This window comes from Mycobacterium sp. 29Ha (genome assembly GCF_032883055.1).
Taxonomy (GTDB): domain Bacteria; phylum Actinomycetota; class Actinomycetes; order Mycobacteriales; family Mycobacteriaceae; genus Mycobacterium; species Mycobacterium gallinarum.
In genome coordinates this window covers 1-56,190 of the sequence record NZ_JAMQTI010000034.1, presented here as the reverse complement: position 1 = coordinate 56,190, position 56,190 = coordinate 1, and the positions used below count along the sequence as shown (strand labels likewise).

General features: G+C 65.5%; 56 protein-coding genes (1 of these 56 only partly in view). 24 read left to right on the top strand and 32 right to left on the bottom strand.

Features of this window, described 5'->3' with window-relative positions; all coding sequences use genetic code 11:
- Together glmM and M1248_RS30180 are read right to left on the bottom strand one after the other, a co-directional pair.
- Window positions 1-1,192: the 5' portion of a phosphoglucosamine mutase gene (gene glmM / locus M1248_RS30185; protein ID WP_163735684.1), read on the bottom strand. It extends 146 nt beyond the left edge of the window; only the first 1,192 of its 1,338 coding nucleotides appear in the window; it begins with the start codon at window positions 1,190-1,192; the stop codon falls past the left edge of the window.
- A gap of 142 nt (window positions 1,193-1,334) precedes the next feature.
- The gene (locus M1248_RS30180; RefSeq protein WP_083124793.1) at window positions 1,335-1,724 is read right to left on the bottom strand and encodes a hypothetical protein; all 390 of its coding nucleotides are present in this window, start codon (window positions 1,722-1,724) and stop codon (window positions 1,335-1,337) included.
- A 416-nt stretch (window positions 1,725-2,140) separates the two neighbouring features.
- Between M1248_RS30180 and M1248_RS30175 the strand changes: the two genes are divergently transcribed.
- A complete protein-coding gene (locus M1248_RS30175; protein ID WP_163735677.1) occupies window positions 2,141-2,890 on the top strand; it encodes an AIM24 family protein in 750 nt (249 codons plus the stop codon).
- A gap of 54 nt (window positions 2,891-2,944) precedes the next feature.
- Here the strand turns inward: M1248_RS30175 and rpsI are convergent, their stop codons facing one another.
- Together rpsI and rplM are read right to left on the bottom strand one after the other, a co-directional pair.
- Window positions 2,945-3,412: a 30S ribosomal protein S9 gene (rpsI, locus tag M1248_RS30170; protein ID WP_163738452.1), complete on the bottom strand. Its 468-nt coding sequence runs from the start codon at window positions 3,410-3,412 to the stop codon at window positions 2,945-2,947.
- A gap of 26 nt (window positions 3,413-3,438) precedes the next feature.
- Window positions 3,439-3,882: a 50S ribosomal protein L13 gene (gene rplM, locus M1248_RS30165; protein WP_083124789.1), complete on the bottom strand. Its 444-nt coding sequence runs from the start codon at window positions 3,880-3,882 to the stop codon at window positions 3,439-3,441.
- A gap of 352 nt (window positions 3,883-4,234) precedes the next feature.
- On the opposite strand from rplM, the gene M1248_RS30160 reads away from it, so the two are divergent.
- Window positions 4,235-4,429, top strand: coding sequence for an excalibur calcium-binding domain-containing protein (locus tag M1248_RS30160; protein ID WP_317150601.1), 195 nt, complete (start codon window positions 4,235-4,237; stop codon window positions 4,427-4,429).
- Between the two features lie 120 nt (window positions 4,430-4,549).
- Here M1248_RS30160 and M1248_RS30155 read toward each other — a convergent pair whose 3' ends face one another.
- From M1248_RS30155 to eccCa, 4 genes are all read right to left on the bottom strand, one after another.
- Complete coding sequence (locus tag M1248_RS30155; RefSeq protein WP_163735671.1) at window positions 4,550-4,846, bottom strand: WXG100 family type VII secretion target; 297 nt, start codon at window positions 4,844-4,846, stop codon at window positions 4,550-4,552.
- A gap of 10 nt (window positions 4,847-4,856) precedes the next feature.
- On the bottom strand, window positions 4,857-5,180 hold the full coding sequence (locus tag M1248_RS30150; protein WP_163735668.1) for a WXG100 family type VII secretion target: 324 nt from the start codon (window positions 5,178-5,180) through the stop codon (window positions 4,857-4,859).
- A 77-nt stretch (window positions 5,181-5,257) separates the two neighbouring features.
- Complete coding sequence (locus tag M1248_RS30145) at window positions 5,258-6,421, bottom strand: type VII secretion-associated protein (RefSeq protein WP_317150600.1); 1,164 nt, start codon at window positions 6,419-6,421, stop codon at window positions 5,258-5,260.
- Window positions 6,418-10,092 carry a type VII secretion protein EccCa gene (gene eccCa / locus M1248_RS30140; RefSeq protein WP_317150599.1) on the bottom strand — a complete coding sequence of 1,225 codons (3,675 nt, stop codon included), beginning with the start codon at window positions 10,090-10,092 and terminating at the stop codon, window positions 6,418-6,420. Before eccCa ends, M1248_RS30145 begins: the two co-directional genes overlap by 4 nt.
- Window positions 10,093-10,207: 115 nt before the next feature.
- On the opposite strand from eccCa, the gene eccD reads away from it, so the two are divergent.
- Window positions 10,208-11,509: a type VII secretion integral membrane protein EccD gene (gene eccD, locus M1248_RS30135; RefSeq protein WP_163735658.1), complete on the top strand. Its 1,302-nt coding sequence runs from the start codon at window positions 10,208-10,210 to the stop codon at window positions 11,507-11,509.
- Window positions 11,506-12,867, top strand: a complete 1,362-nt coding sequence (mycP, locus tag M1248_RS30130; protein ID WP_317150598.1) for a type VII secretion-associated serine protease mycosin — start codon at window positions 11,506-11,508, stop codon at window positions 12,865-12,867. The genes eccD and mycP overlap by 4 nt, the downstream gene beginning before the upstream one ends.
- Here the strand turns inward: mycP and eccB are convergent.
- The 3 genes from eccB to M1248_RS30115 are packed head-to-tail and all read right to left on the bottom strand — an operon-like array spanning window position 12,832 to window position 15,874.
- Window positions 12,832-14,184 (bottom strand): type VII secretion protein EccB, encoded by a 1,353-nt coding sequence (gene eccB, locus M1248_RS30125; RefSeq protein ID WP_317150597.1) that lies wholly within the window; start codon window positions 14,182-14,184, stop codon window positions 12,832-12,834. The genes mycP and eccB overlap by 36 nt on opposite strands.
- 53 nt (window positions 14,185-14,237) lie before the next feature.
- On the bottom strand, window positions 14,238-15,290 hold the full coding sequence (locus tag M1248_RS30120; protein ID WP_317150596.1) for a polyprenyl synthetase family protein: 1,053 nt from the start codon (window positions 15,288-15,290) through the stop codon (window positions 14,238-14,240).
- Window positions 15,287-15,874, bottom strand: a complete 588-nt coding sequence (locus M1248_RS30115; RefSeq protein WP_317150595.1) for a hypothetical protein — start codon at window positions 15,872-15,874, stop codon at window positions 15,287-15,289. Before M1248_RS30115 ends, M1248_RS30120 begins: the two co-directional genes overlap by 4 nt.
- 168 nt (window positions 15,875-16,042) lie before the next feature.
- On the opposite strand from M1248_RS30115, the gene M1248_RS30110 reads away from it, so the two are divergent.
- The 3 genes from M1248_RS30110 (at window position 16,043) to M1248_RS30100 (ending at window position 20,426) form a co-directional block, all read left to right on the top strand.
- Window positions 16,043-17,629: a hypothetical protein gene (locus M1248_RS30110; protein ID WP_317150594.1), complete on the top strand. Its 1,587-nt coding sequence runs from the start codon at window positions 16,043-16,045 to the stop codon at window positions 17,627-17,629.
- A 104-nt stretch (window positions 17,630-17,733) separates the two neighbouring features.
- On the top strand, window positions 17,734-18,372 hold the full coding sequence (locus tag M1248_RS30105; RefSeq protein ID WP_317150593.1) for a hypothetical protein: 639 nt from the start codon (window positions 17,734-17,736) through the stop codon (window positions 18,370-18,372).
- Window positions 18,369-20,426, top strand: a complete 2,058-nt coding sequence (locus M1248_RS30100) for an FAD-dependent oxidoreductase (protein ID WP_286201653.1) — start codon at window positions 18,369-18,371, stop codon at window positions 20,424-20,426. The genes M1248_RS30105 and M1248_RS30100 overlap by 4 nt, the downstream gene beginning before the upstream one ends.
- On the opposite strand, the gene M1248_RS30095 is transcribed toward M1248_RS30100, so the two are convergent.
- Together M1248_RS30095 and M1248_RS30090 are read right to left on the bottom strand one after the other, a co-directional pair.
- The gene (locus M1248_RS30095) at window positions 20,423-23,533 is read right to left on the bottom strand and encodes an ATP-binding protein (RefSeq protein ID WP_163735635.1); all 3,111 of its coding nucleotides are present in this window, start codon (window positions 23,531-23,533) and stop codon (window positions 20,423-20,425) included. The genes M1248_RS30100 and M1248_RS30095 overlap by 4 nt on opposite strands.
- 125 nt (window positions 23,534-23,658) lie before the next feature.
- Window positions 23,659-24,213 carry a CGNR zinc finger domain-containing protein gene (locus M1248_RS30090; RefSeq protein ID WP_317150605.1) on the bottom strand — a complete coding sequence of 185 codons (555 nt, stop codon included), beginning with the start codon at window positions 24,211-24,213 and terminating at the stop codon, window positions 23,659-23,661.
- Window positions 24,214-24,271: 58 nt separating this feature from the next.
- Here M1248_RS30090 and M1248_RS30085 point away from each other — a divergent pair, with 58 nt between their 5' ends.
- The 4 genes from M1248_RS30085 to M1248_RS30070 all read left to right on the top strand — a co-directional run bounded on the left by M1248_RS30085 (window position 24,272) and on the right by M1248_RS30070 (window position 27,568).
- Window positions 24,272-25,312, top strand: a complete 1,041-nt coding sequence (locus M1248_RS30085) for an EamA family transporter (protein ID WP_317150604.1) — start codon at window positions 24,272-24,274, stop codon at window positions 25,310-25,312.
- Between the two features lie 88 nt (window positions 25,313-25,400).
- A complete protein-coding gene (locus M1248_RS30080) occupies window positions 25,401-26,135 on the top strand; it encodes a cutinase family protein (RefSeq protein ID WP_163738437.1) in 735 nt (244 codons plus the stop codon).
- Between the two features lie 28 nt (window positions 26,136-26,163).
- Complete coding sequence (locus M1248_RS30075) at window positions 26,164-26,841, top strand: cutinase family protein (protein ID WP_232076387.1); 678 nt, start codon at window positions 26,164-26,166, stop codon at window positions 26,839-26,841.
- Between the two features lie 58 nt (window positions 26,842-26,899).
- A complete protein-coding gene (locus M1248_RS30070) occupies window positions 26,900-27,568 on the top strand; it encodes a cutinase family protein (protein WP_163735633.1) in 669 nt (222 codons plus the stop codon).
- On the opposite strand, the gene truA is transcribed toward M1248_RS30070, so the two are convergent.
- The 9 genes from truA to fdxA form a co-directional block, all read right to left on the bottom strand.
- Window positions 27,565-28,434 carry a tRNA pseudouridine(38-40) synthase TruA gene (gene truA / locus M1248_RS30065; protein ID WP_317150592.1) on the bottom strand — a complete coding sequence of 290 codons (870 nt, stop codon included), beginning with the start codon at window positions 28,432-28,434 and terminating at the stop codon, window positions 27,565-27,567. The genes M1248_RS30070 and truA overlap by 4 nt on opposite strands.
- Before the next feature lie 7 nt (window positions 28,435-28,441).
- Window positions 28,442-29,089 carry a 50S ribosomal protein L17 gene (gene rplQ / locus M1248_RS30060; RefSeq protein ID WP_317150591.1) on the bottom strand — a complete coding sequence of 216 codons (648 nt, stop codon included), beginning with the start codon at window positions 29,087-29,089 and terminating at the stop codon, window positions 28,442-28,444.
- A 74-nt stretch (window positions 29,090-29,163) separates the two neighbouring features.
- Window positions 29,164-30,216, bottom strand: a complete 1,053-nt coding sequence (locus tag M1248_RS30055) for a DNA-directed RNA polymerase subunit alpha (RefSeq protein WP_083124751.1) — start codon at window positions 30,214-30,216, stop codon at window positions 29,164-29,166.
- A gap of 75 nt (window positions 30,217-30,291) precedes the next feature.
- Window positions 30,292-30,897: a 30S ribosomal protein S4 gene (gene rpsD, locus M1248_RS30050; RefSeq protein ID WP_163735623.1), complete on the bottom strand. Its 606-nt coding sequence runs from the start codon at window positions 30,895-30,897 to the stop codon at window positions 30,292-30,294.
- 15 nt (window positions 30,898-30,912) lie between these two features.
- On the bottom strand, window positions 30,913-31,332 hold the full coding sequence (rpsK, locus tag M1248_RS30045) for a 30S ribosomal protein S11 (protein WP_163686952.1): 420 nt from the start codon (window positions 31,330-31,332) through the stop codon (window positions 30,913-30,915).
- On the bottom strand, window positions 31,332-31,706 hold the full coding sequence (rpsM, locus tag M1248_RS30040) for a 30S ribosomal protein S13 (protein WP_006245170.1): 375 nt from the start codon (window positions 31,704-31,706) through the stop codon (window positions 31,332-31,334). The genes rpsK and rpsM overlap by 1 nt, the downstream gene beginning before the upstream one ends.
- A gap of 213 nt (window positions 31,707-31,919) precedes the next feature.
- Window positions 31,920-32,033: a 50S ribosomal protein L36 gene (rpmJ, locus tag M1248_RS30035; RefSeq protein ID WP_003879483.1), complete on the bottom strand. Its 114-nt coding sequence runs from the start codon at window positions 32,031-32,033 to the stop codon at window positions 31,920-31,922.
- A gap of 29 nt (window positions 32,034-32,062) precedes the next feature.
- Complete coding sequence (gene infA, locus M1248_RS30030; protein ID WP_003418601.1) at window positions 32,063-32,284, bottom strand: translation initiation factor IF-1; 222 nt, start codon at window positions 32,282-32,284, stop codon at window positions 32,063-32,065.
- A gap of 312 nt (window positions 32,285-32,596) precedes the next feature.
- Window positions 32,597-32,950, bottom strand: a complete 354-nt coding sequence (fdxA, locus tag M1248_RS30025; protein WP_163735620.1) for a ferredoxin — start codon at window positions 32,948-32,950, stop codon at window positions 32,597-32,599.
- Window positions 32,951-33,085: 135 nt separating this feature from the next.
- Between fdxA and M1248_RS30020 the strand changes: the two genes are divergently transcribed.
- The 10 genes from M1248_RS30020 to mmsB all read left to right on the top strand — a co-directional run bounded on the left by M1248_RS30020 (window position 33,086) and on the right by mmsB (window position 44,011).
- Window positions 33,086-34,789, top strand: a complete 1,704-nt coding sequence (locus M1248_RS30020) for an FAD-dependent oxidoreductase (protein WP_317150590.1) — start codon at window positions 33,086-33,088, stop codon at window positions 34,787-34,789.
- A gap of 22 nt (window positions 34,790-34,811) precedes the next feature.
- Window positions 34,812-36,311, top strand: coding sequence for an ATP-binding protein (locus M1248_RS30015; protein ID WP_317150589.1), 1,500 nt, complete (start codon window positions 34,812-34,814; stop codon window positions 36,309-36,311).
- Between the two features lie 28 nt (window positions 36,312-36,339).
- Window positions 36,340-37,185 (top strand): LLM class F420-dependent oxidoreductase, encoded by an 846-nt coding sequence (locus M1248_RS30010; RefSeq protein ID WP_317150588.1) that lies wholly within the window; start codon window positions 36,340-36,342, stop codon window positions 37,183-37,185.
- A gap of 10 nt (window positions 37,186-37,195) precedes the next feature.
- A complete protein-coding gene (locus tag M1248_RS30005) occupies window positions 37,196-38,038 on the top strand; it encodes an LLM class F420-dependent oxidoreductase (protein ID WP_317150587.1) in 843 nt (280 codons plus the stop codon).
- A 36-nt stretch (window positions 38,039-38,074) separates the two neighbouring features.
- The gene (locus M1248_RS30000) at window positions 38,075-38,707 is read left to right on the top strand and encodes a TIGR03086 family metal-binding protein (protein ID WP_317150586.1); all 633 of its coding nucleotides are present in this window, start codon (window positions 38,075-38,077) and stop codon (window positions 38,705-38,707) included.
- 25 nt (window positions 38,708-38,732) lie between these two features.
- The gene (rfbB, locus tag M1248_RS29995; RefSeq protein WP_317150585.1) at window positions 38,733-39,719 is read left to right on the top strand and encodes a dTDP-glucose 4,6-dehydratase; all 987 of its coding nucleotides are present in this window, start codon (window positions 38,733-38,735) and stop codon (window positions 39,717-39,719) included.
- Entirely contained in the window at window positions 39,716-40,321 is a 606-nt protein-coding gene (rfbC, locus tag M1248_RS29990) for a dTDP-4-dehydrorhamnose 3,5-epimerase (RefSeq protein WP_317150584.1), read from the top strand. Before rfbB ends, rfbC begins: the two co-directional genes overlap by 4 nt.
- Window positions 40,322-40,399: 78 nt before the next feature.
- Window positions 40,400-41,917 (top strand): CoA-acylating methylmalonate-semialdehyde dehydrogenase, encoded by a 1,518-nt coding sequence (locus tag M1248_RS29985; protein WP_317150583.1) that lies wholly within the window; start codon window positions 40,400-40,402, stop codon window positions 41,915-41,917.
- An 11-nt stretch (window positions 41,918-41,928) separates the two neighbouring features.
- Complete coding sequence (locus tag M1248_RS29980; RefSeq protein ID WP_163735593.1) at window positions 41,929-43,116, top strand: acyl-CoA dehydrogenase family protein; 1,188 nt, start codon at window positions 41,929-41,931, stop codon at window positions 43,114-43,116.
- A gap of 13 nt (window positions 43,117-43,129) precedes the next feature.
- A complete protein-coding gene (gene mmsB / locus M1248_RS29975) occupies window positions 43,130-44,011 on the top strand; it encodes a 3-hydroxyisobutyrate dehydrogenase (protein WP_317150582.1) in 882 nt (293 codons plus the stop codon).
- Here mmsB and M1248_RS29970 read toward each other — a convergent pair.
- The 3 genes from M1248_RS29970 to M1248_RS29960 all read right to left on the bottom strand — a co-directional run bounded on the left by M1248_RS29970 (window position 44,002) and on the right by M1248_RS29960 (window position 47,353).
- The gene (locus tag M1248_RS29970) at window positions 44,002-45,198 is read right to left on the bottom strand and encodes a serine hydrolase domain-containing protein (protein WP_163735587.1); all 1,197 of its coding nucleotides are present in this window, start codon (window positions 45,196-45,198) and stop codon (window positions 44,002-44,004) included. The two genes, mmsB and M1248_RS29970, sit on opposite strands and share 10 nt — an antisense overlap.
- A 15-nt stretch (window positions 45,199-45,213) precedes the next feature.
- Window positions 45,214-46,452 (bottom strand): serine hydrolase domain-containing protein, encoded by a 1,239-nt coding sequence (locus tag M1248_RS29965; protein ID WP_163735584.1) that lies wholly within the window; start codon window positions 46,450-46,452, stop codon window positions 45,214-45,216.
- Window positions 46,453-46,549: 97 nt separating this feature from the next.
- Window positions 46,550-47,353 carry an HAD family hydrolase gene (locus M1248_RS29960; RefSeq protein WP_163735581.1) on the bottom strand — a complete coding sequence of 268 codons (804 nt, stop codon included), beginning with the start codon at window positions 47,351-47,353 and terminating at the stop codon, window positions 46,550-46,552.
- 106 nt (window positions 47,354-47,459) lie between these two features.
- Here M1248_RS29960 and M1248_RS29955 point away from each other — a divergent pair, with 106 nt between their 5' ends.
- Both M1248_RS29955 and M1248_RS29950 read left to right on the top strand, forming a co-directional pair.
- Window positions 47,460-48,131, top strand: coding sequence for a response regulator (locus tag M1248_RS29955; protein ID WP_163735573.1), 672 nt, complete (start codon window positions 47,460-47,462; stop codon window positions 48,129-48,131).
- Entirely contained in the window at window positions 48,128-49,354 is a 1,227-nt protein-coding gene (locus tag M1248_RS29950) for a GAF domain-containing sensor histidine kinase (protein WP_163735571.1), read from the top strand. The genes M1248_RS29955 and M1248_RS29950 overlap by 4 nt, the downstream gene beginning before the upstream one ends.
- Here M1248_RS29950 and M1248_RS29945 read toward each other — a convergent pair.
- Window positions 49,351-49,863 carry a MarR family winged helix-turn-helix transcriptional regulator gene (locus M1248_RS29945; protein ID WP_163735569.1) on the bottom strand — a complete coding sequence of 171 codons (513 nt, stop codon included), beginning with the start codon at window positions 49,861-49,863 and terminating at the stop codon, window positions 49,351-49,353. The two genes, M1248_RS29950 and M1248_RS29945, sit on opposite strands and share 4 nt — an antisense overlap.
- A gap of 91 nt (window positions 49,864-49,954) precedes the next feature.
- Between M1248_RS29945 and M1248_RS29940 the strand changes: the two genes are divergently transcribed.
- The gene (locus tag M1248_RS29940) at window positions 49,955-50,308 is read left to right on the top strand and encodes a VOC family protein (protein ID WP_163735566.1); all 354 of its coding nucleotides are present in this window, start codon (window positions 49,955-49,957) and stop codon (window positions 50,306-50,308) included.
- 9 nt (window positions 50,309-50,317) lie between these two features.
- Here M1248_RS29940 and M1248_RS29935 read toward each other — a convergent pair whose 3' ends face one another.
- The 6 genes from M1248_RS29935 to M1248_RS29910 are packed head-to-tail and all read right to left on the bottom strand — an operon-like array spanning window position 50,318 to window position 56,051.
- Window positions 50,318-51,355, bottom strand: a complete 1,038-nt coding sequence (locus M1248_RS29935) for a pyridoxal phosphate-dependent aminotransferase (RefSeq protein ID WP_317150581.1) — start codon at window positions 51,353-51,355, stop codon at window positions 50,318-50,320.
- Window positions 51,355-52,365, bottom strand: a complete 1,011-nt coding sequence (locus tag M1248_RS29930; protein ID WP_317150580.1) for a 3-oxoacyl-ACP synthase III family protein — start codon at window positions 52,363-52,365, stop codon at window positions 51,355-51,357. The genes M1248_RS29935 and M1248_RS29930 overlap by 1 nt, the downstream gene beginning before the upstream one ends.
- On the bottom strand, window positions 52,365-53,036 hold the full coding sequence (locus tag M1248_RS29925; RefSeq protein WP_317150579.1) for an SRPBCC family protein: 672 nt from the start codon (window positions 53,034-53,036) through the stop codon (window positions 52,365-52,367). Before M1248_RS29925 ends, M1248_RS29930 begins: the two co-directional genes overlap by 1 nt.
- Entirely contained in the window at window positions 53,017-54,747 is a 1,731-nt protein-coding gene (locus M1248_RS29920; RefSeq protein ID WP_317150578.1) for a thiamine pyrophosphate-binding protein, read from the bottom strand. The genes M1248_RS29925 and M1248_RS29920 overlap by 20 nt, the downstream gene beginning before the upstream one ends.
- 48 nt (window positions 54,748-54,795) lie before the next feature.
- Window positions 54,796-55,530: an anti-sigma factor family protein gene (locus M1248_RS29915; RefSeq protein ID WP_163735551.1), complete on the bottom strand. Its 735-nt coding sequence runs from the start codon at window positions 55,528-55,530 to the stop codon at window positions 54,796-54,798.
- Entirely contained in the window at window positions 55,527-56,051 is a 525-nt protein-coding gene (locus M1248_RS29910) for a sigma-70 family RNA polymerase sigma factor (protein WP_163735548.1), read from the bottom strand. Before M1248_RS29910 ends, M1248_RS29915 begins: the two co-directional genes overlap by 4 nt.
- Between the last annotated feature and the right edge of the window lie 139 nt (window positions 56,052-56,190).

Below are 56,190 nucleotides of genomic sequence, written 5' to 3'. Positions count from 1 at the left end.
CGGCCTCGGCGACCGCGGTGCGCACCGACGGCGCTTCGGCGACCGTCGCCTTGTCCGCGACCGCGACGTTGATGAGGACCTGCGGCATCGTCTGCATCGGCGCGGCAAGTGCGGCCAGGGATGAGCGGGTGTGCGCCATCCGTGCCATCAGGCAAAGACCGGTGAGGATGCCGTCCCCCGTGGTGCCGAACGCCGGCATGACGATGTGACCCGATTGCTCACCGCCGAGCGAATACTCGCCCGCGCGCAGTTCTTCGAGGACGTAGCGGTCGCCGACACCGGTCGTACGCACCTCGATGGAGGCCGCGCGCATTGCCAGGTGCAGACCCAGATTGCTCATGACTGTGGCGACCAACGTGTTGGATGCGAGCTCGCCCGCCTCCTGCATCGCGAGCGCCAGAATCACCATGATCGCGTCACCGTCGACAGTTTGACCATTCGAGTCCACGGCCAGGCAGCGGTCGGCATCTCCATCGTGCGCGAGGCCGAGATCGGCACCATGAGCCACCACCGCGGCCTGCAACGCCTCCATGTGTGTGGAGCCGCACCCGTCGTTGATGTTCAGCCCGTTGGGTTCCGCATTGATGGCGATTACGTTGGCGCCCGCGGCGCGGTACGCGCGTGGTGCGGATGCCGATGCGGCTCCGTGCGCGCAGTCGACGACGACGGTCAGCCCGTCGAGGCGCGTCGTCACTGCCTTTCCGATGTGGCGCAGATAACGGTCCAGCGCATCCTCGGCGTCAACCACGCGTCCGATGCCAGCTCCGGTCGGACGGCGTCCGGGTCCCTGGTGGACCAGCTCCTCGATGCGATCCTCGGCCGCGTCGTCCAGCTTGTGGCCACCCGGTCCGAAGATCTTGATGCCGTTGTCCGGCATGGGGTTGTGCGACGCGCTGATCATCACGCCGAAGTCGGCGTCGTACGCCCCCGCGAGATAAGCCACCGCCGGGGTCGGCAGCACCCCGACCCGCAGCGCATCCACACCCTCGCTGGTGATTCCGGCGATCACCGCCGCTTCGAGCATCTCGCCGCTGGCCCTGGGATCGCGACCGACCACGGCCACGCGACGCGCGTGGCCACCGACGCTGCCAAGCCGTCGGGCCGCCGCCGAACCAAGAGCCATTGCCAGCTCAGCGGTCAGATCCTGGTTGGCGACGCCGCGCACCCCGTCGGTGCCGAACAGTCGACCCATGCGGACAAACTTCTCATAAGTGACGTCCAAAGAGCCAACGAACGCCGTTGAGCGGCGTGCCTCCATCGAATTGGTACCCAAACGCGACTCACCGCCCGCATCCGGAGGATACGAGCGGTGAGGGCCTCGGTTTACTTACCGGTTAGCGATTGCCGCCGGGCGTGGGATTGCCCGGAGCGGTTGCCGGACCGCCGCCGGGCGCTTGACCCGACTGGCCGGGAGTCCCGGCGTTCTGCGTCAGAAGCACGTCACCACCGGGGACGTCGCAGACAGTCTGCTGCCCGCCATCCGCATCGACCTGCGTGGCCAGCACGTTCACATCGGACACGTTGATGCCGCAGATCGCGGCGGCCACCGTGGCGGCCACGCCAACGTTCACGTCCTCGAGGATCGTGACGTCCCCCACGCCCACGTTGACGAGCCCGTCCTGCAGGTTCAGAGGTTGGGCATTAACGGTGCCGAGCCCTGCGGTGAAGAGCAGGGACCCGCCCGCCAAAGCGCTTACTGCTGCGGTTTTGACGAAGTTCTTCATTGATTTCTCCTTTTCAGTCGGGATGCAGCAACCGATCCCCCGACGAGCTGACTGTGCGACTCGCCCACCAGTGGCAGAAGTGGTCTGCCCCGCACCCATGGCGCGTTCTGCTTCCGCACGAAAGATTCCACGGTCAGTGCTAACTCAAACCAAAATTTAAGCCCGACAACAGAATTCAGGAGTACAGTGACGGCAAGCTAATTAACTGAAGCGTAAACCGATCCTCGGTGAAGCGCAGGCCATAGCGTTAACTGACTATCGGTCCAACCCTTGACGTACGTTACTGACACCCGCGAAAAAAATTGCGATCCGGTTGTCGATTCGCCTTTGAATACAAACTGTCTGGGTGTACGAGTACCTATTTTCCTGGGACGGGCCAGTCGATAACGTCGCCGCCAACGTCGAAAGGACATTCCATGCGTAGTGATTTGTTCTCCCCCCAGAACGCCGAAGCCCAGATGCAACAGCCGGGCATGAAGTTGCAGAACAGCAAGATGCTCAAGATCGGGCTCAACGGCGACATGATGGTGCGCCAGGGGGCCATGGTCGCCTACCAAGGCAATATCCAATTTCAGGGCCAGGGCGCGGGCGGTATCGGCAAGTTCGTCAAGCAACAGTTGACGGGCGAGGGGGTACCCCTGATGAAGTGCACAGGCGCCGGCGATCTCTTCCTCGCCGACCTCGCCTCCGACATCCATCTCCTCGATCTCGAGGGCCCGCACGACGGGCTGACGATCAACGGCAAGAACGTCCTGGCGTTCGAGCCGTCGCTGTCCTACGACATCCGTCGGGTGCAGGGCGCGGGGATGCTGTCGAACGCCGGACTGTTCAACTGCGTGTTCTCCGGCCAGGGCCGCATCGCGGTCACCACCAAGGGCACCCCTGTGGTGTTGAGCGTCGACCAGCCGACCTACGCCGATCCGCAGGCCGCCGTGTGCTGGTCCACCTCGTTACAGACCGGCTTTCACAGCGCTGAACAGTTCGGCCTCGGCACATTCATGGGGCGCACTACCGGTGAGGGCTTCACCATGTCGTTCTCGGGTCAGGGTTTCGTCGTCGTGCAGCCGTCCGAAGAGGCGCCCGGCGGGTTCGTCGGCGGCACCGGCGGAGGGCAGCAGGCAGGCAGCGCCGCCGGCAATATCCTCGGAAACTTCTTGGGCCGCTGAACAGAAGACCGCCGGGCACGCGGTTGCGTGCCCGGCGGCTCCGAGGGGTCTCGATCAGCGCTTGCTGTACTGAGGCGCCTTGCGGGCCTTCTTGAGGCCGTACTTCTTGCGCTCGATGGCCCGCGGGTCGCGGGTCAGGAAGCCGGCCTTCTTCAGCGCGGGCCGGTCCTCCGGCTGCACGAGGATCAGCGCGCGGGCGATCGCCAACCGCAGCGCACCGGCCTGCCCGGACGGGCCGCCGCCATCGAGGTGGGCGTAGATGTCGAAGGAATCCACCCGGTCGACGGTCACCAGCGGCGCCTTGATGAGCTGCTGGTGCACCTTGTTCGGGAAGTAGGCCTCCAGCGACCGGCCGTCGAGATGGAACTGGCCGGTGCCGGGCACCAAACGCACCCGGACCACAGCCTCTTTGCGGCGGCCGACGGTCTGGATCGGACGGTCGATGATGACCGGCTCGCGCGCGGGAGCCGCTTCAGCGGCGGCCGTCTCGGTCGCCGTCTCCTCGACGGGGGCCTCGGTCACTTCTTCGGTCGTGTCAGTCGTCTCGGTCACTGGGCCACCTGCTTGATCTCATACGGAATGGGCTGCTGCGCGGCGTGCGGATGATCCGGCCCGACGTACACCTTCAGCTTCTTCTGGATCTGATGGCCGAGCTTGGTGTGCGGAATCATGCCGAGGATCGCCTTTTCGACGACGCGGTCGGCGTGCTTCTGCATCTCGTCACCGAGCGCTCGCGCCCGCAGACCGCCGGGAAAACCCGAGTGGCGGTAGGCGAACTTCTTCGTGAGTTTGTCGCCACTGATGGCGACCTTGTCTGCATTGATGACGATGACGAAATCGCCACCGTCGACATTCGGCGTGAATGTCGGCTTGTGCTTGCCACGCAGCAGATTCGCTGCTGCGACGGCGAGCCGGCCGAGCACCACGTCGGTGGCGTCGATGACGTACCACGAACGTGTGGTGTCACCCGCCTTCGGCGTGTACGTAGACACAGCGCTACCTCTCCATATATCGGGTTGATCCCGGAGCGATCCGGGGGCCGGTCATGGTGTGCGATCAGGGAATCCTCGGCGACCGACGTAGACCCGAGGTACCGGCGTATCGCACGCCAACGGAGCAGCTTACCCGTGGACGTCCGCGCAGGTCAAAACGCCTTCGACGGCGGCACCGCAGCGTCTGACCTGGGGTGAAGCGCCGAGCGGGCCAGACCCTCGATGCCACAACCGACAAGACATAGGGAAACACCCGATTTCTCCGTCGGCCATGCCGCCGTAGCTTCGTCTGCGCGGGTCCACTGGTGTTTGCCGTGGAACCTCCCGATATCAAGATCACAATGGAGTCAACATGTTTCGCACTTTCATCGCCGCAGCACTGGTTGCCGCGGCAGCTGCCGTCGGCGCTGCTTCGGTGGCGCACGCCGACACCTACTACAAGAACTGCACCGCGGCGCGCGAGGCGGGTGTAACGCCGATCCTGCAGGGCCAGGACGGTTACGCCGAGCATCTCGACCGTGACGGCGACGGTGTCGCCTGCGAGTAACCGGAGTTCGAGCAAGTTTGGGCCACCGCAGCCGCCTCTCCAAACGGCCGCGGTGGCCCAAACCTTCCCTGGCAATCCCCCCAGGCTCCCTTCCGAGTGGGACCGCGCAGAGTCGAGGGGCTATCCGCCCCAGGCGTTGGCTGCCATCCGGTCGGTGGCTGCTACTTCGTCTGAGCCGTCGCGGACCGCGTTGCCCAGCTTGACGAGGATGTCGTTCAGCGCACTCGCTGCCTGCTCCCAGCGGGCCTGCTCAATGCGGTACGCCTCGGCGGCCTGCCGTGTCCAGATCTCGTGCAGCGGCGCGATCTGAGCGCGCAGCTCGTCTAGCACTGCGTTGAGCCGCGCCGAGGTTGTGTGGATCTCCTGCCGGACGGTGTACTCGATTTCACCGAAGTTGTAAGAAAGCACGTTCTCCATGTCGGACTCCTCAAAGGTCGCCGGCGACGGCGTTGATCTGGTGCGAGTGGGTGTCCGCGGCTTCACGAAGCGTCTGCTGGTTCAGGCGGATCGTTTCGGCGATCCGCTGAAGTGCGGCGTGAAGCTTCACCGACTCGGCGTTCCATCGATCCACGACGTCGTGAAAGCGAGATGCGGCCACCCCACCCCAGACCGATGGCGGCACGCCACCCATGCGGCCGATGAATGACTGCAGCATCGCCCGGATTTCCTCATTTCGCGCATCCGTCTTTCCGGCGATGGCAGCCATCAGCTCGAAGTCGGTGTTGAGTGCGCCACCTGCCGGTGTCGTCATCGATGTCCTTCCGGTCGGTCTGTGTTGTTATGAAGTTCGACGCGATCGCCGCCCATCCGGTTCCATGAGATTTGCGGTCATTCTTGGGACACCGCATGCGCCGAGCGAATCGCGCTTTCGCAGGCCTGCTGTACGAGGTGTTCGCGACCCGGCGCGCTTTGGCAGCCGATCGCGATGCGGGCGGCCCCATCGACCAACACGATCCACGCGACGTGGCGCTCCGACCGAACCTCTCGATACGTCACCGCATCTCGGTCCGCGCGACGCGCCGACGGGTTGAAGTCGACGAAAGCGCCGTCGGGCGCCTCGGCGAAGGCAGCGTGCAGAGAATCCGCGGTACTCGCGAGGCTGGACGGCAGTGGAGCGACGGACTGCGTAATCTGGAGGGCGATATCCGCATCCGTCGGTGAAATCACCTGTACGCGCGCCGATCCCGGGCCGGAGGTGATGCGCTGCGCGGTCCACGCAGTGGGTACCATGACACCGACCCTGCCCTCGACGAGCAACGTCATCGGCATGCCGTCGGCCCGCGGCGCCTCGTCATACATGACGGCGACCCCGCCGCACAGCACTGCCGTCGATAGAGCGCCGAGCAGCACCGCCAGGGCCTTGCGATCGCGGGCTTGGACGGGAGTGCCCGGCTGCGGTGACCGGTGTTCTTTCGCTGCGCGCAGTACCCAACCGTCGTCGGCGATTCTGACGGGCACGCCGATCGTCCGCATGCGGCTTGCGATCAGCGAGGCGAGGGCGTCGGCGCCGGGTACCGCCGACGGGGCGTCCACCAGAACCCCCGCGGGCGCAGCGACGGCCGCCGCTATCGCATCGGCGTCCGCGGCGGACTCCTGCCGCGGCACGACGGCGACGATCGCTTCCGCGACGGTCACCACCACGACATCCGCGGTGATCTCGACGATCGTCGTCTCAGCCGGAATCCCTTGCCGCAGCATCGCTATTCGCTCCACCACGACGACCTCAGCCGCCACCGTGTACGCGGCCCGCCGCACCGTGTCGATTCGCGTTGGCGACCACCATGCCGGACAGACGACGACTGCGGCGTCGACGCCTGCTCCAATGACTGCGCGCATCACGTCTTCCCACACGTCGCGTACCGGCACCGGGCGATCGTCGAGCAACGCCAGCTCGTCGTCCACGGAGTCGAGCGCAACCGAAACCCACTCCGGGCAAACATCGTTGGGCCCTCGAATCGTCGCAGGCCCAACCTCGATGAGGACTTCGATCATGGTGGATCTGTCCAGGCAACCTGGACCAGCTGATCCGCATCGCCCCGGGTGATCAACGTTCCCCGACCAGGCGGGAGCGCCGATGGTCTCACCGTTCCGAGCAGCACACCCTCTTCCGCACTTGCGCTCATCATCAACCCCATGCAGCCGAGCTCGCGCATCCTCGCCAGGACGGGATCGAACATCGCGCGCGCAGCACCCCCGGAGCGCCGGGCGACGACGACATGAAGCCCGAGATCTTTGGCGTGCGGCAAGAAATCGGCGAGCGGTGCCAGCGGGTTTCCCGTCGCACCCGCCACCAGGTCATAGTCATCGATTACCAGGTAGATGTCCGGCCCGGCCCACCAGGACCGCGTACGCAACTGCTGCTGGGTGACGTTGTCGCCGGGCATGCGCGCCGCGAGTCTGTCGATGATCGCCGGCAGCCGCGACGTCAGCGAAGCCGGCGACATCGCATAGCCGCTCAGATGTTCGGACTCGACCACGCCCAGCAGAGCCCTGCGAAAGTCGATGATCTCGAGTTGAACCTCGTCGGCGGTGCTGACGCGGATCAACTCACGACACAGCAGCCGCAAAGTCGCAGTCTTCCCACACGCAACTTCGCCGAGCACGAGCAGATGGGGCTGCTCTGCGAAATCAACATGGACGGGGCTCAATTCGCGTTCGCCGACACCGAGCAGCACACCGCCGTCCTCGAGTTCGTCACGCTGCACCCGAGTCGGCAGCAGTTGGACCATCGGTGCAGTGCTCGGTGCCCATCGGCCGCGCAGACGTTGGGTGTCGGCGGCGATCACCTCGGTAAGTCCGTTCACGGTCGGTGCGTCGTCCCACCGCGGCAATGCGACCGCGAATTCCCGGCCGCTCGGCGTGATGCCGCGACCGGCTGGTCGTCCGGAAAGGTCACGCGCACGCTTGCGATTCATCTCGGATTCGGCGGGGTCACCGAGACGCAGCTCGATGCGTGTCGCGATCTGATCCTTCAAGGCAGGCCGCAACTCGGCCCACCGCGACGCGGTGATGACGACGTGGACGCCGAACGAAAGGCCCTGAGCGGCAATCGCAGTGATCGTACCTTCGAGATGATCGAACTCCTGACGCAGCGTCGCCCAGCCGTCGATGACCAAGAACACGTCGCCGAACGGATCGTCGTCGGCCTTATGACCGCGATAGGCGGCCATTGAATCGACGGCCAGCCGACGGAACAGCGACTCCCGCGTCCGCATCACCGATGTCACCACCGCAACGGTGCGACGACACAGGTCGCCGTCCAGACGTCCGGCCATCGATCCCACGTGCGGCAGATCACGTAGTGACGACAAGGCCCCACCGCCGAAGTCGAGACAGTAGAACCCGACGTCCGCGGGGTCGTGGTGCTCCGCGAGCGCCAGCAGCATCGTTCGTAACGCCGTCGACTTTCCGGACCGCGGTGCACCCACGATTGCGACGTTGCCTGCCGCGCCGTCCAATTCGACGACGAACGGATCGCGACGCTGTTCGTAGGGGTTGTCCACCACGCCAATCGGCACCGTCAACCTGCGATGACCGGGCCCCGGCAACAACGCATCCAGGGTCGGCGACTGCGTCAGCGGCGGCAACCACACCTGATGCGCGGCCGCACCGCGGCCGGCCACCCGGTCCAGCATGGTGTCCAGTAGGGTTCGCGCCGACGGCGGCGGCTCGATATCGGCGCTTTCGCTGGGAGTATCGACGGTCGCGGCGGTGAACAGTCGAGCACGTGGTGGTGCCGCCGATGTGCGTTCGGTACGCGACTCGCGGCCAGGACCCGAGACGAAGGCGGTCTGGAACCGTACGAGATCTCCCGAGGCGGACTTGAGATAGGCCGATCCAGGCGTGCTGGGCAGGTGGTAGGCGTCGGGAACTCCGAGGACCGCTCGAGATTCACCGGCGGAGAACGTCTTCAGGCAAATCCGGTAGGACAGATGTGTCTCGAGGCCGCGCAGTCTGCCTTCGTCGAGCCGCTGGCTGGCGAGCAGTAGATGCATGCCCAGTGATCGACCCAGCCGTCCGATCGCCACGAATAGGTCGGCGAAGTCGGGATGCTGGCTGAGCAGTTCGGAGAATTCGTCGACCAAGATGAACAATGCGGGCAGCGGCGGCAGGTGGGCGCCATGGGATCGTGCACGCTGATATTCGGTGAGATTGGCGAATCGTCCGGCAGCCCGAAGTACCTCCTGACGCCGGTTCATCTCGCCCAAGAGCGCGTCGCTCATCCGGCTGACGAGGTGCGCTTCACCCGCCAGGTTGGTGATCACGGCACCCACGTGCCTGGCGCGCTCCATGCCGATAAACGTCGCCCCGCCCTTGAAGTCCACGAGGATGAGGTTGAGCGCATCCGGCGGGTGAGCCGCGATCATCCCGAGTGCCAACGTGCGCAGCAGTTCAGACTTACCAGAGCCCGTTGCGCCCACACACAATCCGTGCGGCCCCATGCCATTTCGCGCTGCCTCGTTGATGTCGAGAAGCACTCGGGTTCCGTTGTCCGCGACGCCGATCGGAACCGGCACGATGCGTCCGTCACCGGTTGCCTGCCAGAGCTTCTCGGGATCGATTTCTCCGATACCCATCAGTTTCATCCAGTCGATCCCGCGCCTCTCGGCATCGGATGTCGTTGCAGTGATCAGCCGATACCGGGCGAGACGACGAGCGCACGCTGTCGCCTGTGCCACCGTCAACAGATCAGGTCTCGCATGCACCTCTTCGTCACCCTGCCCATGGACGACCAGGGCTTCCTCGGTGATGCGCAACTGGAGCCGCTCTCCATTCGCGACGACATCTCGTGATGTTTCGATCCGAAGCTCAACCGCTTCTGCGTGATCCAGGATTCTCACGATGTCGCGCGAGGGTGTATCAGCGTGCGAGTGCCGCTGGTGTGGAAGCCATTTCAGCCAATCCCATTCGCCGCACGGATCAGCGGCAACGGCAATGTCGTCCGGGCCGTGAAAGACCGCGAGCTGACATACGAGGGCTCTGAGGAATGCTCGTGCGACCCGTACGTCACCGTCAAGTGTGATCGCCGAAAACCTGCGCAGCGCCATCGTGATCGGCACATCGGCGACGACTGACCGGCAACGAATCAGCCGCCGTACCGCATTCACCGTGACCGGATCCTGCTCGTCGGTGCCGTCGAGTTCCGGCTCGGTCAACGCGGTGGACAGGGGTTGCTCACCGATCCCCACCCTGATGACGCAATGATCCGGGTCATTCGGTGTTCGCTCCCACATCCGTCTGCTACCCGCCAGGGTCCACAGCGCCGCCGGTTCAGGGTGGCGCCACCGCAGTGACTCGCGTTGTGCATCGGCAGTGCCTTGGGCCTCACGGTCGACAGAGTCGAGGTAATCGAGGTACTTCTGCCGACCACGGTTGATCTCAGCGGTGGTGTTGGTTCCCCTGGCGCCGTAGACCAGCGACCCGAGCACCGACGTCAGCATCATCACTGGGAAGAACATGTACATCGGGTTGCGCATCGACTGCCCACCCGACGTGAGATAGACCGCCATCATCCCGACGGCCGCGACGAGCATGGCCAGCGGCAGTAAGCGGGCGAGCGGGTTCAGCGGCTTCGGCGCCGGAATCCGCGGTGGAGCTTCGACGAGGACGGCGCCGGCAGGCAATAGCGGCGGCGACACGCGTGGCTGACGTACGAATTCCATCGAAGAATGGACGTCGTCGCGGTGATTCCGGTTCCATCCCCAGCCAATCAAACTGGCGCGATTGCGTTCCCGCTAAAGAGGTTACGGTTGACACGGCAGGGTGAAGGGGGACTTGATGCCAGATTCGCTGTGTCGGCTGACCGTGGCGTCCTGCACCGATGACGCACATCGCGCGGTCGATCTGGAGCTTCCGGCTGATGTGGCCGTCGGTCAGCTCATGCCGCAGATCGTCGATCTTGTTCACCGCGACAGGACGCCGACACCGGGCCTCGACTGGGTGTTGTCGAGACTGGGTGAGCCTCCTATGGCCGAGTCAGAATCGCTGAACAGCAATGATATTCGCGACGGTGATCTGCTGATACTGACGACTACCGAGCCCGCGCCTGCCGAATGGTCCTCGTGTGACCCCTCCCACGCCGTGGCGGCGGACCGAACTACCGCGCCCCGAATGCTGCCCGCCATCGCCTGCGTGCTGCTCGGCGGCTGTGGTGCGGCCCTGTTGACGTGGCCAGCAGCGAGCGTTTCGATGAGTAGCCGCATCGTCGTCGGTGCGTGTCTGGCGGTCGCCGCCGGGGTCGGTGCTGTTGTCGTTCGGCGGCTACGCGGCGACCCCCTGATATGTGCGACGCTGAGTCTGATCGCGGTGCTATACGCGGGGGCTACCGGATTTCTGACGGTGCGGACGGGCACGGCGGTGGCCGGCCTCCTGCTGGCATCCGCGGCTATTTTCGCTGCAGGCATTCTCCTGCTGCGTGTGACGGACTGCGGCAGAACACTTTTGACGGCGACGACCACACTGGCCGTGCTGGTGTCGGCCACTGCGGCCGCCGCCGTGTCGTGGGGTCTGCAGCTGAGCGCGGGTGGCGCGACGCTCGTCGGTCTGTCCCTCGCCACGCTGGGTTTCACGCCCAGGCTGGCGATGGCTTTCACCGGTATCACACCGGACGCCACACCCAACGTCAGGCGTTGTCACCAAACCTTGACTGGACTGGTGGCGGGTTCGTCGGCGGGCGGCGCGCTCGGCGCGATAGCGGTTGCCGTCGGGGAGGTCCGTGATGCGGGTTCGACGCTCCGCGGGACGTCCTTCATCGCGATGGTCGCATTGGTGCTCCTGCTGCGCGTGCGCACCCACGTCGATGCGACCCGCCGCGCGAGCCTCGCAGGCGCGGGAGTGCTCTGTCTCCTCGCGGGTTTCGCTGCGGCTGCGGTCGCTGTACCGGCCCACGCGCATGTGATCAGTGTGGTTGCCGCGACCATGGGTGCCGCCGCACTGGGCGGCATCGTCGGGCCGACGGTGAGTCCGACCGTGCGGCGCACCGTCGAGGTCATCGAGTGCGTCGCGCTCGCTGCGGTCATCCCCATGGCCTGCTGGGTCGGGGGGATCTACGGCTGGGCGCGGGGAGTGAACCTCCTATGACGGCGGTCGCACGACTGGTCGCCGCCGGCGCCCTTGCGGTCTGGCCGCTGTGGACCGCGCCGGTCTCCGCCGCGGTGACACCACCGGCCGTCGATATGTCGATACTGCCCAAGCCGGGATCTCCCGCACCTCCGCAACTCACCGAACAACAGGGGCAGTGTGCCGGTGGCACCATTCGCATCGAGAGACCGGCCGACGGACCGCTGAGAACTCTCCGCTTACCGGATGTCTGGCCACTCACGCGTGGCGAGGGCCAGACCATCGCGGTCATCGACACCGGAGTATCGCGACACCGCCTGCTCCCCCACCTCGTCCCCGGCGGCGACTACGTGTCATCCGGTGACGGCACGGCGGACTGCGACGGCCACGGCACGATCGTCGCCGGCATAATCGGCGCCTCGCCCGAGGCCGACGGCGCATTCAGCGGCATCGCACCCGACGCCACGATCATCGGTATCCGTCAGTCCAGCAACAAGTTCCGGGCAGCTGACGATCCGTCCAGCCTCGGATTCGGCGATGTCGACACCCTCGCGATGGCCGTACGTACCGCGGCCGACATGGGTGCCACGGTGATCAACCTGTCGACCGTCGCCTGCCTGTCCGCCGATGACGTCCTGGATGACCGCGCCCTGGGGGCAGCGCTGGCTTACGCCGTCGACGTCAAGAACGCGGTGGTGGTGGCCGCCGCCGGGAACGTGGGGTCGGCCGGCCAGTGCCCCGAACAGAACCCGACGACCGATCCCCTTAAGCCAGGCAGCCCCGACTGGTCCAACGTGAAAACGGTGGTGACTCCGGGCTGGTATGACGATTATGTGCTCACGGTGGGCTCGGTGGGCCGCGACGGCAACCCTTCTTCGTTCAGCCTGGCAGGACCGTGGGTCGACGTCGCCGCGATAGCCGAAGACGTCGTGTCACTGGACCCCGACGGCGAGGGGTTGATCGACAGGCTCACCACAAGCGGTGATGAGTCACCGATCTCTGGCACGAGTTACGCCGCACCGGTCGTGAGCGGAATCGTCGCGCTGGTGCGGTCACGGTCACCCGAACTGACTGCGCGACAGGTCATGCAGCGCATCGAAGACACTGCGCACCGGCCGACGGCGGGCTGGGATCCCATCGTCGGCCACGGGACCGTCGACGTGATGGCAGCCGTGAGCGCAGGCCCGACTTCCGCAACGGCACGACGCTCGAACGCATCGCAATCGACGGCGATTCCCCCGTCCGGGCCCCCTGAACAGTCCGCAGACTTCGCAATGCGTGCCGCTGCAATTTGTGTCATCGCGTCAATCGCCATCGTGGCGATGGCGGCGGCGGCGACTCGGCTACGCCGACGGACCGAGGCTGTCCCGCCCGACTGATGCAGCTTCGATGCTGAGTTCGGGGCCGCGCGGCAGTTGAGCAAGCAACGCCCATGGTGCGGGCACCGGGTCGGTCAGCCCCAGGCGGGTGGCCGCATCCGTGTCACGTACGCCGAACAGCACTCCGGAGTCGTTGACGAAGAACAGCGCTCCGGTCGTCGCGCTGTCACCGGACACACTTGCGGCACGCACGAATGCGCTTCGTCCGGGCGGCATCGAGAAGCGGTCGACGCGTGGGCCAGCGTCGTCGCCCTGCGCCAGCTGCACGCCTGCATCGTCGTCGGACGGTAGCGAGTCACCCGCGAGTACCGCTCCCGATTGCGCACAGAGCACCGGACTCTCGTCAGCGCCCCCGTGGTCGGGGAAGGTGGTGACCGGAAGATCGTCGACGATTGGCGCCCGGCCGATGAGATCCGGTGCCACGGTGGCGATATCACGTCGACCCGTATACGTGAATCGGATGAGATCTGCCGCTACCTCGCCGACTCGTTGGACACCGGCCGCGAGCGCGACGTAATACTCCGTGGATCCGGCACGGGTCATTCGCACCACGGTGCCCACCGGCACACCGGGGAGCACAGACGGTGAGGCGCCATTCCGAGCTATGGCAGGGGCGGTGATCTCGGGCACCTCCGGTAGGACGTCGAGCAGTGCACGCGAAACCGGCCGGGGCACAATGCGGTCGAGCCTCAGCGCGCGGACGGTCGCGGGGTTCCGCAGGTCCACCCGGGCCCGGCGACCGTCGTACAGCAGGTAGGTCGTCGCCGCGCTCTCACCTCGTGGGGTGACGAGCGCACTCTTCCCCGAATCCAGTTGAGCGGGTGGGCGGCCCACCATCACTGTGGTTCGCGCCGCGGCATCTTCGCAGACCGACCAGGCCGACTCAGTGTCGTCGAGTGGTACGCCGATCATGTCCGGGGCTCCGGGAATGCCAACCAGGGGCCCGCGCCTGGCTCGGTTGAGCGCAGAGATGCTGACGAGTTCGGGTTTGCCGGCCACACCGGTGATCAGCCGTGCGGAGGCGAGATTGAAGGTGGGGTGCATGGTGTCGCCGATGCGCACATACAGCGCGCCGGATTCGCGGGCCATGACGACGGCGGCGTCGCCGACATTTCCCCTTGGCTGCAGGAACGCGAGGATCACACACGCCGCGACCGCGATCGCTGCCAGCACACAACCGGCAGCCAGTGAAAGCGACTGTGCGCGTAGCGGATCGTCGAGCATGCGAACGTCGCCGCGTACGAGCGCATGCGCCATCCGCCGCATCAAGAAGCGGTACCCGCTGACCTGAAGCCTGTTCGTCGATTGCCCAGCCATCTCCTCTCCCGCAGTCAGCCTAATGGCCGGTGATGGACGGCTATGTCACCGATTTAGCGCCAGCGGGCCCACACATAGGGTACTAACGCGCGCAGGAAGTCAAGGTCCGGACCCGGTTGGGCGTCGGCGAATGCCTCTTCGAAGTAGTCCTCGGCGACCGAGAGAATTCCCTCGGCGTACTGGCTCGTGAACTGAATGCTGCCGTAGGCGTCCATCAGGTCGCGGACAGTGTGCACCAGTTCTGACGACCGTTCCACGCGGCTGCGTCCTACGTAGTCCCGCACCAGATCGCCGTCGCGGCCTTCGGCGTTGGCTAGCAGATGCACAAGAGGCAGAGTGCGTTTGCCCTCGTAGAGATCGCCGAGAATCTCCTTGCCGTACATGTTCTCGTCACCCACAAGGTTAAGCAGATCATCGCGGATCTGGAACGCGGCGCCGAAGTGAAACCCGAAGCGCACCAACGGCGCCAGCTCGGCCGTGCCGCTCGATCCGATGATCGCGCCTACCCGCAACGGGTGAATCGTTGTATACCAGCACGTCTTGTGCATGATCAGTTCGAGGTAGTCCTCGGGCTTCAGCTGCTGGACATTGTCAAGCTGCCAACCCACCTCGGTCGCCTGTCCCTCCAGGGTGCGCATCGCCATCGTGTCGAACTCGGCCCAGATCACGTCGCCGAGGTCGCGATCGAACCGGCGAGTGGCCCGACGCAGCACCTGGCCCGCCACCACCGCCAGGCCGTCGCCCGCGTTTATCGCCGCCGCCAACCCGTACGTCGACGCCAGCGTCGGCCTACCGCGACGCATCTCGCTGCCGTCCGCGACATCGTCGTGCACCAGAAAGGCATTGTGCAGCAGCTCTATTGCGACGGCGACGCCGAGAAGGTCTTGGGCCTCGGCGCCGAACGCGCGCCCAGCGGATATGCACAGTGCGGGACGTAGCGCCTTGCCAGGCCGTGAGGGATACTCCCGCATCGGCCCATACAGCCAGCGCACCGGCTCACCGTCGGGCATCGCGTCGAGCATGGAGCGGCGCACCAACCTGCCCACTTCGCGTAACCGATCCTCGACCGAATTGGTGAGCTCGGCCGGATCGGTCGTACTCGTCATGACGATCGCGGTGCGATGTGTAGCGATACCGGCAGCCAGACGTCGTCGTGGCCTTCGGCGAGCATGGTGCCTCGATACCAGCCCGGCGAATAATGCTCCGCTACATCGACTTCTACTGTGATGCCCCGGCTGCTGCGGGCCGGCATCGGAACAACGTCGGGCTCGAATCGGATGGCCGACGATTCGATCAGCGCGCCGTCGTGCGCCAGCAGATCGCTGCAGCGCAGCCGCACCTTGCCCATGTCCTGCGGGCCACGGTTATGAAGCCAGATCTCAGTGACCGCCGGTCCGGGCACGCTCGCCTCCAACTCGGCCTGGCCACTCGATGCGGAGTTGACGAGGTCGAGCGCGGCTTCGTCTGGGGCCGCGTTGTTGTTCCCGAGCACCGACTGGCCCAGCTGGCTCACCATGCCCTGCAGCGACGTGAGGATCCGCCCCAAATCCGGATACGTCGCGGCGCTACCGTCCTCCTCTGTTCCGGACGAGGGCGCACCGACCGCGCCGAGACCCCTGTCGGTCATGCGGACGAACCGGCTCACGACATCGGTCGCGGCGCGGAACCCGCGCTCCTGAATTGCCCCCATGGCGCGAACATTGTTTGCAGGGTCAAATATTGAGGCCCACGGCAAATCCGCGATACTCGCGTCGTCGCTGTCCATAGCCCGACCGGACATCAAACTCTCCCCCGATTTGATCTTGTGGACGGCGTACCACTCGATATGCTAGGCGTCAAGGTCGGGGAAGGCGGGGGCATGTCAAAACTCCATGCTCAGGTGGCACTATTCGGCACGATCGATGAGGTGCTGCGCGACAGTGAAGACCTCGAAATCGTGGCAACCGTCGAAGAGTTCATGCCAGGATTCACAGGCTTCGGCAAGCGCGGCTGGTTCGGCGAGCTGGCGGCGTTTTTGGCGAAACCAGAACTCGCTCCGCGAAACCCGCCGAGCGATACCGGTCCCCGCACCGCCGACAAGATGTTCCCTTCGCTACCCAAGGCGGTCAGAGAACTCGAGGTTCCGTCTGAGCCGGAGCCGAGTGGTGAGCCGTCGAGCGGCGAGCCGGGATCCGACGAGCAGACGCCGACAGATGTCTTGCGGATGCTGTATGCGTCGACAATTCTGTGCAAGCTGCACGATTTGGTGGTGGCACGCGGCGGCGCGCCACCACCTCCAGGCCTCAACTTCGCGGATAGCGGCGACCCGCTGACCCAGCTCCTCGATAAGCGAATCGCCGCGCTGCCAACGGGCAGCGAGGCGATCCCCCACATGGACCCGGTCCTTGCCGAAAAGGATCCCATCGGGGCCGTTCGCCAATACCTGGTGAACTCAAAGAATCTCGCCGAATTCCATTCGCGCATTGGAGTTCTCGCCACGGCTCGGGTCCTCGATGAGGCCGTCGCCGACGGGAAGCCGCTGTGTACCGGCGGCCTACGCAAGATCAACGGGCAGTACTGCTCGGTGCTGACCACCGACTACAAGCGGACCGACCTGACCGTCGACGACATCAAGAGGGTCATAGAGCCCCACAACTGGCCGAAGCTGTGCCCATCCTTCTTCAGAGAGATCAACGATCAGAACCCGAAGGAAGTCCGCGGCTGGACCCGTGTCCTCGAGGTCGTGAGTGGCGATCCGAATCTGTGGGAATTGCGCACTGCATTGCGCTACTGGAAGGGCGAGACCACGCCCAGTGGCGGGTTCTACATCAACTACGACCTCGACAAGACCAGGACCAATGACGGCATGCTGGTCCAGGTCGATGCCGGTTACTTGTTGATCACCCCGCTGCCACCCGACAGCCCTAAACCCGGCGTCCGGATCCGGACGTCCAAACAGGTACGCATCCGCGGGATGAGTTCGACGGCGTCGGCCGTACTCGCGTGTTTCATGGGTTGGGGGGATATCTCGAGCCGCATGCTGACCGACCGCGCGAAGCCGCCCTTCGGCGGCGCGGTCGAATTCGGAAAGCTCTCGCGCGACCCCGGCGCGCTGAAGGGCGACCCCGCCGAGACCCCGTCGATTGGAGACAACCCGACGGACGCCCAACTCGACGAGGCAGCACAGCAAACGCAGCTCCCGAAGGGCTGGCGCGGCGCGCTGATCAGCGGTTTCCAGAAGGAGTTCACGAAGTTCAGCAGCGTGGCGACCGTCGGTGCCAGCGATTTCTACAAGCGCTACAGCGACGGAATGACACAGGACGACGTCAAGGCGTTCGGCGCTCGGCTCGGTGAGGACCTCACGAACTACGCCGCGGGATTGCTGAACGCCGCAACAAATGCGACCACCCCGCCAGATCCAGCCAAGGCTGACCCTGACCCATCCGACAAGGACGGCGGAGTCTGAATATGCCCGAATACGAAAAGCCCGAGGAAGTACCCGAAAAGCACCGTCTGCTCGCCAAAGCCGCGGATATCGCGACGACCGTTGTGAACGAATCGGCGACTGCGATGACGGCGGAGTCGAAGAGGATCGACGCCGGGAACTACGATCTGTCGGACATGGTTGCGACGATCACCAAGGTCGTCAACGCCGGCCTCGCCGGCGCCACCAGCCTCGCTCGGATCCCGCTCGAGGAGAAGTGGCCGGAACGGCATCTGGTGATGGGCGATTACATCTCAACTGTGTTGCGTGGCATGGTGACTCAAGCAGGCGTCGTCGCTCAGGACGCTGCCCAGGACATCGAGAACAAACAATTTGCCACGAAAGAGTGGCTGCAGTCGATGACCCGGCTGATCGACATCGCCGTCGCGGGCGGCATGGACATCGCCGAGACGTTGGGCGCCGGCCCGGCGCAGTTCCAGCCTCAGCCCATCGCCACGCCGTTCTACACCGTGGACCCCGGCGATGAGCCGCGGGAGCTCAGCTGGAAGACGCGGCCGACGCGGGATGGAGCGAAGGACTATATCGATGACACCAAGCTGCAGTTCGAACCCAAGATCCTGCTGCCGGGCGCCATACAGTTCCGGGTTCTCGTCGTTGCTGGCGACCTACTGAGTGGTGTGTACAAGGGAGAGGTGAAGATCGGGACAGAGGGCAAGACTACGCCCACCCAGATCGATACCATTCCCATCCAGATCGAATTGTGAGGCGCGAGCGGGTCGCGATCCTCGGCGGCGGTATGGCCGGTTTGAGCGCTGCCTGGCGGCTCAGTGAGCCCGGTTGGCAAGACCGCTATGAAGCCATCACGGTATACCAGCGCGGCTGGCGATTGGGCGGCAAAGGTGCGTCCAGCCGCGGCGAGAACGGCCGCATCGAAGAGCACGGGCTCCATGTGTGGATCGGCTCCTACGAAAACGCCTTCACTCTGATCCGCGAGTGCTACGCAGAACTCGACCGTGCCAATACGGACCCGCTGGTGCCGATCCAGACCTGGGACCAGGCGTTCACTCCCGCCAACGACGTTGGTGCGATGGACCGCTGGGATGGCAAGTGGCAGCTCTGGCTCGGCCGGTTCACGGGTAACAACGAATTGCCCGGTGAGCCCGACGCCCCCACCGGGGATCTGTCCGTGGTGCGCTTCCTGCAACGTGCCCTGCAGGTCATCACCGACTTCTCGAACTCGTTGCGGGCAATGGCCGGAACCGGTCTGACCCTTTCGGCGTCGGCCGAACCTCCACCGTCGCCGAAGCGCTCCCTGGACACCGTGCAGCGCGCCGTGATAGCTGCGCTGGCAGCTCTCGCTGACCCCCGGCCGACGAATGACGAACAGCTGCTACCCCTTTCGCGTGCGTTGGAGGCAATTCGCGGCACCCTCGACTACGAGCGCAGATCTGACCACCGGCTGGGATGGACACTACTGTCACTCGTCACCGCGACCGTGCACGGCGTGATGGCCGACGGCATCGTCACCGATCCACGCGGCTTCCGCGCCGTCAACGACGAAGACTACGCAGAGTGGGTGATCCGCCACGGCGCGCACCCCGACGTGCTCGAATTTCCAGTGCTGCGTGCGATGTACAACATGGTGTTCGGCTACGAGAAAGGGCATCTGGAACGCCCGAAAGTCTGTGCTGGCGTGGGCATGCTGCTGGTCGGCATGATGCTTTTCACGTATAAGGGCGCGATCTTCTGGAAGATGAACGCCGGGATGGGCGATATCATCATGGCGCCCCTTTACGAGGCGTTGCGCAGACGTGGCGTGGATTTCGAGTTCTTCCACCGCGTCGACGCGCTGCATCTCGATCCGAAACGGCAACACATCGACGCGATCACGATGGGCAGGCAAGTGCGCCTCGCCGACGGGGTCGACCACTATGAGCCGTTGGCGCGGGTGCATGAGCTTCCCGTTTTTCCGAACAGGCCTCTGGCGCAACAGATTCACATCAAGGACGCCATGGAGGGCCTGGAATCGCATTTCGGCAGTCGCGACGATGCGGAGAGGCGGGTGCTGTGCCGGGGCGTCGACTTCGACCGAGTGATACTCGCTGTTTCGCTGGGCATAATCCCGATTGTCGCGAAGGAGCTGATCGACGACCGGCCAGAGTGGCGAGAAATGACCGAGCACGTAAAAACGATCGGCTCTCTGGGATTACAGGTCTGGCTGCGCGCCGACGCCAAGGAGTTGGGTATCGCGGCGCCCGCCATCACCACGAGCGGCTATATCCCTCCGATCGACACATTCGCCTCGATGCCGCAGACTTTGTGGGCCGAAGATTGGCCCGAGCACGACCGTCCGCAAACGGTTGCCTACTTCTGCGGCGCGCTCGACGTCGACTGGCCCGCGGCCAACGAGGCCGAGTATCTCGAACGGTGTCATCACATCGCCAAGACGGAGTCATTGAACTTCCTCGACAACCTCGTCGGGGTGCATCTGCCCGGAGCGGTCACCGAAGAGGGGTTTGCCTGGCACCTGGTGGCGGGCGCGAACGGTCAGCGCGGCGGCGCAGCGCTGGATACCCAACACCTCAGCGTGAACGTCGACCCGTCCGACCGTTATGTCCTGTCAGTTCCGGGCTCTGATAAGTACCGGCTGCGCCCCGACGAAGGTGGCTACGACAATCTAGTGCTGGCCGGCGACTGGACCGATACCGGCCTCAACTCAGGCTGTATCGAAGCGGCCGTACTCTCGGGGCTACAGGCAGCGAACGCTGTTCTGGGACACGGCCGATACCACCGCATTCGCGGCGTGTACCTGCCCTAGTGCGGCCGCAGCGGCAAGAATTCACCACGCGCACCCGTGCGCTGTACCGCCTCTCGATATCGGGCTGCGGCGGTGGTTCTGTCGCCTGTCGCGGCGTCCAGGATCATTCGACAGAACGCCACCGCCACGTGGAACGCCGACATAGACAATCGGCGAATCTGGAGTTCGAATGCTTGCACCAACGCGTGGGCCTCCGCGATGTCTTCGGAGCGGCCACGGTCTATCAGGAGTTGGACGAACGCCGTCGACGTCACAGCGATGAACGTCACGTCCATTTGGGCGATCTGGCGGTGCAGAACGACACGCAGGCTTTCGATGGCAGAATCCGTGTCACCCGTGCGGGCAATCTCGAGAGCCAGGTCGGATTCGATGGGCCCCTGCGCAACCGTGAGGATCCGGTGCTTGACGATGATGCTCAGAGCCCGTTGAAGGCACTCGACGGCTGAGGACGCAGATCGACGATCAGCACGCAAAAGAATTGTGCCGTAAGCCCATAGGGCGGCGGCGAGTGCGAGATTATCTCCGAGCGCCTCAGCCCGGACCAGAGCCTGTCGCGCATCCTCCAGCGTGCTCGCCATTGCAGGCTCGAGGCCGATCGCTGCCAGCCCACACTTCATGGTCATCACCGTCGCGTAGGTGACCGGATCGAGTTCGCGTGCCTGCGCGATGCCGAGTTGCATAGCGCGCTGACCCTTTTCAGGGTTCCCACCGACCAGCCAGCTGACGCCGCACGCCGCGTTCGCTCTGGCGACCGAGCTGTTCACCTCGTCACCGGCCAACTCGCGGATCCACTGACCGACCTGCAGCACCCCTTCCGCATCGACCGTCAGGAACTTTGTCCACAGGACCGCAAACAACAGGTCGACTTTGAGCATCGCGTCGGCGTCGATATTTGCGACCATCTCCACCACGCCGTTCGCCATATTCGCGGCTTCAGCGAACCGGCCTTCGTTCTCACAGAGCGTGATCATCCGGCCCGCGGTAGCGACCGCGAGCGAGAGTGTGTCGCCAGATTGCGTTGCCAACCAGCGCAATTCCTCGTAGGAGGTGTCGGCATCAGGATCCTGGCCGACCAGCCAATCCGTCCAGGCCAGCATCTTGCGGGGTTCGATGCGCATGTCGATGATCTTCGGATGTTCGGCAGGAAGTCGGTCGGCAATTTCCCGAGCCTGCTGCCAACTCGAGCGGGCCGCGACCATGTCGCGCTTCTCCAGCCATTCCGCGGCCCGCATGTGCCAGCGGTAGGCGTCTGCGTGATCACCTGCGGCCTCGAGATGTGTTCCGATCAGGGCCGCGTTCTCCTCGACACCCACCGGTCGCAGCTCCTGTAAGGCGCTGGCGAGCCGACGATGAGCGCTCGCGCGGGTGGCGGTCAGCTGAGACTCATAGGCGACCTTGCGGATCAGCGCGTGTCGGAAGCAGTAGCGGTCGCGCGGCACGAACTCTATCTGGTCGATCAGCTCGACGGACACCAGGTCGGCGAGATCCGTACGGTCCGCATCAGGCATGAGTGCCTGCATGACGTCAAGATCGAAGTTCGAACCGATGACAGCCGCCGCATTGAGAACGGATTTGGCATGGGGCGGAAGCCGATCGATACGGGCAGCGACAACGCTGTGAACCGTTGGAGGCAGGGCGGTCTGGTCGATCTCGCCCTCTCGACGATAGCTACCGCGGCTGCCAACCAGCACGCCGCGGTCAACCAAATCACGGACCATCTCCTCTACGAAGAAGGCGTTGCCCGCCGCGGAGCCCACGATGCGTTCGGCGATCCCCTTCACCGTTGAATCAGTGCCGATGAGCGCTGTCGCGATGGCAGTGGTGGCCTCGTCGCTCAACGCATCCAAGGTGACCGTGGCCTCGGCGGTGCCGCGTAACGGGCCGCGGTATTCAGGCCGGTAGGTGGTGACCAGAGCGGATCCCAGCGCGGCCAATGTCTCAGCGAACTCCGCGACCGTCGCCTCGCTGGCTGTGTCGATCCAATGTACATCCTCGAGAATGAATACTGTTGGACACAAACGTAATTCAGTAGCCTTCGCCATGGCGGCAACTAGACGGTGGCGCCTCGCATCGAGGGTGAGCGCCACCGCCGGGCCATCGGGGTCGGCGATGCCGAGCAGATCGAACAGGATCTGCGCGGTATCGGCGTCCTTCGCCAGCGACTCCGGCAGACGCGACATGACCTGGCCGCGGGCCGCGATCTTGTCGAGCCGATCAACGCCAAACATCGCGCGCAGCATGCGCGATAGGGCACGCAGCGGCACCTGGGTGGTATGCGCGTCGCACCTCGCCACCACGATGTCGGCTCCCCCGTTCTCCAGCCGGACCGCGAATTCACGGACGAGCCTGCTCTTGCCGATGCCGGGCTGACCGACGACACCGATTGGTGACGCACTGTGCGAGTCGAACAACCCCACAAGCTCGGCCAGCTCGGCGTCACGGCCGAACATCGGTCCTTCGTCACGCCCGATCACCAACTCCTGCACGGGAACAGATAGCAGCCGGCGAGCGGGCATTGGCGTGGTTTCACCTTTGATGGCCACCGACTCCGTGGGCCCCAGCTCGGCGACGCCCTCGACCAACCGCGCCGTCGACGCGGAACACAGCACGCCGCCGGGCGACGCTGCCGACTCCATTCGTTGCGCCATACCGACGGGATGTCCGACGGCGGTGTAACGACCCGGCCCTAGGCCGATTTCGCCCGCGACGACCTCACCGGAGTTCAGCCCCACTCTCATTTGAAGTTCGATGTTGTCGCGGCGGCGTACCTCGAATGCCATCCGCTTGGCGGCGCCTTGAATTTCCAGCGCAGCAATACATGCGCGTTTGGCATGGTCCTCCAGTGCCACTGGTGCGCCAAACAGAGCCATCAGTCCGTCGCCGGTGAACTTGTCGACAGTGCCCTGGTAGCGCTGAACGACAGCGGCAGATGTATTGAACAGCTCGTTCATAATTTCCTGCAGCCGCTCGGGATCGAGCGCGGCTGCAAGTTTCATCGAGCCGACCACGTCACTGAACAAGACGGTCACCTGCTTGCGCTCGCCGGGAGTGGCCGTCGCGACGACCGACGCTCCGCAGGCATCGCAGAACCGCGCTGCGGCCCGCAACTCATTTCCGCACGCCGAGCATCTCCGGACTGATTGACGCCCGGAATCGTCGCGCCGACTCTCGCCCACCGAAGTCCACCCCTTCTAGGGGAGGATTATGCAAGCTGGCTATTCATTTCCGCTCGTCAATTCTCTTTCGCGCGGCGCTCCCGATAGGCCGCAACGTGTTGACGGTTGCCGCAGTTGCCGGTGTCGCAGAACTTCCCTGAGCGATTTCGCGAAAGGTCCACCAGCACCGCGGCGCAATTGGACGCCGCGCAGATCTTGAGCCGGCGCAGTTCTCCAATACGAATGAGGTCGGCCAGCGCCATGGCCATCTCGGCACCCATCCGCTGCCAGAGCGGATCGTGAACGGACGCGAGGTGCAGATGCCACTCCGGCATCTCCGGATGGCGGGTCAGCCACGGCGCCGCCTCGGTGTCACTCAGCAGGGCATTCACCTGACCTACGGCTCGTTCCTCGTCGTCGGCGACCGCCCAGATCTTGCCGAGCCGTTCGCGTAGGCGATGCACCGAATCGAGTTCTGCGTCGTCGCGGTCGCGCCTACCGGTCCAGCCGAAACCGTCGAGGTAGACATCGAGTTCGGCAAGGCTCCCAAGCTGCTCGCCATTGATCCGATCGCTGTTGATCAGCACACATGCCGCGCGCAGTGTGAGCTCGGTGTCATGACTGAAAAGCATTTGACTCATGACCCCCTTCCCGGCTAGCGTCATGACCAAAGTTGATTTTACTCATTACATGTCGGAGGTGCACCCCGTGACCGCGAATCAGGCCCGCGCGTCGGTCGACAACTTTCGGCTCGGCCTGTTGTTCGCCGTCGGGTCCGCACTCGCATTCGGATCATCTGGACCTTTCGCCAAGGCACTCATGGAAGCCGGCTGGAGCCCGACGGCAGCTGTCGTCGCCCGCCTTGCGGGCGGGGCCCTGGTGATGGCGGTCTTCGCGTCATTCGTGCGCCCCGGCTGGGTCCGCGAGGCGCTGGGCCACGCAAGAACCGTCGTGCTCTACGGCGCGATCCCGATCGCGGGGGCGCAGCTGTTCTACTACAACGCGGTCGCGCACCTACCGGTCGGCGTCGCGCTGCTGTTGGAGTATACCGCGCCGATCCTCGTCGTCACCTGGGTCTGGATGACCACGCGTCGCAGGCCGACCAACCTCACGCTCGCCGGTGTCGCCTTGGCGGTGGCCGGAATCATGTTGGTGCTCGGGATTTTTGATGCCGGCGGCTTCAGCGGCGCCCGCATCAACCTGATCGGTGTCGGCTGGGGGCTGGCCGCCGCGGTGTGCGCCGCGTGCTACTTCGTGATGTCGGCCAACGCGAGCAACGGTTCCGCGGACAGCGACGGCGTCAACCCCATCACCCTGGCCGCAGCCGGTCTGGTGGTCGGTGCCGCCGCGGTCACGCTGCTGGGCGTCGTCGGCATCATGCCCCTGACGTTCACGACCAACGACACCGTCATCGCCGGATGGACCACCTCGTGGGTGGTGCCCGTTGTCGCGCTGGGAGTCGTGGCCACCGCGATCGCATACACGCTCGGCATCGTGGGCATCTCGATGCTGCGCCCGCGATTCGCCTCACTGGTCGGCCTGTCCGAGGTGATGTTCGCCGTGCTGGCCGCCTGGATTCTTCTCGGCGAAGCGATGACGACGATTCAGGCCGTCGGCGGAGCCATCGTCCTGATGGGCCTGGCGCTCGCTCGTCAAGGTGACCGCGGCGAGGAGTCGGCCGACGTGACGCTGCCTGACGCCGTTCCGTCAGCGCCCGTCGCAGGTCGTTGACCTCGATAATTGACGCGACCGTCGATCCCGAAGGGTTGGCTGCCAACGCCTCCGGTGTGGAAAAATAGCCGGCGTGAATTTGCTCCGCATGTCGTCACGACTGGCCGCGGCCGCTGCCACCGTTGTCTGTGCCGCCTCGACGCTCGCCCTCGCTCCGTCGGCGCAGGCCCAGCCCGGCCATCAGCCCGGAGTACCCGGACCGGGACCGGCGCCAGGGCCGATCGCGGCCAACGCCCCCGGTCCCGTCGCCAGTCAGTCATCGGCATGCCCCGACATCGAGGTCATCTTCGCGCGCGGAACCGACGACACACCGGGTCTCGGAACGCCCGGCTCGGCATTCGTCAGTGCGCTGCGCCCGCTCGTCGGCGGTCAAACCGTCAGCTCCTACGCGGTCAACTATCCGGCGTCGTATGACTTCCTGGCCGCAGCCGATGGCGCCCGTGACGCGGAGAGCCGCATCGCCATGATGTCGCAGCAGTGCCCATCGACGAAGCTCGTGCTCGGCGGATACTCGCAGGGCGCCGCCGTGATGGACATGCTGGCCGGTGTCCCGCCGCTGGGCAACAAGATCGGCGACATCGGTTCGGCGGCCCCGCTGCCCGCAAGCCTGCAATCCAACATCGCCGCGGTAGCCGTGTTCGGCAACCCCGCAACGAAATTCAGCAATCCGCTGACCAGCTCGGTTTTCGGTGGGAGGGCCATCGACCTCTGCAAGGACGGCGACCCGATCTGCTCGGGCGGCAGGAACCCGTTCGCACACAACGATTACGTGTCTGCCGGCCTGGTTCAGCAGGCCGCGAACTTCGTCGCGGGCCGGGTCTGACCGCAACAGCCGCTACCCTGTTGATCTTGTGACCCTCGATCGACTCCGCGGCGCGCTCATGGGCACCGCAGCCGCCGTTCTGACCGCCTCCGTCCTGCTCATCGCACCCGCCTTGTCCCCCACGCCGATTGGCGGCGCCGGGACCGCATCGGCTCAAGGTTGTCCCGACATCGAGGTCGTGTTTGCGCGCGGCACCAATGAGGACGCCGGCCTCGGCGCGGTGGGCGGCACCTTCGTCGACCAGTTACGGGGCAAGGTCGGCGGCAGGTCCGTCGGCGCGTACGCGGTCAGCTACCCCGCGACCTTCGACTTCCTCAAGGCGGCCGCCGGAGCCAACGACGCGAGCGCCCACATCCAGTACATGGTCAACACCTGCCCCAACACGCGACTGGTGCTGGGCGGGTATTCACAAGGCGCCGCGGTCATCGACGTCATCAGTGCCGTCCCCGTGCCGGGCGTCGGATTCGACAACCCGCTTCCGCCCGACGTGCCCGAGCACGTCGCAGCGATCGCCGTGTTCGGCAATCCGTCCGCCAAACTCGGTCTGCCGCTGACGGCCAGCCCGGTGTGGGGCGCCCGGTCCATCGATCTGTGCAATCCCGGAGATCCGATCTGCCAGACCAACGGTGAGGACGTCGCCGCGCACCGGGCCTACGCCGGCGGGCCGACCAATCAGGCGTCCGACTTCGTCGCGGGGCGCCTCTGAACTGGGCTTACACGGTAATTTACGGGTCCGTTGATCGGTTTCCACTAGGATTCGTGTGGTGATTCGCCGATACCTCGTCACCGGTCTCGTCGCCGCACTCGTTTTCAGCATCCTGCTCATCGCACCCCAGACCGTCACGCCGCTGATGCCGTCGGCGAATGCCCAATCGTGCCCGCCGGTCGAGGTGATCTTCGCCCGCGGTCGCCTCGAGTCGCCGGGGGTCGGCAGGCTAGGCAACGCGTTCGTCAGTGCATTGCGCTCCAAGTCGAACAAGAACATCAACGTCTACGCGGTGCAGTATCCCGCCGACAACGAGATCGATGTGGGCGCCAACGACATGAGCGGCCACATCCAATACATGATGAACACCTGCCCCGATACCCGGTTGGTGCTCGGCGGGTATTCGCTGGGCGCCGCGGTCACCGACGTGGTGCTTGCCCTGCCGTTCAGCTTCTTCGGTTTCGAGGCCCCGCTGCCTCCCGGCGCGGACAGGCACATCGCCGCAGTCGCGTTGTTCGGCAACGGAATCACCTGGGCCGGTCCGATCGGCAATTTCAACCCGATCTATCGCGACCGGACCATCGACCTGTGCCACGGCGCCGACCCGATCTGTAACCCGGCCGATCCGAAAACGTGGGAAGACAACTGGCCCGCTCACCTCGCCGCCGCGTACATCGACGCGGGGATGGCCAATCAGGCGGCCGACTTCGTCGCTGGTCGTATCTAGTCGATCACTCGCAGCTCGCGGGTGACCTTCGTGCGGGCCTCGAGCTCGTCGTCGGGCGGATAGTCGACCCCCTCGAGCGTCAGACCCTGCGGCGGCGCCGCCGCGAAATCACTGGACCGGCTGGTGGACTCCAACAGCGTCGCGCACCAGCCAGGTTCGCGGCGGTGTTCACCGACGGCCAACAACGCGCCGACCACCGACCGCACCATCGCCCAGCAGAACGCATCCGCGGTGACATGCGCGGTGACCCGGTCACCCTCGCGTATCCAATCCAGCCGCTGCAGATCACGGATCGTCGTCGCGCCCTCGCGGTGACGGCAGAATGCGGCGAAGTCGTGCAGCCCCACCAGATCCCGCGAGGCCGCAGCCATCGCGTCGACGTCCAGCGGCCTCGGCCACGGTGTGACGAAGCGCGCCTGCTGCGGTTCGACACCGTACGGGGCCGTCGACAAGCGATAGGCGTAGTGCCGGCGCAGCGCCGAGAACCGCGCATCGAAACCCGTTGCCGCGCGGTCGATGTCGAGCACGCGAACATCGGCAGGGAGGAACCGTGCGAGCCGCTGCACGAGGGGCAGGAACTCGCGTTGACCGGGACGGGTTGTCCGCGGATATGCGTTGGGTAGCGCGCCGTCCGGCACATCGACATGGGCGACCTGACCGGCGGCATGGACACCGGTGTCGGTGCGTCCGGCCGCCCGCAACTGCACCCGGGTGCGGAACACCGTCGACAGGGCGTCGTCGAGCACGCCCGCGACGGTGCGTTGCCCGGTCTGCGTGGCCCAGCCCGCGAACTCCGTTCCGTCGTAGGCGATGTCGAGACGAAGACGAACAAGCCCGCCACCGTTGTCGATGGCGGGCTTGTTCATAGCGTCACTACTTGGCGTCGTCGGCCTTCTCGTCGTCGGCCTTCTCGGCCTCAGCCTCGGCCGAGGCCTCGTCGGCGGCTTCGGCTGTCTGCTCCTCGGCCGAGGCCTCGTCGGCGGCTTCGGCTGTCTGCTCCTCGATGGAGGCGTCCTCAGCCTTGACCTCTTCTACGGTCTCCTCGGGCCCGACCGCGGCCTCCGGCTCGACCGCGGCCTGCGGCGCGGCGGCAGCCGCCACCGGCTGTGCGGCCTTCTTCGAGGCGGCCGACCGGCGAGCGCGGTTGGCCTCATCGGTCACGGTCTTCTCGCGGACCAGCTCGATGACGGCCATCGGAGCGTTGTCGCCCTTTCGCGCCTCCACCTTGATGATGCGGGTGTAGCCGCCATTGCGGTCGGAGTAGAACGGACCGATCTCGGCGAACAGCGTGTGCACGACGTCCTTGTCACGGATCTTCTTCATCACCTCACGCCGGTTGTGCAGCGTGCCCTTCTTGGCGTGGGTGATGAGCTTCTCCGCATAGGGCCGCAACGCCCGCGCCTTGGGCTCGGTGGTCTTGATCCGGCCGTGCTCGAAGAGCGACGTGGCCAGGTTGGCCAGCAGCGCCTTCTGGTGTGAGGACGACCCGCCGAGGCGAGGACCCTTGGTGGGCTTGGGCATTGCGACTTCTCCTAAATGGGGCCGGCCCCCGTATCAGGTAGGACCGGGACGGCTCTCTTTCGAGATATTGGGGTTTAGAGCTGTTCGGTTTCGGCGTAGTCCTGGTTGTCATCCAGGTCGTAGCTCGCATCGCTGTTCCACGTGCCGGTGGCGACGTCGTAGCCGGCGACCTCGGAAGGATCGAACGTGGCCGGGCTGTCCTTCAGCGACAGACCCAGCTGATGCAGCTTGATCTTCACCTCGTCGATGGACTTCTGGCCGAAGTTACGGATGTCCAGCAGATCGGACTCCGTGCGGGCGACGAGCTCGCCCACCGTGTGCACACCCTCGCGCTTGAGGCAGTTGTACGACCGCACCGTGAGGTCCAGATCGTCGATCGGCAGCGCGAAGCTGGCGATGTGATCGGCCTCGGCAGGCGACGGGCCGATCTCGATGTGCTCGGAATCGGTGTTGAGTTCCCGTGCCAGACCGAACAGTTCAACCAGCGTGCCGCCCGCAGAAGCCAGCGCATCCCGGGCAGTGATTGAGTTCTTGGTCTCGACGTCGATGACCAGCTTGTCGAAGTCGGTGCGCTGCTCGACGCGGGTCGCCTCCACCTTGTAGGTGACCTTGAGGACCGGCGAGTAGATGGAATCGACCGGGATGCGGCCGATTTCGGCGCCCGACGCCTTGTTCTGCACGGCGGGCACGTAGCCGCGGCCGCGCTCGACGACCAGCTCGACCTCGAGCTTGCCCTTGTCGTTCAGGGTGGCGATGTGCATCTCGGGGTTGTGCACCGTCACGCCGGCCGGCGGGACGATGTCACCCGCTGTGACCGCACCCGGGCCCTGCTTGCGCAGGTACATGGTGACCGGCTCGTCCTCCTCCGAGGACACGACCAGACCCTTGAGGTTCAGGATGATGTCGGTGACGTCTTCCTTCACACCGGGGACGGTGGTGAACTCGTGCAGCACGCCGTCGATGCGAATGCTGGTGACCGCCGCGCCCGGGATGGACGACAGCAGCGTGCGCCGAAGCGAATTGCCAAGCGTGTAACCGAATCCGGGCTCCAGCGGCTCGATGACGAACTGGGACCGATTCTCCGACTTGACCTCTTCGGACAAAGTGGGTCGCTGAGAAATCAGCATGTTTTCTTTCCTCCTCCACGGCACCCGCTATTTGATGCCGAGAAATCCGCGCCGCCATCTGGACGGCTCGGTTGCTTACTTCGAGTAGAGCTCGACGATCAGCTGCTCCTGCAGCGGGATGTCGATCTGCGCGCGCTCGGGCAACTGGTGCACCAGGATGCGCTGACGCTCGCCGACAACCTGCAGCCAGCCCGGGATCGGGCGGTCGCCCGCGGTTTCCCGCGCGACCTCGAAAGGCAGTGTGTTCAGCGACTTTTCCTTGATGTCGATGATGTCGTACTGCGACACCCGGTAGCTCGGGATGTCGACCTTGACACCGTTGACGGTGAAGTGGCCGTGGCTGACCAGCTGACGGGCCATCCGACGCGTGCGGGCCAGGCCTGCACGGTAGACGACGTTGTCGAGCCGGCTCTCGAGGATGCGCAGCAGGTTGTCACCGGTCTTACCGGGCAGCCGGTTGGCCTCTTCGTAGTAGCGACGGAACTGCTTCTCCATCACGCCGTAGGAGAAGCGGGCCTTCTGCTTCTCCTGCAGCTGCTGACGGTATTCGCTCTCCTTGATCCGCGCGCGGCCGTGCTGGCCGGGCGGGTAGGGGCGCTTCTCGAACGACTGATCTCCGCCGACCAGGTCGACGCCGAGGCGGCGCGACTTGCGGGTCGCGGGTCCGGTGTAACGAGCCATATCTCTGTGTTCCTCCTAGACCCTGCGCCGCTTCGGCGGACGGCATCCGTTGTGCGGCTGCGGCGTGACGTCGGCGATGGCGCCGACCTCGAGGCCGGCGGCCTGCAACGAGCGGATGGCGGTCTCGCGGCCCGAGCCCGGGCCCTTCACGAAGACGTCGACCTTCTTGACGCCGTGCTCCTGCGCTTTGCGGGCCGCGTTCTCGGCGGCCAGCTGTGCCGCGAACGGGGTCGACTTACGCGAACCCTTGAAGCCGACGTGCCCAGAGGACGCCCACGCGATGACGTTGCCCTGCGGGTCGGTGATCGACACGATCGTGTTGTTGAACGTGCTCTTGATGTGCGCAGCGCCGTGCGGAATGTTCTTCTTTTCCCTGCGGCGGGTCTTCTGACCCTTCTTGGGAGCTCCGCCTGCTGCCTTTTTTGCGGGTGGCATTACTTGGCCTTCTTCTTACCGGCGATGGTGCGCTTCGGGCCCTTGCGGGTGCGCGCATTGGTCTTGGTCCGCTGGCCACGCACCGGCAGGCCGCGGCGGTGCCGCAGGCCCTGGTAGCAGCCGATCTCGATCTTGCGGCGAATGTCAGACTGCACCTCGCGGCGCAGGTCGCCCTCCACCTTGAGGTTGCCCTCGATGTAGTCGCGCAGTTGCGTGACCTGATCGTCGGTCAGGTCCTTGGTGCGCAGGTCCCGGTCGATGCCGGTAGCTTCCAGGATCTCCTGGGAGCGGGTACGGCCGACGCCGTAGATGTAGGTCAGGGCGATCTCCATGCGCTTATCGCGCGGGAGGTCGACGCCCACTAGACGTGCCACAGTGGTGTGTTCCTTCTCGTTGCGGAGGTCTGGTCCCAGTCCGTTCCCGACGTGCCGACGAGCCCTCGGGCGAGGAGCCGTCGATCCCGTGGGGTCCGGCCTCCGTGCCGGACGCAGATGAGCGGCCTATCCGCTCAGTGGTGCTGGGAGTTCGTCATTCAGTTGTGTTGTGGCGGAAGACTCAACTGTGTTGTCTGGTCTTCGCGCCAGCGCTCATCCTTGCCGCTGCTTGTGGCGGGGATCAGAGCAGATCACCATGACCCGCCCATGCCGACGGATCACCCTGCACTTATCGCAAATGGGCTTGACGCTCGGGTTCACCTTCACGGCTGTGTCTGATCCTTCTGTGCTTCTGGTTACTTGTACCGGTAAACGATGCGGCCCCGAGAAAGGTCGTATGGAGACAACTCCACGACGACACGGTCCTCGGGCAGAATGCGGATGTAGTGCTGCCGCATCTTGCCGCTGATATGAGCGAGAACCTTGTGACCGTTCTCCAGCTCAATGCGAAACATCGCATTGGGCAGGGGCTCGACCACGCGACCCTCGACCTCTATGGCGCCGTCTTTCTTGGCCATAATCCTTTTCAGCGATCCTCTGGTTATTCGTACGTTTCGTATCGACGCTCGCGCCCGTTCCGGCGCAGCGTCGGCCCCGACTTCCATTAACGTGAACCGAGACCTACTAGTTCCGGAGAACTTCCGAACAGGGCACGCCGAGAGTCGGCGCGGTAGCCGCACCGTCGATCTATGTTACCTGCTCGGGCGTCGTCCCCAAAATCGTCGAACCCGCAGCTAGGGATCGCCGCGCCAACACCGGAGGGGCCATGACCGCGCTGTTCGTCGCAGTGCTGCGCCGGGCCCCCTGACCTCGGAGTCTCACAACGAGGATTAGCCTGCCGTCGGCGGCTTCGCCGGCATGGCCGCGATCAACGGTGTGTCCACGCCGACGCGTCCCAGCTGCAGCGCTCCCCCGGGCACGCCGAGCGGACGGTCCCGCCCGGGCAGGACCGTGGTGAAGAACGCGGCGTTGTCGGCCAGGTGCACCAGCTCGTCCGCGGACAGATCGGTCTCGTACTCGATCGCTTCGACCCGGCAGATCAACTTGCATGCTCCGCAGTCCACGCATTCGTCTGGGTTGATATAGAGCGACCGCGCGCCCTCGTAGATGCAGTCCACCGGGCACTCGGCCATACAGGACTTGTCCATCACGTCCACGCACGCCGAACCAATCACGTAGGTCACAAGGAAAACGCTAGGCACCGTCGTCGGTCGTTCGCGGCGGGCGAAGGTCCCTTCCGCAGGTGACGTTGGTCCCGTCTGCGCTCGACCCGACGCTGAACTGAAATCGTTTGGACGACGAGCGCATACTTATAACTGATGAGCGCACCCGCCGAGCAGGCTCGTAAACCCGTCATACTCACCGTCGACGACGACCCGGCAGTGTCGCGTGCCGTAGCCCGCGATCTGCGTCGCCATTACGGTGAGCGCTACCGCATCGTCCGCGCCGAATCCGGCGCCGACGCCATCGACACCCTCAAGGAACTCAAGCTGCGCGGCGACGCCGTCGCGGTCTTCGTCGCCGACTACCGGATGCCGCAGATGAGCGGCATCGAGTTCCTCGAGAAGGCGATGGACTTCTTCCCGCTGGCGCGCAGGGTGTTGCTGACGGCCTACGCGGACACTCACGCGGCGATCGACGCGATCAACGTCGTCGACCTCGATCACTATCTGCTCAAGCCATGGGATCCGCCCGAGGAGAAGCTGTACCCGGTCATCGACGGCCTGCTCGAAGAGTGGCGCTCCGTCGGTGACCGCGCCATGCCGTACACGAAGGTGATCGGGCACCGGTACAGCGACCGGTCATGGGAGGTGCGGCAGTTCCTGGCCCGCAACGAGTACTCGTTCCGGGCCGTCAACTCCGAGGAACCCAAGGGACAACAGCTGCTCGAGGCCGCCGGTCTCGATGACAGCCGCCTGCCGGTCGTCATCACCGAGAAGGGCGAGACCCTCGTCGAACCGACCGACGTCGAACTGGCCACGCTGCTCGGCCTGTCGACCAGCCCGCAGCTGGAGATGTACGACCTCGCGGTCATCGGCGGTGGTCCCGCGGGCCTTGCCGCCGCGGTGTACGGCGCGTCGGAGGGCCTGAAGACGGTCCTGATCGAGAAGGCCACCACCGGGGGACAGGCGGGGCGCAGCTCCAAGATCGAGAACTACCTCGGCTTCCCGACCGGCGTCTCAGGTGCCGAACTCACCACGTCGGCACGTCGTCAGGCCGAACGCTTCGGCGCGGAGGTCATCACCACCCAGGAGGCGGGCAGACTCGAAATCAACGGCGTGGGCGCAGCCCATTCGATCCGCCTCAACGGGGACAACACCATCGGGGCCCGCGCCGTGATTCTCGCGACCGGCGTCGACTATCGCCAGCTCCAAATCACCGGATGCTGGGACGATCCCGACGATCCGAACTGCAACTACATCGGCCGCGGCGTGTTCTACGGTGCGTCGGTGTCGGACAACAGCGAGTGCGCTGGTGAGGATGTCTACATCGTCGGTGGCGCCAACTCCGCGGGCCAGGCCGCGATGTACATGTCGCAGACGGCCAAATCGGTGACGATGCTGATCCGCGGTTCGTCACTGGAGGCGGGTATGTCGCAGTACCTGGTCGACCGGATCCTCAAGACCCCGAACATCACGGTCCGGACCTGCACCGAGGTCGTCGACACCGTCGCCGACGACGACCATCTGACCGGGCTGATGCTCCTCGACAAACGGACGAACGAGACCGAGACGGTCACCTGTGACCGCATGTGCTGTTTCATCGGCGCGACGCCCCGCACCGATTGGCTCGAGGAAGCGGGAATAGCCCGCGACGATCACGGCTTCATCCTGTCGGGACCTGATCTGCGGGACAAGGTCGGCTGGACGCTGGATCGGCCACCGCACCACCTGGAAACAAGTGTGCCCGGTGTGTTTGTTGCAGGAGATGTGCGTTCGGAGTCCGCGAAGCGGGTTGCGGCCGCTGTCGGCGAAGGGTCGATGGCGGTGATGTTGGTGCACAGGTATTTGGCGGAAGCGTGATTGCCGGCTGAGAGGACGACCGATGGGCGCACAAGGCGAAGAGGAATGCGTGCGTGACGAGCTGCGGACCCTGTTCCTGTTCGAGGACCTGTCCGATTCCCAGCTCGACATTCTGTGCGCCGCCGGCCACATCGAGACGTTCCCCGCGGGCCCGTTGGTTAGCGAGGGTGACCAGGCCACCTGCTTCTACGTCATGATCGACGGCGAGTTGATCATGTCCAAGCGATCCGGCGGCGTCGACATCCAGACCGGCCGCACCTCTCAGCGGGGGGTGTATTTCGGTGCGTGGTCGGCCTACGTCCCCGGTGAGGAGCACACGTATCAGGCCTCGGTGCGGCTGACGAAGCCGTCGCGATGCTTCGTCCTGGACTCCAACGCGTTCGCGGACTTCATGCAGACGCAGTTCCCCATGGCGGTCCATCTGCTCGAGGGCCATATGGTCGGCGGCCGTCGGCAGAGCCAGATCATCGGTCAGCGCGAGAAGCTGCTGGCGCTGGGCACCATCACCGCGGGCCTGACCCATCAGCTCAACAATCCGGCGGCCGCTGCCGCGCGTGCGGTGGCGGACCTGCGCGAGGGCGTCGGCAAAATGCGCCACAAACTGGCGATGCTGGCGGATGGCAAATTCACTCCCGACGCCCTGCGAGTGCTGGTCAGCATCCAGGACGAGGTGGCCGAACAGGTCGCGAAGTCGAAGGCTCAGGAACTGACAGCGCTCGAATCCTCCGATCGCGAGGAGCAGATAGGTGAATGGCTCGAAGATCGCAACATCGTCGGTGCGTGGGATTACGCGCCGACATTTGTCGAAGCCGGCCTAGACGTCGATTGGCTCGAGCGGGTCGAAGCCTCCATCGATGACGTGGACTGTTCGGCGACGATGCAGAGCGCTTTGGGCTGGCTTAAGTACACGATCGACACCGAACTGCGGATGAATGAGATCGCTGACGCCAGCAGCCGAATTTCCACACTGCTTGCGGGAACAAAGAAGTACTCGCAAATGGATCGGGCCGAGTATCAGAAGGTCAACATCCACGAGTCGCTCTACAACACGATCAAGACGTTGTTCGGCGACAAGGTGGGCCCCGACAAGCCCATCAAGCTCATCAAGGAGATGGATAAGTCGATCCCCGAAATCTCCTGCTACCCAGGCGGTTTGAACGAGGTCTGGGACGTGATAATCAACAACGCTATCCAGGCTATGGATGGCCACGGCACGTTGACAATCCGTACCGGACTTCAGGACGACGGAATGGTGCGCGTCGAGATCGGCGATGATGGGCCAGGAATCTCAGAGGAGAACATCGGCCGCATCTTCACCGCGTTCTTCACGACAAAACCGTTCGGCCAGGGCGACGGGCTCGGGCTGGACCTCGCCCGCAGGATCGTCGTCGAGAAACACCAGGGCGACATCCGGGTCGAGTCCAAACCAGGCGACACCCGCTTCATCGTCTGCCTGCCCCTAGTCGCGCCGCCGCCCATCCTGCCGACTCCCGGCGAGCTGTCTGCCGCAGGCACGGAATAGGGTTCGGAGCTCCCGAGTTGGAGCAACCATGACCAAACCTGATCTCGGCAAGTTCGGCGTTTTCGGCCACTACTCGGGGTGGCAGCAGCTGTCTCCGCAGCAGCTCAAGGACATCGAATCCCTCGGCTACGGAGCCATCTGGGCCGGTGGCTCACCGCCTGCCGAGCTCGACTGGATCGACCCCATCCTCGGAGCCACCGAGTCGCTGCAACTGGCGACGGGCATCGTCAACATCTGGACTGCCGCGGCCGGCCCCGTCGCCGAATCCTTTCACCGGATCGAGAAGGCCTACCCCGGCCGATTTCTGCTCGGCATCGGCGTCGGCCATCCCGAAGCGCACCAGGAGTACAAGAAGCCCTACGACGCGCTGAACGAGTACCTCGACAAGCTCGACGAGTACGGCGTGCCGAAGGACCGCCGGGTGGTGGCCGCGCTCGGTCCGCAGGTGCTCAAGCTGTCGGCGCGCCGCAGCGCCGGGGCGCATCCGTACCTGACCACACCTGAGCACACCGCGCAGGCACGCGAGCTCGTCGGTCCGGACGTCCTGATCGCCCCCGAGCACAAGGTGGTGCTGACCACGGACGCGGATCGGGCCCGCGCTGTCGGCCGCAAGGCGCTGGAGGTCTACCTGAACCTCGCGAACTACCTGAACAACTGGAAGCGGTTGGGCTTCACCGATGCCGACGTCGCGAAGCCGGGCAGCGACGCGCTCGTCGACGCGGTCGTGGCGTACGGCACCACCGACGCCATCTCCGCACGGCTCACCGAGCACCTGACCGCGGGTGCCGACCATGTTCCGATTCAGGTCCTGACGGGTACTGACAAGCTCGTGCCCGCGCTCACCGAGCTGGCGGGCCCGCTCGGACTTCAGTGAAGGGGAACCCATGACTGAGCTCAAACCCGACTTCGGTCGTTTCGGGGTGTGGACGTTCGGCACACCCAAGCCCGAGCAGGCCACCGAGATCGAGCGGCTTGGCTACGGCGCGATCTGGGTCGGCGGCTCACCGGCGGGTGATCTCGAATACGTCGAGCCACTCCTGGACGCCACCGAGACACTGCAGGTCGCCACCGGCATCATCAACGTCTGGCAGGCGCCTGCCGAGCAGGTCGGCGAGGCCTATCACCGCATCGAGGACAAATACCCGGGCCGGTTCCTGCTCGGCGTTGGAATCGGACACCCGGAACACACCGAGGAATACCGCAAGCCCTACGACGTGCTCGTCGAATACCTCGATGTGCTCGACGGCTTGAAGGTGCCGACCAGCCGACGGGTCATCGCCGCGCTCGGGCCCAAGGTGCTCAAATTGTCGGCCCGGCGCAGCGCGGGCGCCCATCCGTATTTGACCACCCCTCAGCACACCGGCGAGGCCCGGAACCTGTTGGGGCCGAGCGTATTTCTCGCTCCTGAGCACAAGGTGGTGCTCGCGCGCGACGCCGAGGCGTCCCGGAAGATCGGGCGCGACACCGTGGACTTCTACCTCAACCTGTCCAACTATCTGAACAACTGGAAGCGGCTGGGATTCACCGACGACGACATCGCCAAGCCCGGCAGTGACCGGCTGATCGACGCGGTCGTCGCGCACGGCACGCCCGAGGACATCGCCAAGAAGCTCACCGAGCACCTCGAGGCCGGAGCCGATCATGTGGCAATCCAGGTGCTGGGCGGCTGGGATGCCCTGCTGCCGACGCTGGAGGAACTGGCAGGACCGCTCGGCCTCAACGCCTGATTGACCTAATGATATGCATGCGCCTACGATAGGCGCATGTACATCACTACGGACGCTCTTCCCCTGCACCGTGCGGCGGTGCTGGCATCTGTCGACGCGGTCAACGCGGTCAGCATCGACGATCTCGACCGCCCGACGCCGTGCGCCGGCTGGAACCTGACGACCCTGCTCATGCACATGACCGTTCAGCACCGCGGGTTCGCGGCGGCAGCCCGCGGGGGCACCGACCTCGAAGTGTGGGAACCCGCGACCGTTGCCGATGCAGTCGCCTCAGATCCCGCAGGCACCTATGCGGCGGCCGCCGAGGACGTGCTCGGCGCATTCGGAGCCGACGGTATACTCGAAACGACCTTTGCGCTTCCCGAATTCGGCCCTGGCGCAACATTTCCCGGCGCCATGGCGATCGGCTTTCACTACGTCGACTACGTCGTGCACGGCTGGGACGTCGCTCGCACCATCGGCGCCGGATACGAACTGCCGAAGGACGTTGTCGACGCCGTGCTGCCGATTGCATTCGCGGTCCCCGATGGTGAGTTCCGCGCCGAGGAGGGCAGCCCGTTTCGTCGCGCCGTCGCCGTCGACGACGGTGCCAGCGATATGGACCGGCTACTCGCGCACCTCGGCCGTGCACCGGACTGGACGTATGTGAGCGGGGCGCCGGTGGTGTAGGCACGCAGACCGTTAGGGTTTGTCCATGCGGTTGCTGGTCACTGGCGGGGCGGGGTTCATCGGTGCCAACTTCGTCCACGTCGCCGCACGTGAACATGCGGTGACGGTCCTCGATGCGCTGACCTACGCAGGCAGCCGCGAATCGCTGGCGCCGGTGGAAGACAAGATCCGGCTGGTGCAGGGCGACATCACCGACTCGGGGCTGGTCGACAAGTTGGTCGCCGACGCAGACGCCGTCGTGCACTTCGCCGCCGAGACCCACGTCGACAACTCACTGTCCGGGCCGGAGCCCTTCCTGCAAGCAAACGTCGTCGGTACGTTCACCATCCTGGAGGCGGTGCGCGCGCACGACGTTCGGCTGCACCACATTTCGACCGACGAGGTGTACGGCGACCTGGAACTCGGCAGCCCACAGCGGTTCACCGAGTCGACGCCGTACAACCCGTCGAGCCCGTATTCGTCGACCAAGGCGGCAGCCGACATGCTGGTGCGCGCTTGGGTGCGGTCTTACGGAGTACGCGCGACGCTCTCGAACTGCTCGAACAACTACGGGCCGTATCAGCACGTGGAGAAGTTCATCCCGCGCCAGATCACCAATGTGCTGACCGGCCGGCGCCCCAAGCTCTACGGAACCGGCGCCAACGTCCGCGACTGGATCCACGTGCAGGACCACAACAGCGCGGTATGGCGCATCCTGTCCGACGGGCAGATCGGCCGCACGTATCTGATCGGCGCCGACGGCGAACGGGACAACTTGACGGTGATGCGGACGATCCTTCGGCTGATGGATCGCGATCCCGACGATTTCGACCACGTCACCGACCGCGTCGGCCACGACCTGCGGTACGCGATCGACGCGTCGCCGCTGCGCGACGAGCTGGGCTGGAGTCCCGCGCACACCGACTTCGAGGACGGCCTCCGCGACACCATCGAGTGGTACCGGGCCAACGAAAAGTGGTGGGCTCCACTGAAAGAAGGCGTCGAAGCCAGCTACGCAGGACGTAACCAGTGACGTTCCGCGAGCTCACGGTTCCCGGCGCGTGGGAGATCACCCCGCGCATACACGGCGATTCACGCGGCGCATTCTTCGAGTGGTTCACCGATGCCGAGTTCACCTCGCTGGCCGGACACCGGTTCGACCTACGTCAGGCCAACTGCTCGATATCGGCCGCGGGGACGCTGCGCGGGGTGCACTTCGCCCAGCTGCCGCCCAGTCAGGCCAAGTACGTCGGATGCCCGCGCGGCAGGGTCCTCGACGTGGTCGTCGACATCAGGGTGGGGTCTCCGACTTTCGGACAGTGGGATTCGGTGGTCCTAGACGACGCCGACCGGCGATCCATCTACATCTCCGAGGGCCTCGGCCACGCTTTCTTTGCGCTGGAGGACAACTCGACGGTCGTGTACCTGTGCTCCGCGCCGTACGACCCCGAGCGGGAGCACACCGTCAACGTGCTCGATCCCGCGCTGGGCATCGCGTGGCCCCACGTCGACGGCGGGCCGATCCTGTCGGACCGGGACCGCGCGGCGCCGTCGCTGGCCGATGCCCAGGCGGCCGGTCTGCTGCCGACGTGGGAGGAGACGCGGGCCTTCGCCGAGGAGCTGCGGCGCCGCTGATCTGCGCCGCGCAGGCCCCTTGCGCACCCCGTCGGCGCATTACTAGGATATCCAAGTATCTAGCAGCGAGGGACGATCATGACCACACAGATTTCACATTTCATCGACGGCAAGCGCGTGGCCGGGCAATCCAACCGGACGGCCGACGTCATGAATCCCAGCACCGGCGAGGTGCAGGCCAAGGTGCCGATGGCGTCGCGGGCCGAGGTGGACGAGGCCGTCGCCGGGGCCGCGGCCGCGCAGAAGGAATGGGCCGCGTGGAACCCCCAACGCCGCGCCCGCGTGATGATGAGGTTCATCGACCTGGTCAACCAGAATGTCGAGGAGTTGGCCGAACTCCTCAGTTTGGAACACGGCAAGACCATCGCCGACTCCAAAGGCGACATCCAGCGCGGCATCGAGGTCATCGAGTTCGCGATTGGCATCCCGCACCTCATCAAGGGTGAGTACACCGAGGGCGCGGGCACCGGCATCGACGTGTACTCGCTGCGGCAACCGCTCGGCGTGGTCGCCGGCATCACCCCGTTCAACTTCCCCGCGATGATCCCGCTGTGGAAGGCCGGTCCCGCGCTCGCATGCGGAAATGCGTTCATCCTCAAGCCCAGTGAGCGTGACCCGTCGGTGCCGGTCCGGCTGGCCGAGCTGTTCTTGCAGGCCGGTCTGCCGCCGGGCGTGTTCCAGGTGGTGCACGGCGACAAGGAAGCCGTCGACGCCATCCTCGAGCACCCCGTCATCCAGGCTGTCGGCTTCGTCGGCAGCTCCGACATCGCGCAGTACATCTACTCCGGTGCCGCCGCCAACGGTAAGCGGGCGCAGTGCTTCGGCGGCGCGAAGAACCACATGATCGTGATGCCCGATGCCGATATGGACAACGCTGTCGACGCGCTCATCGGCGCCGGCTACGGCAGCGCGGGCGAACGCTGCATGGCGATCAGCGTGGCGGTGCCCGTGGGTGAGCAGACCGCAGACCGGTTGCGCGCCAGGCTGATCGAGCGGGTCAACGGCCTGCGGGTTGGCCACAGCCTCGATCCGAAAGCCGACTACGGCCCGCTGGTCACCGAGGCTGCGCTGGCCCGCGTCAAGGACTACATCCAGCAGGGTGTGGACGCCGGCGCCGAGGCGGTCGTCGACGGCCGCGAACGCACCAGCGACGAGCTGACTTTCGACGAGGCTGACATGTCGAAGGGCTACTTCATCGGCCCGACCTTGTTCGACCACGTCACCCCCGACATGTCGATCTACACCGACGAGATCTTCGGGCCCGTGCTGTGCATCGTGCGTGCCAAGGACTACGAAGAGGCGCTGGCGCTTCCTTCTGAGCACGAATACGGCAACGGAGTCGCGATCTTCACCCGAGACGGCGACACCGCACGCGACTTCGTGTCGCGGGTGCAGGTGGGCATGGTCGGTGTCAATGTGCCGATTCCCGTTCCGGTTGCCTATCACACGTTCGGCGGCTGGAAGCGCTCCGGATTCGGCGACCTCAACCAGCACGGCCCGTCGTCGATCATGTTCTACACGAAGACCAAGACGGTGACGCAGCGCTGGCCCGCGGGCAGCCACGGCGCGGAGTTCGTCATCCCGACCATGAAGTAGCGATGGGCTAAGTGGATTTTTTCGGGCTGGACGAAGACGAACGCGTGATCGCCGAGACGGCGGCCGCGTTCGCCGAGAAGCGCCTTGCGCCTTTCGCATTGGAGTGGGACGAAAGCCACCACTTCCCCACTGACGTATTGCGGGAGGCCGCCGATCTCGGGATGGCCGCCATCTACTGCCGAGAGGATGTCGGCGGCAGCGAGCTACGGCGCCTGGACGCGGTGCGGATCTTCGAGCAGCTGGCGATGGCCGACCCCACGATCGCGTCGTTTCTGTCGATTCACAACATGTGCGCGTGGATGGTCGACACGTACGGCACCGACGAGCAGCGCAAGTCCTGGTTACCGCGGCTGGCCTCCATGGAGGCGATCGCGAGTTACTGCCTCACCGAACCGGGCGCCGGATCGGATGCCGGCGCGTTGAGCACCAAAGCTGTCCGAAGCGGAAACGCCGCCGGATCAGACTGGGTGCTCGATGGTGTCAAACAGTTCATCTCCGGGGCCGGATCCTCTGATGTGTACGTGGTCATGGCCCGTACCGGTTTTGATGAGACAAAGCCGGGCCCACGTCAGATCTCCGCCTTCCTCGTCGAAAAGGACACGCCGGGGCTGAGTTTCGGTGCTCAAGAAGCGAAGATGGGTTGGAACGCCCAACCGACCGCACAGGTGATCTTCGATGGTGTGCGGGTGTCCGCGGACGCGATGCTCGGCGGCGCCGACGGTGAGGGCACCGGCTTCGGTATTGCGATGAATGGGCTCAACGGTGGCCGCATCAACATCGCCGCGTGCTCGCTCGGTGGCGCGCAGGCCGCGCACGACAAGGCGCGCAGCTATCTGGCGGACCGCCAGGCATTCGGCGGCTCGCTGCTCGACGAACCGACCATCCGGTTCGCCCTCGCCGATATGGCGACGGCGCTGCAGGCGTCGCGAACGTTGTTGTGGCGCGCGGCGTCCGCTCTCGACGACGACCATCCGGAGAAGGTCGAGCTGTGCGCGATGGCCAAGCGCTATGTCACCGATGCCTGCTTCGATGTGGCGGATCAGGCGTTGCAGTTGCACGGCGGCTACGGGTATCTCCGCGAGTACGGGCTCGAGAAGATCGTCCGCGATCTACGGGTGCATCGAATTCTCGAGGGCACCAACGAAATCATGCGCGTGGTGATCGGCCGGGCCGAAGCGGCCCGGGGCCGCGCGTCTTAATCAGGAGGCGTCAATGTCGACGATCGCGTTCCTCGGGCTGGGCCACATGGGCGGTCCGATGGCGGCCAACCTCGTCGCCGCGGGGCACACCGTCCACGGCTTCGATCCAGTTGGCGCGCTGAAGGATGCGGCCGCCGAGAAAGGCGCACAGGTCTTCGACAGCGTCGCCGCGGCGGCGTCGGGAGCCGACGTGGTGATCACCTCGCTGCCCAACGGCGACGTCGTGAAGGCGGTGTACGCCGATGCGCTGCCGGCGGCGCCCAAAGGTACGCTCTTCATCGATACGTCGACCATCTCCGTCGACGATGCACGCACCATCAACGCGCAGGCCACCGATCACGGGCATGCCCAGCTCGACGCGCCGGTGTCGGGCGGGGTGAAGGGTGCGGTCGCGGGCACGCTGGCCTTCATGGTCGGTGGCGACGAAGCCGCGGTCGAGCGGGCACGGCCAGTGCTGGAACCGTTGGCCGGCAAGATCATTCACTGCGGCGGTTCGGGCACCGGGCAGGCCGCCAAACTGTGCAACAACATGGTGCTGGCCGTGCAGCAGATCGCCGCGGGCGAGGCCTTCGTGCTGGCTGAGAAACTGGGATTGTCCGCCCAGTCCCTGTTCGACGTGATCACCGGTGCAACAGGCAACTGCTGGGCGATCCACACGAACTGCCCGGTGCCGGGACCGGTTCCGACCTCACCGGCCAACAACGATTTCAAGCCGGGCTTCGCGACCGCGTTGATGCACAAGGACATCGGCCTGGCGATGGACGCGGTCACGTCGACGGGTTCGACGGCTCCGCTGGGCACGCACGCCGCCGAGATCTACGCGAAATTCAACGATACCGACGCCGACAAGGACTTCAGCGCGGTCATCGAGCTGATCCGCAAGGGTCAGGCCTGAGGCCTCGCCCCGAGCACGTCGCGGAACAGCGCTTGTCGCAGCGCTAGTTCTCGCGGGTCGCTGTAGGCGTGATAGCCCAGCTTGTTCAGCACATACCCGTACCCGATGCCGGTGTCGGGATCGGCGAAGCCGAACGAACCACCGAGCCCTGGCCATCCGAAAGCCTTTTCGGTGGAGCCGAATACGAATTTGGACGTGGGCTTGCCGAAGCCCAGCGAGAACGACGCGTCGAGGAACATCACCTTGTCGCGTATACCCCGCGTGGGCGGTACGGCGGGCGCCTCCAGCGCGTCACGGACCGGTCGGCTCAATCCCAACTCCGGGGCGCCGGTTGCGGCGGCACCGTAGAGTTTGGCAACCGAGTCAGCAGACGTCGTCCCGTTGACCGACGGCATCTCCGGTATCCGGACGTCGTCGCGGTTGAAATCGCCGGCGTCCTTCACACCTGCGACCACCACAAAGGCTCGCGCGGGAAGACTTTTCGGGTTGAACAGACTTGCGACGAACAACGGCGGCATCGTGTGGAGATGCAGCAGCATTTCGCGCCTGGTGACCGGTTCGAGACGCGCCACCCGGTTGCGGTCGACCGACGGCGGCAAGCCGATGTGAAGGTCCAACCCCAGTGGATCGGCGATCTCCTCGGCGAAGAACCGGCCGAGCGTGCGGCCCTTCGGGTCCACCTTGCGGATGAGCGCGGACTGATACCAACCGAGCGTCGCCGCGTGATAGCCGTGCCTCGTGCCGGGCGGCCAGGCAGGCACCTGCGCGGCGATTCTCGCCGACATCCTTTCCGGATCAGCGATCTCGGCGAGTGTCAATGGCGGGGTGATCGCGACCAGCCCGGCCTGGTGACTGAACAGCTGCCGCACCGTGATCGCGTCTTTTCCGCCCTCCGCGAACTCGGGCCAATAGTCGACGACCTTCGCGTCATAGCCGATCAGTCCGCGCGACGCGGCGACCGCGACCGCAAGTGAGGCAATACCTTTCGTGGTGGAGAAGACGTTGACGATGGTGTCCTGCTGCCACGGCTCCCGGGTGACACCGTTGCGGTAACCGTCCCACAGCTCGACCACCTTGCGCCCGTCGCGATATACCGCGACGGCGGCACCGGTTTCCTTGCCGGCTTCGAAGTTGCGACGAAACGCGTCGACGACCTTTCCATAGCCCTCGTCGGCGTCACCGCCCATGAGCGTCCCGTTGTCTCATCTTTGCGGCCTCGCCCCCAGTACGTCGCGGAACAACGCCTGCCGCAGCCGAAGTGCGCGCGGGTCGCTGATCAGATGGAATCCGAGCTTGTTCATCACGTAGCCGAAGCCGACACCGGTATCGGGATCGGCGAAACCGACCGAACCGCCCGCACCCGGCGCACCGAACGCCTTGTCCGAGGATCCGATCACGTATTTCGCAGAGTTCGGAATGGGTCTGCCGAACCCCAGTGAGAAGGACGTGTCGACGTGCAACACCTTGTCGCGCAAACCCTTTGTCGGATACGCCGGGGGCGCCGTCAGGGCGGCGAAGACCTCCGGCGTCAAACCGATCTTCGATCCGCCGATGGCGGCGTCGCCGTAGAGCTTGGCCACCGATTCAGCGGTGCCGGTCCCGTTGGCGGCCGGTATCTCGACGACACGGACGTCTTCGCGGTTGAACGTCGAGAGGCCGTTGGCCCCTTCGAATGCGACACCGGCCTGCGCGGTCAACGTCATCGGGATGAACCAGGCGGCCGCCAGCCTCGGTGGCAGCACATGCAGATGCAACAACGTGGCGACCTGGGACGGCACATGCAGATGCGCAACCCGATCGCGATCGATCCAGTCCGGCAGCCCGATGTGGAAGTCCAGGGCCAGCGGTCTAGCGATCTCCTCGGCGAAATACCGGCCGAGAGTGCGCCGCTCGGGATCGACGTGGCGGATGAGTTCGGACGCATACCACCCGAGCGTGACGCCGTGATAGCCGTGGCGGGTCCCCGGCGGCCAAGCGGGCGGCTGTGCGGCCAAGCGCTCCGAGAGACGCTCCGGCACCGCGATATCGGCAAGGGTCAGCAGCGGTTTGATCACCGGCAGCCCGGCCTGATGGGCCAGCAGTTGCCGAACGGTGACCGATTCCTTGCCGCCCTGGGCGAACGCGGGCCAGTAGTCGGCCACTCGTGCGTCGTAATCGAGGAGCCCACGCGAAACGGCTCGCGCGACGGCCAGCGCGGCAACACCTTTGGTCGTCGAAAAGGTGTTGACCAGGGTGTCGTTCGTCCACGGCGCGCGAGTGGTCCCATTGCGGAATCCACCCCAGAGATCGACGACTTTGCGGCCGTCGCGATAGACCGTCAGCGCGGCGCCGACTTCCGCGCCGCTGGCCATGTTCAGCCGAAACGCGTCGGCGACTTTCCCGTAGCCTTCGTCGACCTCGCCGCAGACAAGCTCGGCTGCGACCCCGGTTTTCTGAGCCATGACCTAGTTCACCGCCTCGACGGCGGCTCCAGCCAACGACACACCGCCGTGCGCGCGAATTTTATCTGCGCAGACGGTGCCGAAACGGCACTTTCGGTTAAGCGGCGGTCCGCTTGTGTGTCGCCCACCAACGGCCGTGCATACGCTGGCAGTCGGCGACATGCAGCGGTGCGCTGCCGGCGAAGTCCTCCCGCACCGCGACAGCGGCCGGGATATCGGGCACGCCTTCACCAGTGATGACGACCGTGGCCAGCCCGGATTTCGTCGCGGCCCGCAGCCCGCAGGCCGAGCCGCTGACCGCGAGCGCGTTCTCGGCGGTGATCCCGAGCTCGGCGAGTGCCAGGCGATGGGCTTCGGAATCCGGCATGGGCTTCTTGACGTCCTCGGCGGTCACCACCGTCTCGACGATTCCCTCGCCGACCAGCTGGCGCACCAAGGGCTCCGCCCAGCTGCGCTGTCCGCTCGTCACGACGGCGACCTGCACACCGGCCCCGAAGGTTTCGGCGACGAAGTCGACGAGGCCGGGGCGCGGCGCGAGATCGCGCTCGAGGATCAGCTCGTCGAACAACATCGTCTTGGTCGTGTAGATGTCGTCGGCCAGCAGCCTGGTCAGCACGTCCGACTCGGTGGCCACCCCTCGCTTGCGCAGCTCGGCCGCGACGCGCTGTCGCTCATCGGTGAGCGCGAGCAGCTGCCGGTACCGCGTCACCGACCACTGAAAGTCCAGACCATGCGCCGCGAACGCGGCGTTGTACGCCTCTCGGTGGCCCTCGCACTCGATATCGGTCAGGGCATCGAGGTCGAAGATCACCGCGCGCAGCGGACATCCGGTTCCTGCCGGCGATGCGGAGTCCCACCAGAAGCGGCCCGCGCGCCAAGTCGTCTCGTGCGTTGTCGGCATGCAGCTAGGGTGGCCCACGTCACAGCGTTACAACCTCCCCCATTTGGGGGATCGTCGATGCCAACTTCGTTTCCCAGAGAAAAGGCCAGGTCATAAGGTGGTGCACATGGCTTCCGAAGAGCTGAGCCCACCGGTTCGTCTGGTGCTCGTCGATGATCACGAGATGGTGATCGAGGGTCTCAAGGCCATGCTCGCGGCGTTTCGGGAGCGCGTGGAGGTCGTCGGACAGGCCATCGGCGCCGAACGTGCGCTCAGCGTCGTCGACGAGTTGAACCCCGACATCGTGCTGTCCGACGTCCGCATGCACGGGTCCAGCGGCCTGGACCTCTGCGTGGCGTTGCGCGGTCGCGATCCCAAGCGCAAGGTCGTCATGCTGTCCGTCTACGACGACGAGCAATACCTCTTTCAGGCCCTGCGGGTAGGCGCGTCCGGATACCTCCTGAAAAGCATCAGCAGCGACGAGCTCGTCCGTCAGCTCGAGTTCGTGCACCGCGGTGAGACGGCGATCGACCCGAGCATGGCCGCCAGGGCGGTGGACACCGCCGCACGGATGCAGCGCGACGAATTCTGGCCCGGTGCGCGCCAGGGTTTGACGCAGCGCGAGAGCGAGATCCTCTCGTACGTCGTGAACGGCCTGTCCAACCGCGCCATCGCGTCCAAGCTGGTGATCGGCGACGAGACCGTCAAGACGCACCTGAGCTCGATCTACCGCAAGCTCGGGGTCAGCGACCGCACCGGAGCCGTGGCGACCGCCCTCCGCGAGGGCATTTACCAATGAGCCCGGACGCCCGCCCCCCGAACGCGGTCCGCGACCTCGTCGACACCGACCGCGAACTCGCACTGCTGCGCGAACTGATCCAGGCCGCGTCCAAGGGGCCCGGGGTCGAGCCGCTGGCCGCGGCGGCCGCACGGATGATCACCGCCGCCACCGCCAGCGACGTGTGCTTCGTCCACGTCCTCGACGACAGCGACCGGTCGCTGACGCTCGCGGGCGCGACACCGCCGTTCGACGCCGAGGTGGGCAAGATCCGCTTGCCGTTGGGCCGGGGCATTTCCGGATGGGTCGCCAGCCACCGCGAGCCGGTGGTGATCAGGCAGGACAAGGAAGCCGATCCGCGCTACATGCCGTTCGAGTCCCTGCGCGGCAAGGACTTCACGTCCATGGTGTCGGTGCCGATGGAGACCGACCCGGGCGGGCTGGTCGGCGTGCTCAATGTGCACACCGTCGAGCACCGCGACTTCACCTCTCGCGACGTCGAACTGCTGCTGGTGATCGGCAGGCTGATCGCCGGTGCGCTCCATCAGGCCCGCTTGCACCGCCAGCTGGTCGCTCGCGAACGAGCCCACGAGAACTTCGTCGAGCAGGTCATCGAGGCCCAGGAGCTCGAACGGCGGCGGCTGGCCGGCGATATTCACGACGGCATCTCGCAGCGACTGATCACCTTGTCGTACCGGCTCGACGCGGCCAGCCGCGCGGTGTCCGACGATCCAGAGGCTGCCTCCGAACAGTTGGAGAAGGCCCGCGAACTCGTCGATCTGACGCTGGGCGAAGCGCGCGCCGCCATCAGCGGACTACGTCCGCCTGTGCTCGACGATCTCGGGCTGGCGGGCGGCCTCGCCAGCCTCGCGCGGTCCATCCCCCAGGTCGGCATCGACGTCGAGCTGGTGGAGACCCGCGTGCCCGACCACATCGAGCTCGCGCTGTACCGAATCGCGCAGGAATGCCTGCAAAATGTCGTCAAACATGCGAAAGCCACGTCCGCGCGGCTCACCTTTGCCGTCGACGCGGGCGAGACCGGGGACATCGCCCGGCTCGAAATAGTCGACGACGGAGTCGGTTTCGACACTTTCGAGCATCCCCTGGGCAGCGACGAGATGGGCGGCTACGGCCTGCTGTCGATGGCCGAACGAGCCGAGATCGTCGGCGGCCGGCTGAACATCCGGTCGCGCCCGGGTTCGGGCACCGCGGTGACCGCGACGATCCCGCTTCCGCGCTCTTAGAAGTCGCCGGAATTACGGCGCAGCGTCTCGATCGAGGCCGCGAGCGCACGGGACTCGCTGTCGGACATGCCGATGTCGGCGAACACCTCGCTGTTGAGCGTGACGGTGGCGTCCTCGACCGTCGACCGGCCGAGATCGGTGATCCGCACCAGCGTGGTGCGGCCATCGGTCGGATGGGGTGTGCGCTCCACCAGGCCGTCGGCCTCCAGCCGCCGGATCGCGTGCGTGACGCTGGTGACGTGCACCTGCAGCCGGTCCGACGCCTTGGTGATCGGCAGCGCGCCGCCGCGGCTGAAGGCCAACAACCGCAGCAATTCGTATCGGGAAAAGCTCAGGTCGTACGGCCGCAGCGCGTTCTCGACCCGGGCCAGCAGTATCTGGTGGGCCCGCATCACCGACGTGACCGCCACCATGCCGTCGGCGACGTCACCCCAGCCGAAGCGCTCCCAGTTGGCGCGCGCCAACTCGATGGGGTCGCGCTTGCGCGGCCACGACGGTTGCGAGGGCACGCCCCTTCATACCGCACAGGGCAGGCTCGGGTCCGTGCGATGACTCTCGCGTCTGCCACGAGTCTGTCCTTAACGACAAGGAAGGGAATCGATGTCCATCCAGCATGTACTGGCTGTCGTGCCGGTGTCCGACCTACAGGTGAGCGGCCGCTGGTACGAGACGCTCTTCGGGCGCCCGGCCGACAACAACCCGATGCCGACGCTCGTCGAATGGCAGGTCGTGCCCGGCGGTTGGGTCCAGGTCTTCGTCGACGCCGCACGCGCGGGGTCCGGGCTGCTGAACTTCGCCGTCGACGATCTCCAGACCCACATGGCTGAGCTCCGCGAACGCGGACTCGAGCCCGGCGACGTCACCGGCGCCAGCAAGGGGGTCCACCTGTCGGCGCTCACCGATCCCGATGGCAACACGATCAGCCTGATCGGCGGATTCAGGGTCGAATACTGATCCACGCAGTCACTGCAGCGCAGCCTGCACAGCGCTCACCACCGCACGGGTGGACTGACGGCTGCCGACGGTGATTCGTACACCGCCGTCGGCATAGCCGCGGACCTTCAGGCCGGTACCGTCGAACACCTCGCGCCACTGCCGGCCCCAGGGTGGCAGATAGACGAAGTTGGCGTGAGCATCGGTGCTGTACACCCCCATCGCCCGCAGGCGCATGCGCAGGTAGCGACGTTCGGCGGTGATCATCCGAATACGTTGTTGCAGCTCGCTTTCGGCGTCATACGACGCGGCGACGGCCACCATTCCGGTGATGGCGATACCGAACGGCTGCTGCATGGTCCATAGCTTGCGGGCCAGCTCGGACGCACAGAATCCGTAGCCGACGCGAAGACCCGCCAGCCCATATGCCTTCGAGAAAGTCCGCACCACAACGACATTCGGATAACGGGCGACGAGTTCAGGACCGTCGATGCGATGGTGTGGCGCGAGGAACTCGACATACGCCTCGTCGAGTACGACAACGGTGTCGGCCGGGATGCGCTGAAGAAACCGCCCGATGTCGGCCGCCGACTCGACCGTTCCGGTCGGATTGTGCGGCCGGCACACCACCACGACTCGGGCCTTCGCGGCAGCGTCGGCCATGGCGTCTAGGTCGTGGTGGCCGTGCTCGTCGAGGCTGACGGTGACCGACTCCAGCCGGGCCATGTGGGCGAAGATCGGATAGCCGTCGAACGTCGGGGACGTCATCACCATTTTGTCGCCGGGGCTCGTGACAGCGTTGAGCACCTGCATGATCACGCCCGTGGCACCGACCCCGATGACGACCTGCTCGTCGCGTACACCGAGATGACCGGCGATCAATGTACGAAGCCGCTCGGGAAGGAACTCCGGATACCGGTTGCCCGCATCGATGGCGGACACCAGCGCGGACCGCACCGACGGCAGCGGCGGGAACGGATTCTCGTTGAGCGACAGCGCCATTGGGTTCACCGCACCGGGTAACGCGCCCACGGCTGCGTCCGTCACCTCGCGATTGGGGGTTGACATCAGACCCTCCCACCCCACCTGACGGCTGCGGCTCCCGCGAAGTCTCCGGCGTGCGCGAACGCCGACATCATGACGACATCGCCCTTTTTCAGCTGGCCGTCGGTGATGGCACGGTCCAGGTTGATCGGAATACCCGCGGCGAACAGGTTCCCGCAGTCATCAAAAGTATCGAGGTGTCTCGATTTATCCAGCTCCATCGCTTCGCGCCAGTTCCGCAGGAATGCGCGATTCGGCTGGTTGGTGACAAGGAAGTCGAGATCCCTTGGCTTCACGCCGATCCGATCACAGACCGCGTAGGACACCTCGGGCACCTGTCGGTTGCCCCGGGCCAGCACCTTGGTGATCTTGCTTTCGGTGAACCCGATGCAACCCTCCCCCGGACCGGCTTGCCACCACTTACGGGGCGGATCGACGGCGAGCGTCATATCGCCGGCGAACTCACCGTAGGTGCGGCATTCGATGTCGAGGATCGGCGACTGGTCGGACAGGGTCACCAGCCCCACCGCGGCACCGTCGCCCGGCACTGACGCCTGCGCCTTGCGCCGAATCGTCGGCTGGTCGAACGCCTGACCGGCCGCATTCTGAGCGATCGCGATCAGTGCGGTGCGCCCTTCACCCGACTCGATCAGGTTGCGTGCCACCCTCAGTGCGAGCACGAACGCTGCACATCCGCCGTTGTGCAGATCGAGGACCCAATTCGGTTTCATCCCAAGGCGATGCGCCATTCCGCCGCCTCCGCCGTAGAACGGCATGTCCGGCATCTGGGTGTGGGTGATCAGGATATCGGCGCCCGCGACCGTGTCCTGGCCGTGGCGTTCGATCAGCCCGGCCGCGGCGCATTCCACCATGTCGATAGCCGTCTCGTCCTCGGCGACATGGTGACGGAACTTGGGCGCCTTGAACATCACGTTGTCCCGCAGGTCGTCGGATTCGGCGAACTGGGCGTAGTAGTCGGCGCTGATCGGTTTCCCAGGCAGATACGTCGACACATCGATCAGACTGACAGTCATCACTTCATCCAATCCGGCTTGACGGCGAGGCCGTGGTGATGGCGATACTCGGCGATCGCCTTGAGATTCTTGAGCTCCAGCAGATGACCGGGGCCGAACATGTCCCAGAAGTCTCCGACCCACACCGGGCGCTTGGGCGGTGCGGTCTCCGGGTAGGGATTTTCGTCGTAGAACGGATGATGGCAGTTGGTCCACAGCACCACCGAGCCGGGCTTGTCGAACACCAACTGCGCGTCGACGATTCGCATCAGATAGATCATCCAGAGGTGCTTGCCCTGATCCCAGGCGCAGTGGTAGTCGATCGTGCGCGCGTCGGGGTTGGCGACGGTTCGCGTGTAGATCGGGCTTCCCGTCTCGCCGCCGAGCTTGTCGTAGGCCACCCAGAGTCCGGGTTCATCGGTCTGCTCGAACCCGCGCAGGCTGTAGGTCCACTCCTCGAGGCAGCGGGTGTCCGCCAGCCATTCGTAGAGCTCGTCGGGCGGACAGTCGACGTAATCGTTGACGGTGCAGTATGTTCCGAACACCTCGTCGTGGGGATACACCGACCTCATCATCTCCATGATGATCGGTGTCGCCTTCTCCTTCGGAGAGGTTTCGACGCGGGTCACACCGTCGATCGGGTCGGTGGTGCCGCGGTCGACCGCGATGTCCTCAAGTGCGGGTAGCGACATAGGGGTGCTCCTCCATGGTGATGTCGGGCTTCTTGTCAGCGTCGGCGTCGTTGCCGAGAAATGCTGCGAACGGTGGGATTTCATCTGCGGAACACTCGATGCTCACGACCGAGGGGCCCTCCGCGCCGAATGCGGTTTCGAGCGCGGCGGGCAGGGCGTCGATATCGTCGACGTCCACCGAACGCAGGTCCGGGAACATTGCGGCGAGTCCGGCGCCCAGCCGGCTCGGCCCGAACCGGTTGTAGCTGTACAGGTCGCCGTAGAACTGCTGTTCGCGCGTCACACACATCGCGTGCGCGTGGTTGTCGAACAGTAGAAAGGTGACGGGCAGTCTGTACTGCAGCGCGGTGTGAATCTCCATGCCGTGCATGAAGAACGAGCCATCGCCCGAGATGACGACGGTGCGGCTGTTCGGATCGGCGGCGTTGCCGAACGCCACGCCGATACCGGCACCGAAGCTGTACCCCATACCGCCCATCCCCAGCGCGACGATGAACCGGCCGTCACGGCGGACCGGCAGGTGATGTATCGCCGCAGCGCCGATGTTGCCCGCGTCGACGACGACGTCGACGCCGTCGGGCAGCATCCGGTCGAGCAACGTCATCGCGTCGCGATACCGAATCCCCGGCCCGCCGTGCGCGGGTGGGTGCAGCTCCGTGCGGCGCACCGCATCGGTGACTCGGAGCCGGGGCGGCCTGCCGCGACCTGACAGTGCCGTGGTGAGCCTGGACAACGACCCGCGCAGGTCGTCGGTTTGCACGTGGGTCCACGGCAGAAAGGGAGCCTCGGCCCCGATCGAGTAGACGTTCGTCGACCGCAGCGCATGGTCCAGACCGGCGCGCGCCGTCACCGACAGCCGGGTGCCGACCACGAGGCACAGGGCGCTTTCGGCGATGGCGGTCGCCACGCTGGGATGGCCCATCACACCGGTCACGCCGAGGGCGGACGACGAGCCCATCCCCGGTGTGCCCGCGACGTCTTTGGCGTCGGGCACGCATGCCACCCGCGCCCGCAGCAGTGCCCGCAGCTGTTCGAGTTCGGCACGGGCGTCGTCTCGGGCCACCTGTTCACCGGCGATGATCGTGACCGGACCGTCAGCCCGCCGAAGTGCGCGCACAATCGGATGCGGATCACCGGTGTGTACGTCGCGTTGAGTGATCGAGATGTCGGCACCGTTCACGGCCTTCATTGCCGCCTGCTGAATATCCTTGGGCAACAACAGGACTGCGGAACCGCCCGTCTTCGCTGCGGCAATGGCCTCCGGCAGCGCCGTGATGATGTCTTCTGGGGTCGTCACACGCCGGCAATAGACCGACACCGCCGAGAACAGCGCCTGCCCGTCGAGTGCACCGTTGCGGCCGCTGGTGTCCTGGAACGCACCTCGACCGTCGAGTGTCGTCGGGGCCTGCCCGATGAGTGCCAGCACCGGCACCCGGCTTGCATAAGCTTCGCCTAGGCCGGGAACCGTGTTGAGGCATCCGCCGCCCGACGTCGCGGCGACCACGCCCAGTCCGGCGCCGCTGCGGCTGTAGCCGTCGGCCATTGTGGCAGCGGAGAACTCGTGCTTGGCCAGCACCGCGGTGATGTCAGCGCGGTAGAACGCAGCGTCGTACAGATCCTCGATGTTCGCGCCGTCGACGCCGAAGATGTATTCGACCCCCGCCGACGCGAGATACCCGACCACGTGGTCGACAACTCGATGCCTTGCCATATAGAGGACACGAATGGCTGGAAGATTCGGTTCACCCGGTGTCTGGAATCACAGCTGTTTTTCGAGCAGTACCTGGCCCGAATCGGGTGAAACCAGTTGCACAGCAGCGATTTCGTCGATCGGGAGGGGCGTGTTCGCGCTGGGTAGCGCCGTCGCGCCCGACAAGCCCAGCCACGTCGCGACCTGGCTTTGACTACCGTCGCGGCCGACCACAACCATGCCCAGATTCTGCGGCGGTGCATCGCGCCTGCCCCAGTCGCCGTACGTGCACGCCATGTCGATGCGGGTACCCCAGCCGTAGCCGGTCAGGCTGATGGTCGCGTTGATCGGTGTCTCGGACACCTTCGACATCTCCATCGCGGTTCCGGCGATCTGGTCGGTACCGGTCCCAAATCCCAGCGCATCGGGTCGAATGGCGATCACCAGTCCAACGGCGAGCACCGCAGCCGCGGCGGCCAGCGCGGCGGTCGTCATCCAGCGGGAGCGCCTGCGGCTCGCGTTGACGCGATGCAACAGCGAGTCCAGCATCTGCGGTCGCAGCTGCGGCTCGGACTGTTCTCCGTCGAGCCAGGCCACGTCGGCCTTGTCCAGTTTGGCGAGCAGCGGAGGGATTTCACCCAGTTCCTCGACGGCGGCGCGGCACCGCGGACACGTCTGCAGGTGCGCCTCGTACTCCAGGCGCTCGTCGGTGGACAACGCGCCGAGGACGTAGGCAGCGTCCCACGTCGCATAGCGATCGTCGTCCACGTCGCCACCACCCTTCGGTAGCCCGAACAGTGTCATCTCCTCACCCCCATCTCCTGCAGCCGCAGGCGCAGGGCCTGCATCCCGTAGTGCAGCCGCGATTTCACGGTCCCTTCGGCGATCTGCAGATCGGCAGCCATCTGGGCGGTCGAAGCGCCCTGGTAGTACGCGCGGCTGATGACGGCGCGGTGGTCCTCGGACAGCTGGGCCAGCGCCTCGCTGAGCAACATGCGGTCCAGCGCCGCCTCCACCTCGTCGGGTCCCGCGTGGTCCGCCGCCTGTTCCATGTCGGGGGTGCCCGATTCGCTGCGGAACCTCGCGCTTCGTCTCTCGTCGATGACGAGGTTACGCGCGACGGTGAACAGCCACGCCCGCGCGGATCTCTCGCTGTCGCCGGTCACCTCGGGATGGCGCCACGCACGCAGTAGCGTCTCCTGCACGACATCCTCCGCTCGAGCTGCATCCCCGGTGAGCCGCACGACATAGCGCCAGAGAACTGCGGCGTGCTCCTGATAGAGCACCCGCATGACCTGGCTTTCTGCGGTCCCCGGGTCGTCCAAATTTCAACCTCCGTTGGTAATACGAGGTTGCGGGTCATCCGGTTCAGTGTCGCAGTCGCGGCACAGAGGTGAGGGCGCTCTAGATGTACTGCCCAGGCAGGTTGGTCAACCGCGTTATAGGCGGGACCTTCCCGATCGC

Excerpts from the sequence above, each read along its gene's own strand:
- M1248_RS30080 (WP_163738437.1), top strand. The coding sequence starts at position 25,401 with ATGTCGTCACGACTGGCCGCGGCCGCTGCCACCGTTGTCTGTGCCGCC.
- M1248_RS30120 (WP_317150596.1), bottom strand. The coding sequence starts at position 15,290 with ATGACGAGTACGACCGATCCGGCCGAGCTCACCAATTCGGTCGAGGAT.
- M1248_RS30000 (WP_317150586.1), top strand. The coding sequence starts at position 38,075 with ATGTACATCACTACGGACGCTCTTCCCCTGCACCGTGCGGCGGTGCTG.
- eccB (WP_317150597.1), bottom strand. The coding sequence starts at position 14,184 with ATGGCTGGGCAATCGACGAACAGGCTTCAGGTCAGCGGGTACCGCTTC.
- M1248_RS29970 (WP_163735587.1), bottom strand. The coding sequence starts at position 45,198 with ATGGGCGGTGACGCCGACGAGGGCTATGGAAAGGTCGTCGACGCGTTT.
- M1248_RS30015 (WP_317150589.1), top strand. The coding sequence starts at position 34,812 with ATGGGCGCACAAGGCGAAGAGGAATGCGTGCGTGACGAGCTGCGGACC.
- M1248_RS30010 (WP_317150588.1), top strand. The coding sequence starts at position 36,340 with ATGACCAAACCTGATCTCGGCAAGTTCGGCGTTTTCGGCCACTACTCG.
- truA (WP_317150592.1), bottom strand. The coding sequence starts at position 28,434 with ATGAACAAGCCCGCCATCGACAACGGTGGCGGGCTTGTTCGTCTTCGT.
- rplQ (WP_317150591.1), bottom strand. The coding sequence starts at position 29,089 with ATGCCCAAGCCCACCAAGGGTCCTCGCCTCGGCGGGTCGTCCTCACAC.
- M1248_RS29965 (WP_163735584.1), bottom strand. The coding sequence starts at position 46,452 with ATGGCTCAGAAAACCGGGGTCGCAGCCGAGCTTGTCTGCGGCGAGGTC.
- M1248_RS30160 (WP_317150601.1), top strand. The coding sequence starts at position 4,235 with ATGTTTCGCACTTTCATCGCCGCAGCACTGGTTGCCGCGGCAGCTGCC.
- M1248_RS30175 (WP_163735677.1), top strand. The coding sequence starts at position 2,141 with ATGCGTAGTGATTTGTTCTCCCCCCAGAACGCCGAAGCCCAGATGCAA.
- mycP (WP_317150598.1), top strand. The coding sequence starts at position 11,506 with ATGACGGCGGTCGCACGACTGGTCGCCGCCGGCGCCCTTGCGGTCTGG.
- M1248_RS30180 (WP_083124793.1), bottom strand. The coding sequence starts at position 1,724 with ATGAAGAACTTCGTCAAAACCGCAGCAGTAAGCGCTTTGGCGGGCGGG.
- eccD (WP_163735658.1), top strand. The coding sequence starts at position 10,208 with ATGCCAGATTCGCTGTGTCGGCTGACCGTGGCGTCCTGCACCGATGAC.
- rfbB (WP_317150585.1), top strand. The coding sequence starts at position 38,733 with ATGCGGTTGCTGGTCACTGGCGGGGCGGGGTTCATCGGTGCCAACTTC.
- M1248_RS29985 (WP_317150583.1), top strand. The coding sequence starts at position 40,400 with ATGACCACACAGATTTCACATTTCATCGACGGCAAGCGCGTGGCCGGG.
- M1248_RS29955 (WP_163735573.1), top strand. The coding sequence starts at position 47,460 with ATGGCTTCCGAAGAGCTGAGCCCACCGGTTCGTCTGGTGCTCGTCGAT.
- M1248_RS30150 (WP_163735668.1), bottom strand. The coding sequence starts at position 5,180 with ATGACGACACCGGCAGGTGGCGCACTCAACACCGACTTCGAGCTGATG.
- rpsK (WP_163686952.1), bottom strand. The coding sequence starts at position 31,332 with ATGCCACCCGCAAAAAAGGCAGCAGGCGGAGCTCCCAAGAAGGGTCAG.
- M1248_RS30145 (WP_317150600.1), bottom strand. The coding sequence starts at position 6,421 with ATGATCGAAGTCCTCATCGAGGTTGGGCCTGCGACGATTCGAGGGCCC.
- M1248_RS30090 (WP_317150605.1), bottom strand. The coding sequence starts at position 24,213 with ATGCTTTTCAGTCATGACACCGAGCTCACACTGCGCGCGGCATGTGTG.
- M1248_RS30110 (WP_317150594.1), top strand. The coding sequence starts at position 16,043 with ATGTCAAAACTCCATGCTCAGGTGGCACTATTCGGCACGATCGATGAG.
- rpsD (WP_163735623.1), bottom strand. The coding sequence starts at position 30,897 with ATGGCTCGTTACACCGGACCCGCGACCCGCAAGTCGCGCCGCCTCGGC.
- M1248_RS30005 (WP_317150587.1), top strand. The coding sequence starts at position 37,196 with ATGACTGAGCTCAAACCCGACTTCGGTCGTTTCGGGGTGTGGACGTTC.
- eccCa (WP_317150599.1), bottom strand. The coding sequence starts at position 10,092 with ATGGAATTCGTACGTCAGCCACGCGTGTCGCCGCCGCTATTGCCTGCC.
- M1248_RS30155 (WP_163735671.1), bottom strand. The coding sequence starts at position 4,846 with ATGGAGAACGTGCTTTCTTACAACTTCGGTGAAATCGAGTACACCGTC.
- M1248_RS29935 (WP_317150581.1), bottom strand. The coding sequence starts at position 51,355 with ATGTCAACCCCCAATCGCGAGGTGACGGACGCAGCCGTGGGCGCGTTA.
- M1248_RS30105 (WP_317150593.1), top strand. The coding sequence starts at position 17,734 with ATGACGGCGGAGTCGAAGAGGATCGACGCCGGGAACTACGATCTGTCG.
- mmsB (WP_317150582.1), top strand. The coding sequence starts at position 43,130 with ATGTCGACGATCGCGTTCCTCGGGCTGGGCCACATGGGCGGTCCGATG.
- M1248_RS29930 (WP_317150580.1), bottom strand. The coding sequence starts at position 52,365 with ATGACTGTCAGTCTGATCGATGTGTCGACGTATCTGCCTGGGAAACCG.
- M1248_RS30085 (WP_317150604.1), top strand. The coding sequence starts at position 24,272 with ATGTCGGAGGTGCACCCCGTGACCGCGAATCAGGCCCGCGCGTCGGTC.
- M1248_RS29925 (WP_317150579.1), bottom strand. The coding sequence starts at position 53,036 with ATGTCGCTACCCGCACTTGAGGACATCGCGGTCGACCGCGGCACCACC.
- M1248_RS30055 (WP_083124751.1), bottom strand. The coding sequence starts at position 30,216 with ATGCTGATTTCTCAGCGACCCACTTTGTCCGAAGAGGTCAAGTCGGAG.
- M1248_RS30115 (WP_317150595.1), bottom strand. The coding sequence starts at position 15,874 with ATGGGGGCAATTCAGGAGCGCGGGTTCCGCGCCGCGACCGATGTCGTG.
- M1248_RS29920 (WP_317150578.1), bottom strand. The coding sequence starts at position 54,747 with ATGGCAAGGCATCGAGTTGTCGACCACGTGGTCGGGTATCTCGCGTCG.
- M1248_RS29915 (WP_163735551.1), bottom strand. The coding sequence starts at position 55,530 with ATGACACTGTTCGGGCTACCGAAGGGTGGTGGCGACGTGGACGACGAT.
- M1248_RS29960 (WP_163735581.1), bottom strand. The coding sequence starts at position 47,353 with ATGCCGACAACGCACGAGACGACTTGGCGCGCGGGCCGCTTCTGGTGG.
- infA (WP_003418601.1), bottom strand. The coding sequence starts at position 32,284 with ATGGCCAAGAAAGACGGCGCCATAGAGGTCGAGGGTCGCGTGGTCGAG.
- M1248_RS30020 (WP_317150590.1), top strand. The coding sequence starts at position 33,086 with ATGAGCGCACCCGCCGAGCAGGCTCGTAAACCCGTCATACTCACCGTC.
- M1248_RS29940 (WP_163735566.1), top strand. The coding sequence starts at position 49,955 with ATGTCCATCCAGCATGTACTGGCTGTCGTGCCGGTGTCCGACCTACAG.
- M1248_RS29950 (WP_163735571.1), top strand. The coding sequence starts at position 48,128 with ATGAGCCCGGACGCCCGCCCCCCGAACGCGGTCCGCGACCTCGTCGAC.